Source organism: Paraburkholderia sp. GV068 (assembly GCF_003058125.1).
Lineage (GTDB): Bacteria > Pseudomonadota > Gammaproteobacteria > Burkholderiales > Burkholderiaceae > Paraburkholderia > Paraburkholderia graminis.
Map to the genome: position 1 here is coordinate 1 of NZ_QBUB01000004.1, position 57,671 is coordinate 57,671.

Below are 57,671 nucleotides of genomic sequence, written 5' to 3' on the forward strand. Positions count from 1 at the left end.
GCCGGCCGACACCGATGCGCAGCGGCAGATGAAGGCGGATTTCGACGGCCTGAAGCAGCCGGGACTGCTGATGAGCACGCCCGCGTCGGCGGGTACCGGCGTGTGAAGGCAGGCGTGTGGCGCGAACTGGCACAGAGTGCGCGACAGCGTATGCAGGCGCGGGCGGAACGTGAACGGTACGAAGACCTGAGGGAGAGTGGACATATCCGCCTGCGCGCGCGGCTCGTGAATGCAAGTGGCAAGCCCTTGCGGGACGTGTACTTCGACCTGTACGGACAACCTCACACAGACCGTCAGTTCCTCGGTGCCGCGATTGATGACGGGGTGGTATCGCAGAAGGACGCCGTGCTGTCGCCATTGCCTGGTCAAAAACTGGTGCTCTGCTGGGACGATCTGGAAATCCTGCGCGGAGGAAGTATCTTGCGGATACCCCATAAGAGTGAGGTGACGGTTGAGGGTGACGTGCCGCCGCATGACCATTCGGGGCTGCTGGAAATGAGGTTCGAAAAATACGGACAGAAGGTAGTCATGCGCGGGGACGAAGACACATGGCACAACGCAGGGAGAGACAGGCAATGACGGGACTGAAAAAGGCGGTGGCAGTGCTTGTGTTGATGATGGTCGCAGGTTGTTCGGCCTGGAGTCAGCAGGGATACGTTGATGCCAGCGCGCGCACAGCCAACTACACCGAAATGTATGTTGACTATACGTTTTACGACACGAAAGGCCACAACCTGGGTCTAGGAGGAAGCGCTAATCCCTTCAGCAAGGGGGGGACGGGAGGTAGCTCATGCTGCGCCATGCTGCCTGGACCAGGACAGACCGTGCGGGTGGTGTGGGACGAGGAAACACCTGGTCGCAATGAAGAGAAGACGTTTCACTATTCGCGCGATGTGGTGGTGATTGGCTCAGCACCTCTTCATGGCGATCCGTACAACTATGTAATCACGCGTTTCTTTCCGAAGCAACAGATAGAAGTCGAATTGGTGTCCGTACCAGCGGAAAGTCTGGGACAGGGCTCTCCAAGTCCAAGACTCGACCAGCTTTTTTTCGGTCGGAGCGTGATGCGACATGCGGGAGAATAAAAAATGATCGGGAAGAATAATGACGAGCTGGTGCAGGACCGGTTCACGGACAGTCATGAAACGTTCGAGCAAACGTTTAAGACCATGAATGAACTGTATGGTGAAAAAGACGGAGTCAGATTGAAACGAATGATTCGATTGATCCTGGTCATGCTCATTGCCATGCCGCTCAGTGGATGCGTGTCTATATGGTGCGCGAAAGAGCGTATGTCCGACCCGGATTTTAACTGCTGGAAATGACGGCACGATTTGGTGCCGCGAGCGTGAACTGCGTGCGCCTGTTCGAGGGTAAGTGCCCCTCGATGGCCGGCTTGGTCTGCTGGAAATTCGGTTTAAAAGCGCCAATCGCGAACAGGGACGGATTTCGTGTCGGAGTACGGAACAGATATGACAATGGAAAAAGCTGTTGCAGCGGCAGCGCTGCTGGTGGTGATGTGCGGGTGCGCGACCGGCGAGTACCGTGGATCTGTTCGGGATGCGGGCCTGGAAGCGGCTAACTATACAGAAAACTACATTACCGACTTCTCTATCGGCATGGGAAAAAATAAAAATCTTCGTTTTGCAGGAACAGAGGTCAAGCAGTTTTCGAAAGGTGGAACGGGCGGCGGGGTGTGTTGTTTCTCTGGTGCGGGGCCGGGGGAGGAAGTTATGGTGGAGTGGCGTACCGGGAAACGTGACGATCCAGAATCGCAATGGGCGCGGCATTCAACTGTTACGCGTGCAATAGGTTCTGCGCCGGATGATCCGCATTCGAACGTTACATTTATCGTTCGGTTCTTTCCTGGCGACCGGGTCGAGGGGGAGTATGTGGTGCAGGAGTTAAAGCCGGACAGCACACTGAATCCACGTTTTGATGCTCTCTTTTCTGGACGCCTGGTGATGCGTCACGTTGGAGAATAGAGATGGAAGAAAAGAATAACCAACCGCTCATGCAGGACTGGTTCACGGACAGTCACGAAACGTTTGAGCAGACGTTCAAGAACATGACCGAACTGTATGCAGAAGAATTCAGGACATGCACGACCTGCGAGCAGAGGCCGTGGTTCAGCTTTTTCTTCGATGGCACGGGGAATAACAGGTTCCTTGATGCTGAAAACAAGAAGTGGTCGAACGTCGCGCGACTGTTCGACGGGCATATCGAGGACCGACCGTTGGTTGTCAAGCTGTATTACCCCGGTGTCGGTACACCTCTGGATGCGAGTAACCCTGGCTGGATCGATTCGGTACGCGACAGCGAGGCGCTAGGCGGAGGTACGGGCGCGGGGAGCGATGTGCGACTGGTAAAGGCAGAGAAAGAGTTCAAGGAAACACTAGACGTCAATCATCGTGTGATTCGCATCGATGTGGCGCTGTTCGGCTTTTCGCGTGGAGCGGCGCTCGCGCGGGCGTTTGTCAATCGCATCCTCAACAAGTGCGAGTACCGGGACGGTCAGCCCTACTGGCCGTGCGGGACCGCGCTCGATGGCAAGGCTGCCCCGATCCATTTCCGCTTTCTTGGCGTCTTCGATACCGTCGAATCGGTGGGTGTACCCGCGCACGATCTGACGGGTATGAAGATGGCGATTCCCGATGCGGTCGAAAACTGTCTGCATCTCGTTGCCGGACATGAAATCCGCACGGCGTTCGCGCTGACCCGGCTTGGCCGGACCGACAGCCAGCACCGTGAAATCGTCTATCCGGGCGTGCATTCGGATGTAGGCGGCGGCTACCGGCCGGGAGAACAAGGCCGTAGCGACATGCTGGCCCGGTTGCCACTGAACCGCATGCGCCTGGAAGCGGCAATGGCAGGCGTCCCGTTCACGCCCCCTGCCGACCTTCGGGCCAATGTCAGCGACATGTTCGGGTACGATGAGGCGATGAAGGACGGCTCCGATGAGTACATGCGGGCAATGGATATCGGCGGGACGCTGGAAGAACAGATTGCCGCACACGTGCGGCTCTACTATGGCTGGCTCAGCGTGCGCTACAAAGCAGACCCGTGCAAGGTCTATGAGGGTATCTGTGCTGTGCCAGCGGACGGCCAGACCGCCGCTCAAGCCGAAGCGGAACTGGCCGGGCTGCGGCAGTCAATGTCGTCCATCGATCCCCAGGCCAGCGATCTGAGCTGGCGCAGCTACATGCAGGCGCTGGCGAGAAGCGATCCGACGGAATACCGCGAGCGGGTCAAGCTGACCGGCACACCTGTGCCGCTATCGCCCGAAGAGGAAGCCTATTACCAGGCGTGGCTCAACCCTCCCAAACTGTCGGCCAACCTCATGCGCTTTTTCGACACCTATGTTCACGATTCGCGCGCGGGCTTTACTGTGCCGATCGTGCGCGGACTGTACCTGACGAGGCGGATCATTATCGATCCATCGGGCGAAATGCAGGCGGCAGCGCCGCAGCCTGGGTCCAGCGCCACCCAGGTCGATGCGCGCCCAAACGGCGCCGGAAACGGATACGGGCGGTCGCTCCAGGCTGGCGTGCCGGGCTCATCACCGCAGCCATAAGAAAAGGGGGGGTTCATGACAGCCACTGACCGTGAGCACTATCGCTAAGTATTGCCATTCTTCCGTTTGCCGCCCGCCTGGGTGCTTGTCCATGGACCTCGCATCGGGGAGATGCGCGTTGCGTGCCGCGCAACTGGATCGTAGTTGCTTTCGTGATGCGGATGGCGCGAGCTGATCCGACTACCCCGGAGATGATCGACCAGATGCGCGCACGGACCGGCCTATTCGCCTGGAGTGAGACGCGCCAAGCGATCGACGAATGGCACGAGGCGTGTCTGTACGGAGCGGCAGGATCAACGCTTCGTACTGCCCCGGTCACGACTGTTGCGGCCGATCCTGAACGAGCATTTGGCAAACCCCATCAAAACCTGCGAGACTGATTTCCCCATCCCGCGATTGCGGTTTTCTCGCAACGCAGGGGGTTTTCCGTCGTCTGGATATTGGGCATCGCGTCCCCATCTAAGCGAATATGACTTCAGCCGCCACCGCCACCACGACAGCCACCACGCCACCCGCCACCCCGCCCGTTGCGCATGCAGCCGAGCACGGCGGCCCGCTCGCGGCCTTCCACCCCGCGGTGGCCGGCTGGTTCCTGAAGACCTTCCCCGCGCCGACCGACGCGCAAGCCGCCGCGTGGCCGCAGATCCGCCGTGGCCGCTCGACGCTCGTCGCCGCGCCGACGGGTTCCGGCAAAACGCTCACCGCGTTCCTGTCCGCGCTCGACGATCTCGTCCAGCAAGGTCTCGCGAACCACGGCGCGCTGCCCGACGAAACGCTGGTGGTCTACGTGTCGCCGCTCAAGGCGCTTTCCAACGACATCCGCCTCAACCTGCAGATACCGTTGCAAGGCATCGCCGCCGAACTCGACGCGCGCGGGCTGCCGCCGCTCGACATCCGCACCGCCGTGCGCACCGGCGACACCACGCAGCAGGAGCGCAACGCGCTCCGAAAGCGCGCGCCGCACATTCTCGTCACCACGCCGGAATCGCTATACGTGCTGCTCGGCTCGGACTCGGGCCGGCGGATGCTGTCGACCGTGCGCACGGTGATCGTCGATGAAATTCATGCGCTCGCCGGCAGCAAGCGCGGCAGCCATCTCGCGCTCAGCCTCGAGCGGCTCGACGCGTTGTGCGGCCGCCGTCTGCCGCGTATCGGCCTGTCCGCGACGCAAAAGCCGGTGAGCGCGGTTGCACGATTTCTCGTAGGCGGCGCGAGCATCGACAGCGATATTCCGGCTGATTGCGCGATCATCGACGTCGGCCATATCCGCGCGCGCGATCTCGCGCTGGAGATCCCGCCCGTGCCGCTCGAAGCGGTAATGCCGAACGAGGTATGGGAGCGCGTCTACGACCGGCTCGCGGAACTCGTCGCGCTGCATCGCACGACGCTGATCTTCGTCAACACGCGGCGCATGGCCGAACGCGCCGCGCGTCATCTGACCGAGCGGCTCGGCAAGGAGGCCGTCGCCGCGCACCACGGCAGCCTCGCGAAAGAGCATCGCTTCGACGCCGAACAGCGGCTCAAGCGCGGCGAACTCCGGGTGCTGATCGCGACGGCGTCGCTGGAACTCGGCATCGATATCGGCGACGTCGATCTGGTCTGTCAGATGGGTTCGCCGCGCGCGATCGCGCCGTTTCTGCAACGCGTCGGACGCTCGGGCCACCAGGTCGGCGGCATGCCCAAAGGCCGGCTTTTCCCGACTTCGCGCGACGATCTGATCGAATGCGCCGCGCTGCTCGATTGCGTGCGGCGCGGCGAACTGGACGCGCTGCGCATTCCGCGCGCGCCGCTCGACGTGCTCGCGCAACAGATCGTCGCCGAGGTGTCGAGCGCCGAATGGAGCGAGGACGCGCTGTTCGACCTGATGCGACGCGCCGCGCCCTACGCGGAACTCACGCGCGAGCAGTACGACGCGGTGCTGCGCATGCTCGCCGAGGGCTACACGAGCCGCAACGGACCGCGCGCCGCCTACCTCCATCGCGACGTGGTGAGCGGCACGTTGCGCGGGCGGCGCGGCGGCAAACTCGTCGCGGTCACGTCGGGCGGCACGATTCCCGAGAACGCCGACTATGCGGTCGTGCTCGAGCCGCAAGCGATCAACATCGGTACGGTCAACGAAGATTTCGCGGTCGAAAGTCTCGCGGGCGATGTGTTCCAGCTCGGCAACGCGTCGTACCGGATTCTGCGGATCGAAAGCGGCCGCGTGCGCGTCGAGGATGCGCAAGGCCAGCCGCCGAACATCCCGTTCTGGCTCGGCGAGGCGCCGGGCCGCAGCGATGAATTGTCGTTGGGCGTCGCGCGGCTGCGCGAGCAGATCGGGCGGCTGCTGGAGGCGGACGAGCCGACGGCGTCGGCTGCGCTGCTCGACGCGGACGAGGCGGCGATGGCGTCCGCGGCGCCGCTCATTGCGCAGTCGCCGAAGACGCGAGCGCGGTTGCAAAGCAAGCGGACAACGAATGGCGAATCGCCCGCCGAAGCCAAGCAAGCCACAGAGGTCACAGAGGTCACAGAAGTCACCCAGCCGACACAAACCCCCAACAACCCCATGCCCGCGCGCCTCGAACGCGCGATCGACTGGCTCATCGCCGAGCTCGGCCTTGACGAAGCCGCGGCGCGTCAGATCGTCGACTATCTCGCACGGGCGCGCGCCGCGCTCGGCGTATTGCCGACGCATGACACGCTCGTGATGGAGCGCTTCTTCGACGAATCGGGCGGCACCCAGCTCGTGATCCATGCGCCGTTCGGCAGCCGCGTGAATCGCGCGTGGGGCCTCGCGCTGCGCAAGCGCTTTTGCCGCCAGTTCAACTTCGAGCTGCAAGCGGCCGCGACCGAAGACGCGATCGTGCTGTCGCTGACCGGCAGCCACTCGTTCGTGCTCGACGAAGTGTGGCGCTATCTGCATTCGGCGAGCGCCGAACATCTGCTGATCCAGGCGCTGCTCGACGCGCCGCTTTTCGGCGTGCGCTGGCGCTGGAACGCGACGACCGCGCTCGGACTGCCGCGCTACACCGGCGGACGCAAGACGGCGCCGCAATTGCAGCGCATGCGCAGCGAGGATCTGCTGACGAGCGTCTTTCCCGAACAGGCCGCGTGTCTCGAGAACGTGGTCGGCGAGCGCGAACTGCCGCGTCATCCGCTAGTCGATCAGACCGTCGACGACTGTCTGCACGACGCGATGGACAGCGAGCGCTGGATCGCGCTGTTGCGCCGTATCGAAAGCGGCGACGTGCGGCTCGTCGCGCGCGATCTGCCTGCGCCCTCGCCGCTTGCCGCCGAAATCCTCAACGCGAAGCCCTACGCTTATCTCGACGACGCGCCCATCGAGGAGCGTCGCACGCAGGCCGTGCTCAACCGCCGCTGGACCGATCCGTCGAGCGCCGACGACCTCGGCGCGCTCGACCCCGACGCGATTGCGAGCGTGCGCGACGAAGCCTGGCCGCAGGCGCGCAGCGTCGACGAAATGCACGAGGCGCTCACGGGCCTCGCGTGCATCACCGAGGCCGAGGCACGCGGGAACGAAGGCTGGCCGCAATGGCTCGAGTCGCTCGCGCAGTCGGGCCGCGCGACCCGCCTGCAGATTGCCGCCGACGCCGCGCTGTGGCTGCCCGCCGAACGGCTCACCTGCTTCGCCGCGCTTTATCCGGAGCCGGACGGCCCGCGCTTCGCGCCGCCGCTGAGCGCGCCGAAGGGCTACGCCGACGAGTGGAGCGCCGACGACGCCCTCGTCGACGTGCTGCGCGCGCGGCTCACAGGCTTCGGTCCACTGCCCGCCGCTGCGATTGCGGACACGCTGCGGCTGCCGCAGACATCGGTCGAACAGGCGCTCATCCGCCTCGAAGCCGAAGGCTATGTGATGCGAGGCCGCTTCACGCCGCAAGCGCTCCAGGCACCCGACGCACCCGGCGACGAATGGTGCGAGCGGCACCTGCTCGCGCGCATCCACCGCTACACGGTCAAGCGCTTGCGCCGCGAGATCGAGCCCGTCGAACGCCACGACTTCATGCGTTTCCTGTTCAAGTGGCAGCATCTGACGCCGGACACGCGCAGCGAAGGCCGCGATGCGCTCGCGGCCGTGCTCGAACAACTGGAAGGTTTTGAGGCCGCGGCCAGCGCCTGGGAGGAAGACATTCTGCCCGCGCGCGTGAAGGCATACACGAATACTTCGCTCGACGAACTATGCCGCGCCGGCAAGATCGTCTGGACGCGGCTCACCGAGCGCTCGCGCAGCGCAGCGGGCCCCGTGCGCGGCACGCCTATCGTGTTGCTGCCGCGTCCACAGGTGCGCGTGTGGAGCGCACTGATCGATCCGGCGCGTCAGCCGGAGTTGTCGCCGCGCGCGCAAGCGGTTCACGACGCGCTGTCGCAACACGGCGCGATGTTCTTCGACGAATTGCTGCACGAACTTCGCGTCTTGCGTATCGAACTGGAAAACGCGCTCGGTGAACTGGTGGCGGCCGGTCTCGTGAACTCGGACAGTTTCGCGGGCCTGCGCGCGCTGCTGAAGCCGGCCGCCAAACGCAATGCTTATTCCGGCAGCCGGCGTGTGCGCTCGACGGCGCTGATCGGCGGAATGGACGATGCCGGGCGCTGGGCGCTCGTCAACCGCCCGATTCCGGCGGCCGTCGGCGCGAACGAGACGCCGCCGCAATCACTGCAAAGTCAGCGGCGGCGCACGTTGCCGCCCGAGATCGTCGAACATGTCGCGATGACGTTGCTGCGGCGCTACGGCGTCGTTTTCTGGCGCCTGCTCGAGCGCGAAGCCGATTGGCTGCCGCCGTGGCGCGATCTGCTTCGTGTGTATCAGCGGCTCGAAGCGCGCGGCGTGATTCGCGGCGGCCGCTTCGTCAATGGATTGGCCGGCGAGCAATTCGCGTTGCCCGAAGCGATTCCGTTGCTGCGCGAAGTACGAAGGCATGCGAACGATGGTGCTTTTGTGTGCGTCGGCGGCACCGATCCGTTGAATCTGGCGGGCACGCTGCTTGTCGGGGAACGGGTGCCGGCTGTGGGCGGCAACCGCGTTCTGTATCGTGACGGCGTCGTCGTGGCCACGCTGGTTGCGGGCGCGTTCTGGTTCGACGCGTCGCTCGAAGCAAGCCCGGCTGAGCGCGAGCGCGCGCGGAGCTGGCTGACGCGGCGCTTCTGATGCCTGGCGCCGCGTAAGCGGCGTGAGCCGCATCAGCCGCGGGCGCCGCGCGCCGGATGCGCCGTGCGCGACGCCCCGATGTAAAGAATGCCTCTCCACCCACTCCCCACTCCCTTTTACCGATCGACGCGCGCGCCACACAACCGCGCGTCCTTCATTGTTTTATGGCCCGAATTTCAGTGGCTTCGCTACAATGGGCCCGTCTTTAAGTATGATGAAGACTGTCTGCCGCTATCCGCCATCAGGGCCGAGCGGCACACCGCCCGGGGATTCCATGAATGACGACCAACACGAGCAGGTGCTTTTTGCGCAGTTCGGCACAAGCAGCCCTTGCTGGCGTCTGTCGAGCGACAGCAACGCGCTCGAACTGACGCCAGTCACCGGGGACGTGCCGGCCAACGTGGCCATTCCGCTGAATCCCCAGCAGGCATCGCAAATCCGTTGCCTCACGGGCATCACCTCGCATGTGGTTCTCGACGTTCGCCTGTTCGGCGAGCCGCTGCGCCTGCATCTCGTCGGCAGAAAAATCAACAGCATCAGTTGGGCGGGCACGGCCTCGGCTTATGACGACACCGAGTCGGTCGCACGCGATCTGATCCACGGTTTGTCGTTCGCCGAGCAGGTCGTGTCGGAAGTGAATTCAGTGGTCGTGATCGTCGACCGGCATGGGCGAATCCAGCGCTTTAACCGCCTCGCCGAAGAACTGACGGGCGTGAAGGAAGAGAACATCATCGGGCGCAATGTGTGGGCGCTGTTCATGTCCTCGGAAGACGGCGCGGCGTCGAGCCAGAACATTGCGGGCTTCTTCAATCGCGGCGTGTCGTATGAAGTCGAGCGGCGCGTGAAGACGCTGCACGGCGAGCGGCTCTTCCTGTTTCGCAACAAGTTCGTGCAAAGCGGCAGCGGCATCGACGAGCAATATCTGATCTGCTCGGGCACCGACATCACCGAAGAACGTCTCGCGCAGGAACGCCTGAGGCAACTCGCCAACACCGACTCGCTCACCGGCCTGCCGAATCGCAATGCGATTCAGGACTACATTCGCACCGCGATCGAAGAAGCGGCGCCGGGCGAATCGGTGGGCGTGCTGTTTCTCGATCTCGACAACTTCAAGAAGGTCAACGATCACTACGGCCACGTATTCGGCGACCGTCTGATTCGCGACGTGTCGGCCGCCATCGGCATGTGCCTGAACGAAGGCGACACGCTCGCGCGGCTCGGCGGCGACGAGTTCATCGTGCTTGCGGCAAAAGGCACGGCGCACGAACTGGAAGCGACCGCGCAGCGCATCCTCGAACGCATGCGTACGCCGTTCAGCCTCGGGCTCGTCGAAGTCTATACGGGCTGCTCGATCGGCATCGCGCGCTATCCGGAACACGGCGACAACCTCGAGTCGCTGATCCGCTCGGCCGATACCGCCATGTACGTCGCCAAGGACGAAGGCAAGCGCACGCATCGCGTGTTCTCGCCGGAGATGAACCGCAAGGTCGCCGAGTACATGTGGCTCGACACGAACTTGCGGCGCGGCCTCGACGAAGGCCAACTGACGCTGCACTATCAGCCGAAGCTGGTGCTTTCAACCGGCGTGGTGCAAGGCGTGGAAGCGCTGGTCCGCTGGAATTCGCCGGAGCGCGGGCAGATCATGCCGGCCGAATTCATTCGTTATGCCGAGGAGTCGGGACTGATTGGCGTGCTCGGCCGCTGGGTCATGGAAACGGCCGCCAAACAGGCCGCGAAATGGAAAGCGGACGGCTACAACCTGCGCATCGCCATCAACGTGTCGGCGCGGCAACTGGTGGACACCGCCGTGGTCCGGCATTTCACCGAAGCGCTCGCCGCGGCCAATCTCGAACCCTGCCTCGTCGACGTCGAGTTGACCGAGAGCTGCCTGATCGAAGACGAAGCCGCGGCCATCGACCTCATCAAGCACTTCCGCCAGATCGGCGCGCAGGTGCATCTGGACGACTTCGGCACCGGCTATTCGTCGCTGTCGCAACTGGGCCGCATTCCGCTCGACGTCATCAAGCTCGACCGCAGCTTCGTGCGCTCGATCAACGCCGATACGAAAGCGCAAGCGCTGGTGCGCTCGATGGTCGTGGTCGCGCAGGAACTCGGCTTCAAGGTGGTCGCCGAAGGCATCGAGACCGAATCGGAAGAAGCCTTCATGAAGGGGCTGGGCGTCGAGTACGTGCAAGGCTACCTGTACGCTCACCCGATGCCCGCCGCCGATTTCGAGCGCTGGTTGCAGGACCGGCAGAAGCTCAGGCTGATCGCCTGAGTCTGTCAGCCGCGACGGGCACGGCGGGCCGCATCGCGATTGAGTGCGCTTGAATGCGCTTGGTGCGATAGAGTCAGCCGAAATTGGCCGCGCTCGCGGCCGTCTGCCGCAGGTTGGACGTGCGGCGGTTTTGCAGCATCACGAGCCGTTCCATGAAGGCGAGATCCTTCTCTTCGATCATGAACGCGGCGTCGACCCAATCCTCGGTGATCTCCATCAACTCGGCGCGCGGCAGTTGCAGCACGCGCTGACGTGCACGCAGCATCGCGCGGATGCCGTTCATTTTCGGCTTGAGCGTGTCGATGAACGTGCGGGTCGCCACATACGCGTCGCCCGGTTCGAACAACTGATCGACGAGGCCCTTTTCTTGATGCCACTCGGCCGTATGCGATTCGCCGCCGCCGATCAGTTCCTCGGCGAGGCGCATGCCGGCCTTCCGCGCCACGAGCGAATAGCCGCCCATGCCGGGGAACAGATTGAAGGCGATTTCCGGGAAGCCCATGCGCGCGTCCGACTGCGCGAGCAGGAAGTGATGCGCGAGCGCCGCCTCGAAGCCGCCGCCGAGCGCCGTGCCCTCCACCATTGCAATCGAGATCGCGCCGGTGTCGAAACCGCGCGCCGCCGCATGAACGCAGTCGACGCAAGCGCGCGCGTAGGCCATCAGCGCCTGGCGCTTGCCCGAGCGGATCGCGTCGGCGAAGAAATCGAGGTCGCCGCCCACGTTGTAGATGTTCGGAATCAGCGAACCCGTCACCCAGAAATCGATCGGCAAGCCCGACTCGCGCGCTGCCTGCGCGAGCCCGAGAATGTCGTGCACCAGATCGAGATTGAAACAGGGACGCGGCTGCGCCCGCAGCATCATCCACATGACATTGCGGCCTTCTTCGTAGTAAGCGGCGATTTGCGACAGATTGCCGGCTTCGAGGAACGGGCGGCAGGCGTGGTGGTTATGCAGATTCATTTTGAACGGTCCTTTAAGGTTAAACACTGATATTGCAGTGCGAGCCTAAAACAGACCGGAATCCGATGGGAGCGGGATAACCAACAGAGCAACGCAAGGAAATGTCAAACCCTTGCGCGGCGGGCGTCGCAGCGGGGCGATTCCGTGCCGTGACGTGCGCTGGCGCGCAAACGCTTGCGCGGCCAAAATGGTGCGAGATAGCGCGATGTTTTGCACTATCGATGGAAAGGCCCGGTGGCGCGTGTGAGTGGAAATGCGCGTTGAAAAGGTGAAAGAAAAAGCAATAAAGGCCGATTAGACGAGCCAGTCGAAATTGCTGCTTGCGAATGGGGTTTTGTTGGTGGGGTGGCAGACGGAATATGTATATTGCATGAATGCGCAACCGCTCGCCGAGGCGATGAACGCTATTGGAGCAACGCCGACCAGCGCGCGACTTCATCCGCGCTCATGCCGACCGCGAGTGCCGCCGCGGAGATCTGCGTCCACGTGGCGGCGTCGACGGGAATGCCGTTGGCTTCGCGCTCCGCGCGCGTGACGCGTTCCGGTTCGCCCGGCTCATAGATGCGCTCGGTGCCCACCGCGAGCGGCGAAGCCTTGACCCATGCGATGAAGGCGTCGGCTTCGGCTTGCGCGTCGGGGGCATCGAACGCGGCCGGATCGACGATAACCGACAGCATGCAGTTGATGATCGCGTTAGTCGTGCCGAGCGTGTCCGCATGCGTGGTGAAGCCGCCCGCGAGCGCGCCGCTGAATATCTCGCACATGGCCGCGAGCCCGAAGCCCTTGTGGCCGCCGAACGGCGTCAGCGATCCGAACGGCGCCTCGTGCATGACCTTGGGATCGGCGGTCGGCACGCCTTGATGGTCGATGAGCGCGCCGGCCGGCACCTGCTTGCCCTGGTTATACGCGACCCGCGTCTTGCCGTAAGCGACGGTGCTGGTCGCGAAGTCGAGCACGAGCGGCGGCTTGCCGGGCCGCGGATAAGCCGCGCAAAACGGATTCGTGCCGATACGGCGGTCGGCGCCGCCGAACGGCGCGACGAGCGGATCGCCGGCCACATTGACGAAGTGAAACGACACGAGCCCGGCGCGCACGCACTGCTCGGCCCAGTGACCGATGCGGCCGATGTGATGCGCGCCGCGCAAGCCCACCGCGCAAATGCCGATGCGCTGCGCGCGAGCGATGCCCGCTTCCATCGCCTCGAAGGCAACCACCTGGCCGAAGCCCTTGTGGCCTTCCACGGTGAGCACGGCGCCCGCGTCCTTGACGACTTCAGCATGCAGATTCAGTTGCAGTTGCCCGTCGGCCAGCGAAGCCGCATAGCGCGGAATCATGCCGACGCCGTGCGAATCGTGCCCCGTGAGGTTCGCCGCCACCAGATGATCCGCGACCAGCTCGGCTTCGCGCGGCGCGCTGCCGGCCCGCTCCCAGATCGCCCTCACGTAGGCGTGCAGTTGGTCGGCCGCGATGCGGGGCGTGCTGGATCGAGCGAGATTGTTATCGGTCATGCGAAGTTGGGCGCTCGAAATCGAGCGCTCGAGTTGGGCACTTATCGGCAGCGAAAATTAGCAACGAAGATCAGCAACGAAAATCCGCCCCCTCAAGGCGCGGCTGCAATCACCTCAGCCACCGCCGCCGTAAGTTTCCTGCCATACGGCACATGCAGAAACTCATTCGGGCCGTGTGCATTCGACTTCGGTCCCAACACGCCGCACACCATGAATTGCGACTTCGGGAAGCCCGCCTTGAGCACGTTCATCAGCGGGATCGTGCCGCCCTGCCCCATGTAGGCGACATCGGCGCCGTAATGCTCGCGCGATGCGTCGTTGAGCGCGGTGGCGAGCCACGGCGCGAGGTCGGGCGCGCTCCAGCCGCTCGCCGCGCCCGCGTCCGGCTTGAACGTCACCTTCGCGTTGTACGGCGGGTCGAATTCGAGCAGCGCCTTGAGTTCCGCGACGGCCTTCTCCGCTTCGATCAGCGGCGGCAGCCGCAGCGACAGCTTGAATGCGGTACGCGGACGCAGCACATTGCCGGCGTCGGCGAGCGCGGGCAAGCCGGCCGCGCCGGTCACCGACAGCGACGGACGCCACGTCGAATTGAGCAACGCCTCTTTCGGATCGGTCGTGGTGGGCAGCACCTGACGGCCGTCCTGGCCGCAAGCCCACGGCAGCTTCTTCCACACATCGTCGCCGAGGATTTGTGCAGTGGCTTCGGCTTCACGCAGACGGTCGGCGGGAATCGGGCTGTGAAAACCCTTCGGCAGCAGCGTGCCGTTAGCGGCGTCTTCAAGCCGGTCGAACAGTTGCCGCATGATGCGGAAGCTCGACGGCGCGATGCCGCCGTAGCCGCCCGAGTGGATGCCTTCGTCGAGCACCTGCACCTCGAGATCGCCGGCGACGAGTCCGCGCAGCGACGTCGTAAGCCACAATTGATCGTAATTGCCCGCGCCCGAATCGAGGCACACGACGAGCCCGACGTTGCCGAGCCGTTCGCGCAGCGCGTCGACGTAAGGCAGCAGATCGTAGCTGCCGGACTCCTCGCAGGTTTCGATCAGGCCGACGCAGCGCGGCCGCTCGACGCCTTGCGCGTCCAGCGCGGCGATCGCGGTGATGCTCGCGTAGATCGCGTAGCCGTCGTCGGCGCCACCGCGCCCATAGAGCTTGTCGTTCTCGAGCTTCGGCGTCCACGGACCCAGGTCGCTGCGCCAGCCGTCGAACTCCGGCTGCTTGTCCAGATGGCCGTACAGCACGATGGTTTCGTCGCTGCCGGAACGCGTGGCCGGCGTCTCGAAGAAAATCACCGGCGTGCGGCCCGGCAAGCGCACGATCTCCAGCTTCAGGCCGCGCACCGGCTGCTGCTCGACCCATTGCGCGGCGTCGGTAATCACGCGCTCCAGGTAACCGTGCTTGACCCACTCGGGATCGAACGCCGGGCTCTTGGCCGGCACTGCGATGTAGTCGGTCAGCGCGGGCACGATCTCGTCGTTCCATTTGCGGTCCACGAACTCGCGGAGCGTGTCGGGATTAAGGCGCTGCGTCTGCTGGGTCGTATCGTCGGAGATCATGGTCGCGGTCCGTAACGGTTTCGTTCACTCGAAACGAACATGATAGTCCTGATGGCGAATGTGCTGAAGGGCTCGTCGCTCATCGGTGCAACGCAGCGCGGGGCTGCACGCGCGGAAGCCTTTCAACGAAGCTGCACGTGGCAAACAATCGCGCGACAATCGATGTGAGGTGCCTACGTCGCGTAAGACACGCAGGTCGCGTTTCGGGGAGGCGGCATATGAATGAGCGTGTTGCCATTCAGATCATCGCCGTGGTGATCGCGCTGGCGCTGTATTTCCTGCCGGCGATTCTGGCCGACCGCCGCAAGCGCGTCGACGTGCTGACGCTCGCGCTGTTCAACGCGTGCATGGGCTGGACGGTGCTTGGCTGGCTGCTCGCGCTCTACTGGGCGTTGCAGCCGAACCCGCCGAAGGATCTCGCGGGCGAGGTGGTGGAAAAACGGAAGCTGGTGCGGATGCGCGCGTTTTCGTCCGCGCTGCTGCTACGCGTGCAAAGACGCGACACGGCGCGCGATCATCCCGACAGATAACAAGCGCGCAGCCGTGCGCTCACAGACGACGGCCTTACGCCGCGCGGCCGATCCGGTTCCACTGCACGGAGCCGGCCGGAATGCAGCGCGGCTCGGCGCGCACGCTGGAAGGCGAAAACATTTCGCGACGCAGTTCGCCGTGGTCGTCGAACCATTCGCAGATCAGCCACTCGCCAGGATTGAGCGCCACCGGTCCCGCATACGTGACAGTCATGCGCGGGCCTCCGTCTTTCAACGTGACGACGTCGCCGGCGGTGAAGCAGGCGGGCGGCGCGGCAAGTGCGTCAATGGTAGCGGTTAGCATTTTCAATCCTCTACGGAACCGTTGGCAGTATTTGAATGATTGCGCCAGGCATCGGTCCGACTTGTTCAGGACCGACTGAAGAACACCTCTAAAGCGCGTTCAGATTAACAATCGAAATTAAAGACGGCAAGCGCTTTTTATTGAAAGCGATTTCATAGCGGCGATAAAGACATTATGACGCACTGCAATTGCGGGTTAAACCGGAGGCGCTCCCCGCAAGGCCCGCGGACAGCCGTGTGCGGGAGCGCACAGACCGCAAGAATTACTGCCACGGGCCGTGGTGCGGGTAGAAACTGCATGGCCAAAAATGCTTCATAAGTGAAACAGATTTCGGCGCGGATAACGACATGATGCTATTTGCCAGCGATTCTCAATTACCTATGAATGACTCGCTCATCGGTAAATGCGCTGCAATTAAAAATGAAAACCGTGTGAAACAGCTTTATAATTTTCGCGATGTTATAGCGATGAAAACGATTACCTGGCGCGTCGTTTTCAAAGCGTGCGCGCCGAGCGCCGCAACACGAGCTGCTGATGGCGCACGAGCAGCACGCTCAAGCCGATGCAAACAAACATCAGCACCGCGTTAATGGCCAGGCTCAACTGGAACGCGTGGGCGTACGCGGCCGGCGTCGAACCTGCGCCGCTCCCGCCGAGTGCGCCGAAGAATGCGCCGCTGATCGCTGCGGTGCCGAAAGCCGAGCCGATCTGCAAGGTCGATGAAACCACGCCCGACGCAAGCCCCGCTTTTTCGGGTGCGACTTCGAGCAGCACGATGCGCATGATCGACGGTAGCAGCAAACCATGACCGACGCCCGCGCACACGAGACCCGCGTAGAACGCGAGGTCCGGCGCGGCGGCTTCGCTTGCGGCCCAGCCGGTTATCGTGAAGCCTAGCGTCATCATCGAAAAGCCCAGCGTGAGCACATGCCCGCCGATGCGCTTCACGACCGCCGGCGAAGTCAGCGGCCCGATCACGAAGCCGATCGCGAACGGCATGATGGCGATACCGGACGCGAGCGGCGTCCAGTGAAGGCCGGTTTGCAGATAGATGCCGTAGGTCAGGAAAAACGCGCTGTTGCAATAGAACAGAAACGCGAGCACGAGGCCGAGCGCGAACGCGCGGTTGCGGAACAACTGCAGATCGACGAGCGGATGCCCGCCGCCGCGCTCCACGCGCTTTTCGGTGGCGACGAAGAGCGCGAACGCCGGCACCGCGAGCGCGAACATCGCGAAGGTCCATGCTGGCCAGCCGGCTTCGCGACCGTGCGTCATCGGATAGATCACGAGCAGCAACACTGCGGAAAGCAGCGCGACGCCCTTCATGTCGAGGCCGGTGCGCGTGGCCGGCTGGTTCTCGGGCACGAACTTCCAGGTGCCGAAAAACGCCGCGACACCGATCGGAATATTGATCAGGAAGATGATTCGCCAGTCGAGGCCGAACGGGTGATACGTAATCAGCGCGCCGCCGCCAAGCTGCCCGACGATCGACGAGAGGCCGAATACGAAGCCGTAAAAACTCATCACGCGGGTTTGCTGATGCAGCGGCACGACGGCGCGGATCGTGGCGAGCACTTGCGGCGCCATGATCGCCGCGGCCATGCCCTGGACGATGCGCGAGATCACCAGCATGTGGCCGCTCGTCGCGAAACCGCACAGCGCCGACGCGATCACGAAGGCGGCCATGCCCGTCATGAACATGCGGCGCCGGCCGAACAGATCGCCGAGCCGTCCGCCGGTAATCAGCAGCACCGCGTACACCGACGCGTAGGCGGATACGACGAGTTGCAGTTGCGCGTCGGTCGCGTTCAGGCCGGTGCGAATCGACGGCAGCGCGAGGTTGACGATGAAGTAGTCGAGCGGCGCGAGAAAAGCGCCGACGAACAGCACGGCCAGCGCGAGCCCCTGGCGCGCGAAGCGCGGCGCGGGCGGGTCGGCCGCAGGCGCGGTGTGCGCGCCGTGCGCGGCGCTCGCCGCAACCGAGCCGGGACACACGGCGACACGCGAGGCGCTGCAACCTGCTGCGCGTGACACGCCGGCCAACGCAGCGGACGAAGAGGACGAGATAGACGAAGACGACGAAATAGGCTCAGATTTCATGACTGATCGTTCAATAAATCGGCAAAAAATTTAGACGAGGGCTCGCATCGCGACATCGACGATGCCGGTCAGCGCGTCTTCCTTGTGTGCGACGCGGCCCAGCACGCGCAGGCCCTGCATGACGCACAGCAGGAAATCGCCGACGGCTTTTTCGTCGAGCGTGGAATTGAATGCGCCGCTTGCCTGACCGCGGATCACCGATGCCGCCAGCAACGTAGCCATGCGGCGCTGGATGGCGGCGACGCGGCTGCGCAACTCGTCGTCGCCGGGCTGCATTTCGAGCGTGGTGTTGGTGATGAAGCAGCTACGCTCGCCGGACAACCCGCACGCGACCCGCGCGTAATGCAGCAATGCGTTGCGCAGCGCCTCTTCCGGCGGCACCGGCGCGTTCAGCCGCTCGGCGAGACGCGCCACCGAGCCCTCGGCGTAATGATCGAGCGCGGCGAGCATGATGCCGTGCTTGTCGCCGAATACGCCGTACAGACTGCCCCGCTGCAGACCGGTGGCTTTGCAAAGGTCGTCGATGGAGGTGGCGTGATAGCCGTGGTTCCAGAACACCTGGCTTGCGCTGGCGAGCACGGCGTGTGTGTCGAACTCGCGTGGCCGGCCGCGCGAGCCGATAGGTCCCGCCTTCTTCGGCGACGAATGGGGTTGACCGGTTGGCTTCATGCAACCGATATTATGACTAACCGTTCAACAAATCAACCCAGAATCTCGTAGGCTGCGCGGCGCGTGCATTGTCACTTGTCCCTGCACAATAGACCGCAAACATTGAGCAATAGCCTCGCAAACGCCGCTGGACTGCCGCGCATTAGACCTCGAAAAATGAAAGCTGTTTTGAATCTTTAGTGGTCGGCTGCTTTCGCGCAGGGTCGACCATGGATACTCACCGTTGCAATAGCTCCAGACGTCTTTGCCTCGCCCGCAGAGCCGCACCGACGCTCGATCAGCGTCTTTGGCTCTTGCGACAATAAGGCGCAAATAAGGCGCAAAACGCAGAGATATCGGCAGGCATGCACAGGGCCAGCAGCTATTCTTCAGACGCTGTGACCAACGCATTTGCGCTCGGCTCTGCGGGTCATCTGCAGCCCTTCCGCTCGTACGCGGAGAAGGGGGTGTATGTCACATCCAAAACTTCCTCGGCCTGCGCGACGCACACTGCGGCGTCAACATTCAAACGCAGCCTTCCTGCTGGCCATCGGCATTTCGCTGAGTGGACTGTCCCTGACACCTGTGGCGCTCGCGGCGGGCGGCCTTCCACAAGGCGGCACATACGTGGCCGGCACCGGCGCGATCGCAAGCCAGGGCAACGGCCTCCTGATCACGCAGCCAGGTTCAACGCGCGGGGTGATCGACTGGAACAGCTTTTCGATTGGCAAAACCAACAGCGTCACGTTCGATAACGGCTCCGGCGCGACGCTGAACCGGGTGACGGGTGGTTCACCCTCTGCCATCCTCGGCAGGCTCGGTGCGACGGGCAGCGTCTATTTGATCAATCCGCAGGGAATCGTCGTCGGACCATCGGGCGTTATTACGACCGGCGGACGTTTCGTTGCGTCGACGCTGGACATCTGCAACGACGCCTTCATGCAGGGCAGAGGATCGCTCACGCTGTCGGGCACCTCGAACGCATCCGTGATCAATCTCGGCAAGATCAGTTCGAGCGGCGGCGACATATTCCTGATTGCGCGACACGACGTCGTCAACGCCGGCACGGTCGCAGCGCTCAACGGCACGGCGGAGCTGGCCACGGGCGAGCAGGTGCTGCTGCAGGATTCGGCCGGCAGCAAGCAGGTGTTCGTGCAGACAGGCAGTCAGGGCACGGTCTCCAACAAGGGGCGGATAACCGCCGCGCAGGTCAGTCTGCAGGCCGCCGACGGCAACGTGTATGCGTTGGCGGGAAGAGGCACGCGTATCCGCGCGACGGGCACTGCGAGCCGCGACGGCCATGTGTGGCTCGTTGCCGACAGCGGCCGTGTCGGGCAGTTCGGCAAGATCGCCGCAAGCAACGCCGACGGCAGCGGCGGAACGGTCGACACGCAAGCAGCGCAACTGGAATTGGGCGGGCACGCGGTGGTGCATGCAGGCCAGTGGAATCTCTCGACGCCTGCTTTCACAATCGACGGCGCCGCTGCGCATGCGTTGCGGCGCAGCCTGAACTCGGGCACGTCTGTCGATATCACCGCGACGGGTGCCAACGGCGCGACGGGCGACCTGGGTGTCGCATCGAGCGTGCGCTGGCACGGTCCCGCTTCTCTCACGCTTGCCGCCTACCACGACGTCTCCATAGCGACGAGTACGACCCTCGCGAACGACGGCGCAGGCAATCTGACCTTGCGCGCCGACGCATCGGGCATCGACAACGGCGGCAGCGTCATCAACAACGGCACGATCGACTGGTCGAAGAGTACGGGCATCGTCCGCGCGCTCTACGACATGAACGGCAGCTATACCGCCGGGATAAACCTCGCAAACGCCGCATGGACAGCGGCTCCGTATAGCGGTCTCGTCACGCAGGTGACCGGCTATAAGCTGGTCAATTCGTTGACCGACCTGCAGGGCATCTCGCTCGACCTCGCGGGCAACTACGCACTGGGCAAGGATCTCGACGCCAGTGCGACCGATACCTCATTCGCTTTCTCTTCGGTCGGCAATGCCACCACTCCCTTCTCCGGACAATTCGACGGCATGGGCCACGTTATAGACAGGTTTTCACAGCGCGAACAAGGTTCGCCGGTGCCGGGGCTGGGACTGTTCGGTGTGATCGGGCCGACGGGAGTCGTGCGCAATGTGGGGATGACGAATGCGAAGCTCAGCACATATGTCTATTTTCCAGCGGGAATCGCGTTCGGCATTCTGGCCGGCCTGAACCAGGGCATGATCACGTACGCCTACACGAGTGGGACGCGCGGCACCGCATCGTTCGAAGGTGCGACGAGCGGTGGACTGGTGGGACGCAACGACGGCCTGATCGAGCGCTCGTGGAGCAGCGCGTTCGTCGGATCGGCCGGTTTGCTCGGCGGACTGGTCGGCCTCAATGAAGGGACAATTCTGCAATCCTATGCAACCGGCGTTGCGAGTGCGGGCAATCACGGCGTGGCCGGAGCGCTGGCAGGCTTCAACGGCGGGACCATCTCACAATCGTATGCAACGGGCACCTCGTATGGCAGTCTGAGCACCGGCGGCCTCGTCTATGAGAACGCCGGCACAATCGAGCAGTCGTTTGCGGCCGGGCTGGTGCAAGGTTATTGCTGCGCGCCGCCGGATACGCCCACCAGCTTCGGCGGCATCGCGGCGTACAACCACCCGGACCCCAACGCGGGGATCTCCGCCAACGTCTACTGGGACAAACAGACGACGACCCGCAGCGTCAGCGCCGGAACCGGCCCGCAACTGCCTGCATCCAACGGCCTCACCACCGCGCAGATGAGCGATCCGGCAAGCTTCGTCGGCTGGGACTTCGGACCGACCGGCGCGTGGGTCATGCCGGCCGGCGCGAGTCACCCTGTCCTGCGCTGGCAACCGGGCCATTAACCGGGCTATTGGCCGACCTATTCACTTTCGCACCGAGCCGCCCTTCCTTCATCCTGGCGGGATGTGCCTGGTTGCGGCCAGTGGCGCCTTTGCTGTTGATGCAATTTGCGCTGCCGCTGGCGGCAATACTGCTCAACGGTGTCTCGTAGTACAGCTTGCCAGCGCGGCGCAATCAGGCGGTAACCGCTAGAATCTGCGGTTTTAGACAGGAATACGCCAATGTCTTTTGCGTCGCTTGGCCTGATCGATCCCTTGCTGCGTAACATGCGGGACCTCAATTACCAGACACCTACGCCGGTGCAGGCCAAGGCGATTCCTGCTGTGCTGAGTGGCAAGGACGTCATGGCTGCGGCACAAACCGGTACTGGAAAAACGGCGGGTTTTGCGCTGCCGCTGTTGCAACGGCTGGTGCAACAGGGCCCGGCGGTGTCGAGCAACCGCGCGCGTGTTCTGGTGCTGGTGCCCACCCGTGAACTGGCTGAACAAGTGCTGCAAAGCTTTATCGATTACGGTAAAGGCCTCGATTTACGATTTCTGGCCGCCTACGGCGGTGTGAGTATCAACCCGCAGATGATGAAGTTGCGCAAAGGCGTCGACGTGCTCGTTGCCACGCCGGGCCGTTTGCTCGATCTCAATCGCCAGAACGCAGTGCAGTTCGATCAGGTACAAACGCTGGTACTGGATGAAGCCGACCGCATGCTGGATCTGGGCTTTGCGCGCGAGCTCAACGCTGTGTTCGCCGCGTTGCCCGCAGAGCGCCAGACGTTGCTGTTCTCTGCCACGTTTACGGATGATATCCGCGCCCTGGCGGCGGGCATTCTGCGTGGCCCCGTCGACATCAGCGTCAGCCCGCCCAATGCCACGGCCAGCAAAATCAGGCAGTGGGTGGTGCCGGTGGATAAAAGGAACAAGCCTGATCTCTTCATGCACCTTGTGGCTCAGAACAACTGGGAGCACGCGCTGGTGTTCGTCAAGACCCGCAATGGCGTGGATTACCTGGCGGCCATGCTGGATGAAGCGGGCTATGCGGTCGACACCATCCACGGCGACAAACCGCAACCCGCGCGCATGCGTGCGCTAGAGCGCTTCAAGACGGGCGAAGTCAATATGCTGGTCGCCACCGATGTGGCTGCGCGCGGGCTGGATATCGACGACCTGCCGCTGGTGATCAACGTTGATCTGCCGATCGCGGCGCAAGACTACGTGCACCGCATTGGCCGTACCGGCCGCGCTGGCGCCAGCGGCGTAGCGGTGTCCCTTGTGTGTGCCGACGAAGCGCCGCAACTGGCCGCGATTGAAGCGCTGATCCGGCAAACGCTGCGCCGTGAAGAGGAGCCGGGTTTTGAAGCCGAACACCGCGTGCCGCAAACCAGCGCGATGGGCGAGACCATCAAGAAACCCAAAAAGCCCAAGAAGCCCAAAGCGCCACAGGCTGCGCCGGGCGCCAGCCAACTGACCAGCAAAAAGCCGCGCCCGCAAATTGGCGAAAACAAACGCAAGCCTGCGGCGCAGCGCGCAGTGGCCGCGGATAAAGCCACAAGGTTGTCCAGCGGTAGTCCATTCAGCGTGCAAAAGCCGCGCAGCAAAGCCGCCAGCAAACCAGTTGCGAATTCAGCCAAGCCGGCTGGCAAACTCGCTGGTGGCCGCGGCAAACGCCAACCCTGATCCGTGGGGATGAGTAAGCGCAGCCCTGGAACAGCGTGGCGGCATGCGGCCAGCTTGCAGGCAAACCGTCCTGGAGCTAGATCCGCTCCGCGAGCGCACCGGCCAGAAAATCCGTCGCACTGCGCACGCGGGTCGGCACAAACCGTCGCTTGGGCCAGATCAAGCTGACCTCCCTTGGCTGCTGCACGAAATCATCCAGTACGGTGACGATGTCCGATTGCTGGAACTCGCCGACCAGCGAAGCGCGGTGAAACATGCCGATGCCGACGCCGGCCAGCACGCCCGCAAGAATCGTCTCCACGCTATTGGACGACAGATTGCCCCGCACCGGCAAATTGAACGGCCCCTGCGGCCCGGCGAACGGCCAGTCCGTCATCTCGCCATAGACCAGACAGTTGTGATCCGCGAGATCGGCAGGAGTACGAGGTACACCGTGCTGCTCGAAATAACGGCGCGATCCGGCGCACACGAGTGAGGTGGCAGCCACACGACGCACCACCGAATCGGGCTCTTCAACGGGACTCACGCGAATCGCAAGATCGATCCTGTCTTCCACCATATCCCGCACGGCGTCCGACAGCACCATATCGATGCGCAAGCCAGGATGTCGCGCCAGCAATCCGGGAATCAGTGGAAGCACGTGCAGGAGACCGAACGTCGAGGGCGCCGCGATCCTGATGAGGCCCGAAACCTCGAGCGTGGTGCTGGTCAGCTCGCTATCCGCCACCTGGATCTCGTCCACCAGTGGACGCATGCGGTCGTAGTACAGCCGCCCCTGATCGGTCAGCGTCACCTTGCGCGTACTGCGATGGAGCAGCGCCACGCCGAGGCGCTTTTCCAGCGCGTTCACGGCCTTACTGATGGCGGACTGCGACTCGCCAATCCTTCGCGCGGCTGCGGAAAAGCCGCTTGCCTCCACGACGGCAAAAAATGCGTTCAATTCGTCAAACCGATCCATCCCGCGACTCCGGCTACGTCCATTCGACAACTAATTCCAGTGTGGAATAGATCCTATGATAGTTCGCGTGATTATCATTCGATTCGGCGCAAATTACTATTCTCCGCAAGCTGACTCAAAGCAGGAGAACAAAGATGACCTGGGCTCGCTCCGCGTAGGCGGCTCGCTCGTACAGGCGAGAGGCCACAACTGGGCGCCGCTCATCTTCCAGCATCTCATCAAACCCGAGTGAGTCCCGCGCCGGGCCTCCGTCGGCAGCATCAAAATCCATCGCTCACCCGTTAGAGAACCACCATGTACGAAACAATCAAGTGGCCCGAGGAGATGAAACCGAGCCGCTCTCCGATCCATTTCACCAACGAGCTCGAGGTCTCGGCATCGGTCGAAACAATCTGGTCCCTGCTCACCGATTTCAACTCCTGGCCAGCTTTCTATCCCGGTGTTCAGCACGTGCAGCCGCTTGACGGAGGCGATCACTTTGGCCTTGGTACGACATTCGAGACGAACCTCGCCGGCCAGGACGTCTTCGCATCCGTGCAGGAGTTCGAGCCGATGACCCGCATCGCGTGGGGCGGCTATCCCAAGGTCTCCACAGCGTCCAGGGCCTACCACGCCTGGATCATCACGCCTACCGCAAGCGGGTGTCATCTGTGGACCGAAGAGACGATGCAGGGACCGCACTGGCTGGAACTCGCGAAGCAGGCACCCGATGCGTTCTGGCTCACCCACGAGAAGCTGCTCAGGAACCTCGCCCAGATCGCCACCGCGCGTGAGCATTCCCGTGGCTAACCCAACCGAAAAAGAGGGATTCGATACATGATCGACAAAGTCAACTGGCCGGAACGCTATGACCCGCGTACCTCGGCAATTTACGCGCTCAACGACATCGACGTGAAAGCGCCACCGGAAGTGGTCTGGAAACTGCTCGTCGACGCCGAGCGCTGGTCGCGATACTTTCCGGCCGAAGATCAGGTCCGGATATTGTCCGGCGAGTCGGAACTCGCGCTCGGCACACGCTACAGCCGCGTGACGGTCGGCTATCCGATGTCACTGGTCGTCACTGAATGCGTGCCGAATCGCCGGCTCGCGTGGGCCACAACGGTCGATGGCGATGAAACGGGTTCGAGCGCCTATCACGGCTGGGTGATCACGCCGACGAAAGAAGGTTGTCATCTGCTGACCGAAGAGACACAGCAAGGCCAGTTCTTTGTGGAACTGATCGGTAGCAGACATCCTGGCGCGCTCTATCGCTATCACCAGGATTGGGTCGAATGCCTCGCCCGGGCCGCCGAAGCAGAACTAGAAGTAGAAGCAGAACGGAGATAAGCGCTATGAAGATCGAACTCAATGGCCGCAAGGCAATCGTTACGGGCTCCACTGCCGGCATCGGACGGGCAATTGCCGAAGGGCTCGCGCGCGCGGGCGCTGCGGTCGTACTTAATGGCCGAACCCAGGAGCGGGTCGATGCTGCGCTGCGCGAGATGCGCGCCATTCTGCCGACTGCGGAATTGACCGGCATTGCCGCCGACGTCGCGACACCCGAAGGCTGCGCGGCCCTGTTTGCACACGCGCCGGAGGCCGACATTCTTGTCAACAACGCAGGCACAGCGCGGCTAAACGACTTTTTCGCACAGGACGACAGCGAATGGCTCGACCTCTTCCAGCTCAACGTGATGAGCGGCGTTCGCACCGCCCGCTATTACGTGCCCAAAATGGCGAAGCGGGGCTGGGGGCGCGTCGTGTTCGTCAGTAGCGAGTCAGGGCTGAATATCCCCAAAGAAATGATCGACTACGGCGTGACCAAGACCGCGATGCTCGCGGTGTCGAGGGGGCTGGCCGAACTGGTTGCCGGTACAGGCGTGACCGTCAATGCCGTGCTGCCCGGCCCGACCAACTCTGAGATCCTTTCGAACTGGATGAAGGCGACCGCGCGAGAGCAAGGGATCACGCAAGAGCAGGCTGAACAACAGTTCCTGAAGAACTCGCGGCCCACATCGCTGATCAATCGTTTCGCCACTACGGACGAAGTTGCGAACATGGTTGTGTATGCATGCTCGGAGCAGGCGTCCGCCACGACGGGTGCAGCATTGCGTGTCGATGGGGGCGTGGTTCGTTCAATTGCGTGATTGCATGGGCAGATATTCACTATCCATGAGCCGCATGCCACGACTCACGCGAAACCTCCACAACAAAGTCCCTATTGAGGTTCTCGATCCTCGGACATCCCAGCAATGCGAGGTCTACGTCGATCTCTCTTCTTAGCAACTGCAACGCATGCCGAACGCCCGCATGACCGCCGACGGCCAGGCCGTACATCGCTGGTCTGCCCACGAGGACCATACGCGCTCCCAGCGACAGCGCCTTTATAACGTCTGTGCCGCGGCGAACGCCACTATCGAGGATAACCGGCATGTCGCCGGCAACGGCAGTAATGGCCGGAAGCGCATCGAGCGTTGCAAGCGCGCCGTCGAGCTGCCGCCCGCCGTGATTGGAAACAATAATGCCGTCCGCGCCTGCCTGTTTGGCCCGCAGGGCATCGTCGGGATGAAGGATTCCCTTCACCACCAGAGTCCCTTTCCACTGACTTCGAATCCAGTGGATGTCGTTCCAGCAGAGCGCTGCACGGCCACTGCGGTGGTCGCCGGTCGCGCCGGTGATGATCGGTCCGCCCCGGTTGGCCGTGAAGTTTTCGAAATGCGGAACACCTTGCGTAAGCAACGTGCGTCCAAACGTCGACAGAAGCCATCTGGGCCTTGCCAAACCACCATAGACCAGGCGGCGGCTTAGCCGCAGCGGTACGCTGAAACCGTTGCGCAGTTCGTTTTCCCGTTGCGCGGCCAATGGCACGTCAACAGTAATCACAAGAACACCGAACCCGGCCCTTTCGATACGCGCGAGCAATGGCGTGATCGTCGATCGGTCGGCACTCAAATACCCCTGATACCAACTGCCGGGTGCTGCCATTGCCACCTTTTCGAGGGGAACGGTCGACGCTGCGCTCAGAACGAAGGGCACTTTCGCGTCGCGAGCGGCCGCCGCGAGTTGCAGGTCACCCTCATAGGCACAGAGCCCGGCGAGCCCCATCGGCGCTATTCCCACCGGAGACGTGTAACGTTGCCCAAAAATCTCCACTTCTTGCGAGCGCTCGGCGACGCCAGTGAGCATTCTCGGTACGAGTACCCAACGATTGAAAGCCGTGCGGTTTCCCACTACGGCGCGGTGGTCTTCCGCGCCACCGCTTACATAGCCGAAGATGCTGGCCGGCAGCCGCCGGGACGCGCTTCGCTCCAGGTCCGCGATCGACAGGTGATTGCTGAGACGCATCAGACCCCCGGACCGATAATCATATTTGGCGTGAGCAGGTTGGGATCGGTGCGCAGGACGAGAACTGCCGGGCGGCCTGCCTCGCGTGCGCGTTGGAATGCGTCTGGAAAGTCCACCGTGCGCTCAACGCTTTCCGCGTAAGCACCATAAGCGCGTGCAAGTCCGAAAAAATCGGGACTCTGCAATGTCGTGCCAATGACCCGCCCAGGATAGTGACGATGTTGATGCATTCGAATGCTGCCGTACATGCCGTTATCGACAACGATCACAATGACTCGCGCATCGTACTGCACGGCAGTTGCCAGTTCCTGACCGGTCATGAGGAAGCATCCATCTCCGGCGAAACAGACCGCAGGCCGATCAGGTTTCTGAAGCGCCGCGGCGATGGCGGCGGGCAATCCATATCCCATCGCGCCACTCGTTGGAGCAAGCTGAGTGCGCCAACCGCGATAACGGAAGAATCGTTGAACCCAGAGTGTATAGTTGCCCGCGCCGTTGCTTACGATCGCATCCTCGGGCAACGCTTCGTCGATGTGAGCCATGACAGCGCCCAGATCGATTGAACCGCTATTAGGGGGAGGCGCACGTCGAGCCTCATAGTCGGCGTGCGCGGCCTGCGTCCATTCGGCCCACACGGGCTTTGTCGGCGATTCAAGCCTGGCGACGGCCCGCGCAAATTCCGCCATGCCCGAATTGACGGGAAGATCCGCCCGGTACACACGTCCCAGCTCGTTCGCGTCGCGATGCACATGCACGAGCTTCACTGCGGGCGTTGGGATAGAAAAAAGCTCGTAGCCGAGTGTGCTCGTCTCGCCGAGGCGAGGTCCAATCGCAAGCAGCAAATCCGCTTCCCGTAAGCGCGCGGCAAGCGCCGGGTCCATTCCCAGACCCGCTTCGCCGGCGTAATGTCGATCGCGGTTGTCATACAGGTCTTGTCGCCGGAATGTGCAGACAACCGGCAAATCGAACCTGGTCACGAACTGGCGCAGATCGTCGCAGGCCTCGCGGCTCCAGGCCCCGCCGCCGAGAAGAACGATCGGCTTGCATGCCTCGGACAGCAGCTTCTCAACGCGGGCCAACTGTTCGCTCGCCGGTTGCATCGTGATCGTCTGATAAGGGAGTGGGGGCACGACCTTTTCTACTGGTGCCGTCTCAACGAGCATGTCTTCGGGCAAGGCGATCACCACAGGCCCTGGACGGCCCGACGTTGCGACGTGGAAGGCGCGGCTGATCAACTCGGGGATCCGGGCTGCCGAATCGATTTGAGTGACCCACTTGGCCACCTGGCCAAACATCTGCCGGTAGTCGATTTCCTGCCACGCTTCCCTCTCGAGCGTATCGCGTGCGACTTGCCCAACAAAAACGATCATGGGCGTGGAATCTTGCCGCGCGGTGTGTATTCCGATTGATGCGTTTGTCGCCCCTGGCCCTCGCGTCACGAAACAGACGCCAGGTCGATTGGTCAGCTTGCCATGCGCCTCCGCCATGTTCGCGGCTCCACTCTCGTGCCTGCAAACCACGAGCTTGATGTCATCTGCGACATCGTACAGAGCGTCCAGCACCGCCAAAAAGCTCTCGCCTGGAACGGTGAAGATCGTGTTGACCGACTGCGCACGCAATGCATCGACCAGGATGCGTGCGCCGGTAATGTCCCGGTTTTCGTTTGCCATACGTGTCTTTTGAAAAACAGTCAGAGTTTCGTCAGTCGCCCGTCCAGCACCAAAGCTTCGCATCGCTAATCGTCATGCTCCAGGCATGCCGGCTTCGCTTCTTCGGCTCGCCTCCAGGTTGCCTCGTGTTTCCGGAACGATGAATGCCCCGACGAGGAAGAGCGCCGAAACACCGAGAAGAAACCACGACAGCGTCGCGGGCAACTGCTGCTCACTTGCTGAGAGAAGCGAGACGAACGTCGGCATCATGCCGCCAAGCGCAAATCCGATATTCCACGAAAGCCCGGTGCCGCTCGCCCGAATCGCTGTGGGGAAGCGCTCATTCAGAAAGATCAGCAGCGGCGCGTAACTTGCCCCGCCGAGAACTGCGAGGAGCAGCGTGTAGCCCGCCAATAGAGGCACGCTGTCTGTCTTCGTCATCAATATGTACAGGATGGGAAGCAGTGCAAGGCGCAGAACGCCCGCTCCGATGAATACTTTCTTTCGGCCGAAAAAGTCACTCGCCGCACCGATTGCTATCGCTGCTGCTATTGAAAGCAAACCAGTCGCCATGAGAATGGTTGAAGTCGTACCGTTCGGCAGGTGCTTGACGACCTTCAGGAAGGTCGGCAAATAGCCAGAGCAGAGGTAATAACCCGCACCGCTAGACGTTGTCATGATGACGTTGACGATCATGACCCGGCGATATTCGGAGGAAAAGAGTGTTCGCAGCGGCGAAGATTGCTTCGACACGGCGGCCTTGCGTGCAGCCTTTCGCGCATGCTGCTCTTTCCAGAACGGAGACTCCTCGAGTCTCAGGAACAACAGCGCGCCGAGGAGCGAGGTTATCAATCCGGCAAAGAACATGACGCGCCATCCCCACACTTCGAATTGCGGACCCGGAAACAGCGCCGACGCGATGAAAAAGACAATAGAGGCAAGCAGTCCGCCGATGCCGGCCCCACCCCCGCCGATCAGGCCCGAAACCGCGCCTCGCCAGTGAGGCGGCACGGATTCCGTCCCCAACGTGTGCGAGGAAGCAACGACACCGCCCACAAACACGCCCTGCACCAGGCGAAGAAGCACAAACAGGATGGGCGCTATGACACCAGCCTGTGCAATCGTCGGCAGCGTCCCAAACACGGCCGTGCTTATGCCCACGCCGAACACGGCAATCTGCATTGCACGCTTGCGCCCATTCCGGTCCGCGTACGATCCAAAGAGAGCGGAGCCGATGGGCCGCATCAGCAGCGTCACGGCGAACGACGCATACACGCCTGCGAGAGACAGCGTTGGATGATCCGATGGAAAGAACAGTTTGCCGACGACAGGCGCGACATACAGCAGAATGAACAGGTCAAACAGGTCGAGCGCCCATCCAAAACAGGATGCGGCGGCGGCTATAACAATGCTTCTATTGCTTTGCGTCGCCGTATTCCGCGCGCCAGCTAATGTCGTTTCCATCAATTGTCTCCTTCAATGTACGTCGCCAGAAACGTCAAGGTGTTGCCGGTAGCCGTTGTCCGCGGCGTCATGTTTGTTTGTTGTTGTGCTGCGGATGGCTGAGTGCTTCGGGCCTAGCTGCCGCGAAACACCGGTTTGCGCTTGCCGTGGAAAGCCTCCACTCCCTCGCGGAAATCGTCCGACGCGCGCAGCCGGCTATAGCAATGCCCTTCGAGTTCGATCGCAATCGAGAGCGGCGAGTCTTCCGTATCGTTCAGCAGCTTCTTCGCGGTGCGTTGCGCGAGCGGCGAGAACGCGCGCAGTTCGTCGACGAGCGCATCGGTCGCCGACTCCAGTTCCGCATCGGCTACGCAGTCCACCGCGATGCCCCAGTCGTACGCCTGCTTGCCCGGGATGCGGCGCGAGCGCATCACGATGTCCTTCGTGCGGCCGATGCCGACCATCGACTGCAAACGCGCCGAGCCGCCCGAGCCGGGAATCTGGCCGAGCTTCTGCTCCGGCAGCGCATAAAACGTCGTATCGGTGACGATGCGGAAATCGCATGCCAGCGACAACTCGAAGCCCACGCCGAAGCAGAAGCCGCGATTCGCCGCGATCACCGGTTTCGAGCAGCGCGCGGGCGCCGCGATATTCCACGCGAGCTTCGATACGTGTTCCGGCGACGCTTCCAGAAAGCCCTTGATGTCGCCGCCGCTCGAGAAGTGCTCCCCCTTCGCGCGCACGACGATCACGCGCACGCGGTCGTCCTCGTCGAGGGCTTCGAACACGGCGCGCAACTGGTCGCGTGCGTGCATCGAAATGACGTTGAACGGCGGACGGTGCAGCACGATGTCCGCGCGCTCGCGCTGCGCGTCGATGTCGACCGAGAAGCCGTCGAGATCTTGCAGCAGCGTCTGGCCGCGGTGGTTGAGATCGCTCATTGTGGGTTACTCCTTGGTGATTGTGGTTTCTGCAGGTCGTGCGGCCTGCGTATTCGAATCGGTCGTGTACTCGCCCGCTTGCAGCTTGCGGCGCAGAATCTTGCCGACCGGCGACTTCGGAATGTCGTCGACGAAAACGTAATCGCGCGGACGCTTGAAGTTGACGAGATCGGACTGGCGGCACCATGCATCGAGCGATTCCGAATCGACGTACTCGCGGCGCTTGATGAAAGCAACCACGCGCTGGCCCCAGCGCTCGTCCTTGACGCCTGCGACCGCGACTTCGTCGACGGCGGGATGCAGCGACAACAGCGATTCGATATCCACCGGCGAGATGTTTTCTCCGCCGCTGATGATCATGTCGTCGACGCGGCCCGTCACATAGAGATCGCCGTCGCGGTCGAGATAGCCTGTGTCTCCGGTGAAGTACCAGCCGTCGCGCAAGCTCTTCGCATCCGCGTCCGGACGATGCCAGTAGCCTTCGAAAGCTTCGTCGCCGAGCAGGTCGACGATGATCTGCCCTTCTTCGCCGGTGTCGGCGAGCTCATCGGGCGAAAGAGCATCGAGCTTCACCACGCGCAGCCGCGTATTGATGCCCGCGCGGCCCGCGCTGCCGGGTTTCCTGGTTGCATCCTGATCGATGCTGAACGTGTAGACCTCGGACGAACCATAGTGGTTGACGAACAGCTCCGGCTCGAACGCGGCCGAGAGGCGCTTGAGCAGGCCGTCGTTCATCGGTGCGCCGGCGAAGCCGAGCTTTCTGACCGACGAGGTATCCGTGTTCGGGAACGCGCTGTCGGCAAGCAGATCGTGATAAAGCGTCGGGACCAGATAGAGGCAGGTGAGCGCGTGCTTCGAGATGCATTCGAGCGCGAGCTTCGCGTTCCAGCGCCGCACGCAAACGAAAAGGCCATCCACGAGCGCCATGGCGAGCAGCGAGCGCACGCCCATCGTGTGATAGAGCGGCATTACGCCGAGCGTGCGTTCGCCGCGCCGGTAGAGGTTTTGCGCGACGTGCGCGAGCGCGCCCGCGCGTTCGTGCCGATGCCGGCGCGGCACGCCCTTCCCTTTGCCCGTCGTGCCCGATGTGTAGAGGATCAGCGAGATGTCGTCGGCGGTGGCGTGCGTCGTGTCGCTCGCAGCGCCGCTGCGCGTTCGTTCGACGATGAGCGTATCGAACGTGGCGGTGGCACCCGAAGCATCGTCGAGTCCGATGCGCGGCACTTTTTGTGCGGCGGCGCTCTGCGCGACGGCAGCGGCGCTGACGGGTTCGTAGACGATCGCCTTCGCTCCCGAGTCGGTCACGCAGTAGTCCAGTTCGTCCGGCTTCGCGCGCCAGTTGATCGGCACGATGACGATGCCTGCAAACTGTCCGGCCCAATGCAGCGTCGCCATTTCCCAGCGGTTTTGCAGCACGACGAGCAGCCGGTCGCCGCGTTGCAGGCCCAGTTCGCGCAGACCGTCGGCGACACTCAGGATCATGCGATGCCACTGCGCGTAGGTCAGTTGCACATCGCCATCGACGAGCGCGAGCGCGTGCGGGCTACGCTCGACGCTCTGCAGGAACGTGCGTCCGAGATCAAGCATGTTCGACCTCCGTCGTGCCTGCCTCGGCCCGGCGGCGCGCCGCAACGTCGAGCACCGCGGCCACGATGGGTGTGTAACCCGTACAGCGGCAGATATGACCCGACAGCATCTGCCGCACCTGCTCTTCGGATGGATTCGGCACGCGCCGCAGATAATCCGCGCACGACATCAAAATTCCCGCCGTGCAGAAGCCGCATTGCAGCGCGTGATGCCGCTGGAACGCCTGCTGAAGGTCGCCAAGCGTCTGATCGGGCGCGAGGCCCTCGACGGTATCGATACGCCGGCCATTGGCCTGCACGGCAAGCATCAGACACGAGCGCGCCGCGACGCCATCGACCTGCACGGTACATGCGCCGCATACGCCATGCTCGCAGCCGACGTGCGTGCCCGTCGCGCCGAGTTCGTGCCGAATGAAGTCCGACAGCAGTTCGCGCGGCTCGCAATGGCCGCTTCGTTCGCGGCCGTTCAGCGTCAGCGCGATCCGCTGCGCTTCGCCGTGCCGCATGATGGTGTCCGTCTTGCTCACTTTGCCTCCTCGATCACGCGCCATCCGAGTTGCCGCACCAGATTCCGGCGATATTTCGCGCCGATGTGCGCGTCGTCCTGCGCGTTCAGTTTCCAGCTCAAATCGTTCAGTGCGCCGCGCAGGTCGTCGCCTTGCAGACGAGGCCATTGCTCAGTGACCGGCCGGTCCGCGACGCCGCCGACTGCGATACGGATCGACTCGTCGGTGACGACGGCCGCACACGCGACGATCGCGAAATCGCCGTGCCGCGCGGAAAATTCCGTGAACGCGTAGCGCTCGCCCGGGCGGCGCAGCGGAAAGCGCACCGCTTCAACAAGTTCATCCGGCTCGCGCGCGGTCATCAGCATTCCCTGAAAGAAGTCCTGCGCGGCGAGCGTGCGGCGCTTTCTTCGCGAGCGCAGCATCACGTCGCCGCCAAGCGCGGAAAGCACGAGTGGCAACTCCGCGCTCGGGTCCGCATGCGCGATCGAACCGCACACGGTCCCGCGATTGCGAATCTGGAAGTGCGAGATATGCGGGAAAGCCATCGCGAGCAGCGGCGCTTCGTCGGCGAGCGTGCTGCGCCATTCGACGCTGCCTTGCGTCGCCGCGGCGTTCACGACGAGATGCCCCGCTTGCGTGTCGACGCGCACGGCATCGAGCTCCGCAGTACGCGAAATGTCGATAAGCACCTTGGGCTGTGCGAGCCGCATATTGAGCACTGCCATCAGCGACTGGCCGCCTGCCAGCACGCGCGCGTCTTCGCCGTATTGCGCGAGCGCGTCGAGCGCGTCTTGCGCGGTCATCGCGCGCAGGTAATCGAACGGTGCGGGCTTCATGCGTGTCTCCTGAAACGGGCGAGGAGTCTTGCGATCCACGATCCATGCGCTTCTACCGGCTTGCCCGCCGCCTGCCGTCCGAGCGATTCGAACAACTGCTTCAGCACGACCTTCGCAGCGCCTTCGAGCATGCGCGCGCCGACCGCCGCGACCTTGCCCGACACCTGGGCTTCGTAGTCGTACGTGAGCCGCGTGCCGCTGCCGTGCGGCGTCAGTTCGACGAGACCGTTGCCGCGCGCGCTGCCGAGCGGCGAGATGCCCGCACCCGCGAGACGCAGGCGACGCGGCGCCTCGATCTCCGACAAGCCGATACGCGCTTCGAAACGGGCCTTGATCATGCCGACGCCGACGGTCACGTCCGCGCGATACTGGTTCGGTGCCGTTTCTTCGAGCGCGTGGCAGCCGGGAATGACGTTCGCCAGCGCCTTCGGATCGAGCAGCACGGCGAACACGGCTTCGGGCGTCGCGGGCAGATCGACCGCGCCCTGCGCCGTCAGCGCGCGTCCGCCGCCCGGCGTCGCGGGCTTCGTGGCAGGCGCTTCGCGATATTCCGGCCGCGACGGTTCGGGATCGTCGATGCCGATCATCGCCATCACTTTGGGCGGCGTGAGCGGCAAGCGAATGTCTTCGACACCGAGCGCATCCGCCACCGCATTCGCGATGCACGGCGGCGTGCTCATGTTGTTGCCTTCGCCGAGGCCCTTCGCGCCGAGCGGCGTGAAAGGCGAAGGCGTTTCCAGATGCACGATGAGCGGATCGGGCACTTCGCATGTCGTCGGCATCAGATAGTCGGCGAGCGTGCCCGACTGGAAGCTGCCGTCCGCGCCGTAGCGGAACTCTTCCATCAGCGCCGCGCCGACGCCTTGCGCGAACGCACCGCGAATCTGGCCATCGGCGAGTGCGGGGTTCAGGATGGTGCCGGCGTCGTGCACGGTCACATAGCGGTCGATGCGCACGCGTCCGGTCGTGCGATCCACTTCGACACCGCACATGTCGAATGCGAAGCCATACGCGGCCGATGTATTGATGCGGTCGTGTTCGTCGGGCGCATCCATGTGCGGCGGCGACCAGAACACGGTTTCGCGCAGGCCCGGCTCTTCGCCTTCGGGCAGGAGCGCGGGCGCCCAGTGCGGCGCATTGCTCGCTGCGCGCGCGAACGGCAACGCGCGGTCGGCGGCGTCGCGCGGATAGACGCGCCCGCCTTCGAAGCGCACGTCGTTCGCCGCGCAGTCGAACTGCCTGGCGAGCACGCGCGCGAGTTTGTCGCGCACGCGCGTCGCGGCGAGATGCACGGTGCCTGCCACCGCGCCCGCGAAGCGGCTCGAATAATTGCCCGCCGCGACGGACCAGGCGTCCTTGTGCGTATCGAACTCGACATTGACGACGATGTCCTTCGGATCGAGCCCGAGCACGTCGGCGACGACTTGCGCGCACACCGTCATGTGGCCCTGGCCTGCGGGCGTCGACGCGATGGTCACCACCACGCCGCCGAGCAGATCGACGCTGACCGTCGCGCTCGCGATCGCGCCGTTCTTCGGTCCGGCTTTTTTGCGCGCGTCGGCGGGCATCACAGTCGTGATGTAGCCCATGTTGGAGACCGACGGCTCCACGATCGCCGCGAAGCCTATGCCATAGAACCGCCCTGCGCGTCGCGCGGCGTTGCGGCGCGCGACGAGTTCGTGGTATCCGCCATCGTCGATCGAACGGCGCAGCGCTTCCTGATAGTTGCCCGAATCGAGCAGCGCGCCCGCTGCCGCGCGATACGGGAAGGCATCGGCGGGAACGAAGTTGCGGCGATAGACGTCGAGCACATCGAGCTTCAACTCGATGGCGATGCGCTGGATCAGCCGCTCCAGTGCGAAGTACACCTGCGGTCCGCCGAAGCCGCGCACGAGTCCGGTCGGCGTCTTGTTGGTCAACACGACGCGGTTGCGCACGAGCAGATTCGGGATGGCGTACGCGCCCGTCAGACAGCCGTGCATCCGGTAAAACGTCGCGGGCTCGGGCGCGCGCACGTAGCCGCCGACGTCTTCCAGTTGATCGTAGGACAGCGCGACGATGCGGCCATCCGCTTCGACCGCCGCTTCAATTGTCGAGAGGCGCGCGGTCGCCGATGTGGCCGCGCTCAAATGCTCGAGCCGGTCCTCGACCCATTTCACCGGCGCGCCCGCCTTGCGCGACGCGAGGCACATCAGCACCACGTACGGAAACACGGCCTGCTTCACGCCGAAACTGCCGCCGGAATCGCGCGGTGCCTTATGACGCAGACGATTGGCGGGCACGTTCAACGCCATCGCCATGACGGCGTGCAGCGAGAACGGTCCCATGAAATTCGACGTGACGTCGTAGCCTTCATCGCCGGAAAGGTACTCGGCGATGACTGCGCCGCACTCGATCGGCGCACAGGTATTGCGCGGATAATGCGCGACCAGCTTCACGCGATGCGGCGCGCGTTCGAAGGCCGCTTCGGGCTCGCCGTAGCGGAAGTGCCGGTCGCTGATGACGTTGCTGCCTACGCGCTCGTGCAGCGCGGGGCCTTCGTTGCTCGCGGCCTGTTCGATCGACGTCACGGGATCGAGCATCGCATAGTCGACCTTGATGAGATCGAGCGCGTCTTCGGCGAGCGCACGCGATTCCGCCATCACGACCGCGACCGGCTCGCCGACGTAGCGCACGCGGTCCATCGCGAGCGCCCACTGCTCCATTGGCGACTTCACGCCGACGACGAAGGGACGCGACCACGCACGCAGATCGTCGCGCGTTAGCACGGCGCGCACGCCGGCGAGTTTGGCTGCGGCTTGCGTATCGATCGACAGGATCTCCGCGTGCGCGTGCGGCGAACGCAGAATCGCGGCGTGCAGCGTGCCCGGCTTCACAGCGATGTCGTCGCCATAGCGACCGCGGCCTGTCAGGATCGCAGGGTCTTCGAGGCGCTGCATCGAGCGCCCGATGTGACGCCGCGGTGTGCTCGCGTCGCGCGTCCCGTTGTCGGCGACACGCGCGTTTATGTCGGCAAATGCGGTTTCGCGCTGATTCATGACGTTACTCCTCACGCGCGGCGCGGCCGCCGAATTCGTCGGCAAGACCGTTCCAGCGGCGCGCAATTTCCTCATGGTCGATACCGAACAGATCGAGAATCCGCCCGACCGTGTGATCGACCACGTCCTCGATGGTCTGCGGATGCGCGTAGAACGCGGGCACCGGCGGCATCACGATCGCGCCCATTTCCGTGGCGAGCGTCATGTTGCGCAGATGCGCGAGATTGAGCGGCGTTTCGCGCGCGACCAGCACGAGGCGGCGGCGCTCCTTGAGCATCACATCGGCCGCGCGAGTGAGCAGGTTGTCCGCGAAACCGTTCGCGACACTCGCAAGCGTTTTCATCGAACACGGGGCGATCACCATGCCTTCGGTCAGAAACGATCCGCTCGCGACCGCGGCGCCAATGTCGCGTACGTTGTGCACGACGTCGGCGAGCGCGTCGATGTCGCCGCGCGCAAGGCCGAGTTCCTGCGCCGCCGTCACCGCGCCGGATGCGGACACGACCAGATGCGTTTCGTGCGTGCCGAGGCGGCGCAACGCGGCGAGCAGGCGCACGCCGATCACAGCGCCGCTCGCACCCGAAATACCGACGACGATGCGCTTCTTGCGTTCAGTCATGATCGCGCGACAAGTAGGCGTCGAACGCGCTGTTGTCAGCGGCGACGAGTGTGTGCAGATCCACCGAGTCTTGCCCCGGAATGCGCACGCGTGTGAACACATGCGCGGGATACACGACGGGGCGCGTCGCATCGAGGCCCATCTTTGCGCTCACGCCTTGCAGATGCGACGGCGCGTCGTCGGGTTGGCCGACGGTCGTCGACGGATCGAGCGGCGAACCCTGCGCGCCTTCGATCACAACGAGATCGCGGTCGGCCTGGAAGCGCGTCGCGATGGCCCATTCGATTTCGGCGGGATCGTGCACGTTCACATCGGTATCGACAACGACGACCTGCTTGATGTCGTAATGCGCGCCGAACGCGCACAGAATGACGTTCTTCGCTTCGCCTTCGCGCTTCTTGTCGAACTGCACCCACAGGTGATAGCGGCACACGCCGCCGACAGACAGATGAACGTCCTTCACCGCCGGATGGCTGCGCTGCAGATGCGCGAGCAGCGTTGCTTCGCGCGGAATTGCGCCCAGCAGCAGATGCTCCATTTCGGCGGGCACGATCGTATGAAAGATCGGATCGCGCCGATGCGTCACCGCGGTCACCTCGATGACTTCGCGCGCTTCCCTCGCGCTGTAGTACTTCGGAAACTCGCCGAACGGGCCCTCGGGCTCGCGGACGTTCGGCAGAATCCGCCCTTCGATGACGATCTCCGCAAACGCCGGCACGTGCACACCATTCGTCACACATTGCGCGACCGGCAGCGGCGCACCATGCAGCGCGCCCGCAATTTCCAGCTCGTCATGATCGATGGGTGTGATCGCTTGCGACGCAAGCATCGTGAGCGGATCGACACCGATCGCGATTGCTACGTCGAGCGCGTCGCCTGCAGCTTCTGCCTCGCGATGAAATGCGTAGAGATGCCGCGGCAGCAGCAGGATCGCCATGCGATTCTGGCCATGCACCTGAATGCGGTTGATCGAAACGTTCTGCACGCCGGTGCGCGGATTGCGCGCGATCACGAGGCCCGCCGTAAGGTAGGGGCCGTTGTCGTACTCGCTGTGCGTGGGAATCGGCAGCAGCGCGTGAAGATCGATGCCGCTCGTATGCACCACTTGCTGACACGGCGCCTCTTCACGTCCGACGACTTTCGATTCGAGCGGCGCGGCGGCCGCAGCGGAGAAACGCGCGAGCAACGCGGATTCGTCGACGCCCATCGCTTCCGCAATCCACGCACGCTTCGACATGAAACCGCTGACGACGGGCACCGCATGGCCGCCCGGCTGCGTGAAGAAGGCCGCCTGCGTGCCGTCCAGGCACTTGGCGATCGCGGCGAGTTCGTGCTCGAGCGCAACGGGCTTGTCGATCGCCGCGACGCGGCCGCTCCGACTCAGATGTGCAAGCCAGTGACGCAAGGTGCGCGCAGGCCCGACGTCGTTCGCCGGGGCGCCCAGGGACGTCATCGGCGAGCTTTCGCGTGAATTCATTTTGAGTCTCTCTCCATTGCTGCCGGCCTCGGAGGTGCTAACACCGGCAGATTGAAGAGCAGAATATCGACGCCACGGTATAAGCGATAATATTAATTTTTGAACCTAGGCATCAGAAATACTGATGTCCGTACGGATACTGATGCAAGACAGTCCCCGTTTTGATACCAAGTAAAAAAGGGAAGACGGACCGGGCTTTTGATACGCGCCAACGGTACGAATCGCAGCACGCCGGCAAACATGTTGATACCTCGACTCATCGCGTATCAGCGCATATGATTGGCGAAACAGGTATCACGACGAGCGCTGCCCAATGGATCTCAAACAAATTCAGTACTTCATCGCTCTCTTCGAAGACGGATCGGTAACTCGTGCGGCCAAACGGCTAAACATAGTTCAACCGGCTTTGAGCATGCAGATCGCCAAGCTCGAAGACGAGTTGAAGCAGACCTTGTTCGAGCGCGGCGCACATGGAATGACTCCAACTGCTGCCGGCCGTTTGATGTATCGCCTTTATTTGCCGATCATGCGCGATCTCAAGCAAGCGCAGACACAACTGATGCAGCGCGATGAGGTCGTGTCTGGACACGTTTCCCTGGGACTGATTGCGTCTGTCAGCGAGAGCGTGCTTGCGGATGCGCTTTCGCGCTTTCACGAGCAGTACCCGCACGTCGAAGTAACGGTAGCCGACGGCTACAGTGCGACTTTTATCGATCTCGTGACAGGCGGACAGCTTGAAGCCGCGTTGATCAACCGGCCACGCGCCCGCTTATCTCTCGACTCGGAGCCATTGCTGGACGAAGAAATGGTGTTGGCAACCGGCGTGAATGGCGGACCCACATTGCCGCCCGTCATTGAGCTCGCACAAGTGCAGGAACTGGATCTTGTGTTGCCGACAAAACGTCACGGCTTGCGCGGCGTGCTCGACGCGGCCGCGCAATCCGCAGACGTGCTTCTGGCGCCCCGTTTCGAGATCGATGTTCTGAGCGCCATCGTCAAGCTCGTCGAAAACACGGGGTTCGCCACGATCCTTCCTCGCATCGTGGTCGAACGTTCGGTGCAGCGCGGCACCATGCGCGCGCATCCGATCCTTGCGCCGCGAATCGTGCGGCACATCGTGCGAATCAGTCACCCTCGCCGTCCGATAAGTGCTGCTACGGAAGCGCTAACAGCGATCATTGCCGACGAACTACGGAAGGTATCGGCCGGCGCATCCGACCCTGTCGATTCTTAACAACCACGCCCACTGGATAGTTAAATGGAAAGAGACGCTATGAATTGGATCGCCGGCGAATGGGCCGGCAAGCCCGTGCTCGCAAGCTCCGATCCTTCGAACGGAGAGACGCTCGGCCGGTTCGTCAGCTCGAACACGCAAGAGGCGGACGCCGCCGTCGCGGCTGCCCGCCATACGTTCGATCACACAACGTGGGCACAGGATGCCCGTCGACGGCAGGATGTTTTGCTTCGCTGGGCGCAAGCTCTCGAGTTGTCGGTGGAACCGCTAGCGGAATTGCTGACACGTGAAAACGGCAAGACTATTGGGCAGGCGCGAGGAGAAATGCGCGCCGCGATTTCGGAAGTGCGCTACTACGCGGGACTCGCGCGCCACATTGCCGGTCACGTCATCGAGCCCGAGCCAGGCACCATCTCCACGATGTTGCGCGAGGCCGCCGGCGTTGCGGCGATCATCGTGCCGTGGAACGCTCCCGCTGTGCTGCTCGTGCGGTCCCTTGCGCCCGCCCTCGCTGCCGGATGCACGGCCATCGTCAAGCCGGCTGCCCAGACGTCATTGATCACCGCGGCAATGATCCGTTGCCTCGACCACCCGGCGCTTCCCGCCGGTGCTGTCAATCTGCTTCTCGAAAACGGCGCAGAAGCCGCTGCGCGACTGGTCGAGTCCGCCGATGTCGATGTGATCAGCTTTACGGGTTCGACGGAAGTCGGCAAGCGAATCATGCGCGCCGCTGCAGACAGCATGAAGCGATTGTCGCTTGAGCTGGGCGGCAAATCGTGCTGTGTCGTCTTCGAGGACAGCGACGTTAAGGCCATTGCACCTCGTCTTGCCCGGGCCGCGACCATCATCTCCGGACAACAATGCACCGCTGCACGGCGAATACTCGTGCATGTGTCAAAGGCGGACCAAATGCGAGACGAACTTGTCAAAGCACTCGCAAGCCTCAAGGTTGGCCCAGGGATCGATCCAGCTTCCGACATTGGCGCGCTGATCGATGTTGCGTCCCGCGACGCTGTCCAGACCACGGTTGAACGAGCGTGTGACCTTGCAGATCGCGTGCTCTTGCGCGGGACTTCGAGCGGACCGGGCGCCTTTCTGTCACCGACACTGGTCGAGCACGAAGATCCTCACGCCTTCTTTTGCCAGGACGAGATCTTTGGCCCGTTCGTCACGTTAGAGACTTTTGAGACCGAAAAGGAAGCCGTTGAAAAGGCAAACAACACCGTTTTTGGCCTGTCCGCGAGCGTGTGGACCCACGACTCCGCTCGGGCTTTCCGGATTGCGCGTGCGCTGCGAGACGGGACCGTCTGGATCAACGACCACAATAAGTTGTTCGCAGAGGCCGAAACTGGCGGCTATCGGCAGAGCGGACTGGGCCGGTTGCACGGCTACGACGCGCTAGCGGACTTCACGGAGATCAAGCATATCTGTGTCGGTGCAGGAGTCCTGGAAGGCATCGAAGTGCTTGGCTCGTGACGGAATCAGATAACCGTTGACCTCGATTGCAAAAAAACGCGATGACCCAAATCAGAACACGGCACGTAAATATGGGTCCCGCGTGCATCAGGATGGCGGGCTTAAGGGAATGCGGGACGGTCTGGATCGGCCTGCTTTTCCAATATGGACGGACTTAGCCGTCGCCAGCCTACTCTCCGAACCCCACCATGTTCCGGCGCCTTAGCTGCGCCACATCGCGAAGTGGAGGCGCCCCAAACAACCGGCTATATTCGCGGCTGAATTGGGAAGGGCTGTCATACCCGACCCTGATCGCCACCGACCCAACATCGCCGTTCTGCCCAAGTAACATTCTCCGGGCCTCTTGCAGTCGCAACTGTTTCTGATATTGCAGCGGGCTCAGCGTCGTGACGTTCTTGAAGTGGTGATGGAGCGACGACACGCTCATGTTCACGTGCTGCGCGAGCATCTCCATCCGCAAAACCTCGGTGTAGTGATTCTGGATCCACTCAATCGCCCGCGCGATCCGGTTCGTCGGACTCCCGTTGACGGCGATATGCCGCAGCCGCTTGCCCTGCTCGCTTGTCATCAGCCGATAGAGCAGCTCCTTCACGATAAGCGGCGCGAGAACCGGGATGTCATTCGGAGTATCGAGCAATCGCGCGAGCCGCAGCGCCGCATCGAAAACCGGCGCCGACAGCGAGCCGACGGCGATGCCTTCGCCCGCCGACGCGGCGCCCGGTTCCGGCAGACGCACTTGCGTCGCCAGCTCGGCGATGCACTGCGGATCGAGGGCGAGCTTCACGCACAGGTACGGCGCGTCGGACGACGCTCGCGTGACCCGCGACGTCATCGGCAGATCGACGGACGTCACGAGGCAATGCAGATGATCGTAGTCGTAAGCCTGCCCCCCGACCACAACCCGCTTGGCGCCCTGCGCCGCGAATACCAACGCGGGGCTCGCCACGCCGCAGCCGAGATCGACGGGCGTGGAGTACCGGTAGAACGCCAGCGAGGGAATCGCCGTCTGATGCGCGCCGTCCACGGGCGCGAAGCGGCTGACGAGCGCGGCCAGTTCGCGGCGTGCCGTTTCGCGCGACGCCGAAGCATCCAGCCAGGAAGAATTCTGTTTCATGCGCGTTGAGCTCCGTTGACGGAACCGAGCATAACCAGGCGCTGCCGCGCAACGACGGTCGTGCTGCTCCATTTGCAGCATTGTTCAATAATTTTGCAGGATTGTGTAAGCGCAACGGCACGCACTCGGTCACACTGCCGCGTACACCCGGCGCCAAGTTCGGGCCTTCCCCACGGAGAGGTTCCATGTCCACATCGTTTGTCCTGAACGGCAAGAACGTTACGCTCGATGCCGATCCCACTACCCCGCTTCTCTGGGCGATTCGCGAGAACGCGGGCCTGCACGGCACGAAGTTCGGTTGCGGCATGGCGCAATGCGGCGCCTGCACGGTTCATCTGGAAGGCGAAGCCACGCGTTCGTGCGTGCTGCCGCTCGCCGCCGTCGCGGGTAAGCGCATCACGACTATCGAAGGTATCGAAAGCCGGCCCGCGAAAGCGATCCAGGCTGCATGGGTCAAGCTGCAGGTGCCGCAGTGCGGATACTGTCAGTCCGGTCAGATCATGTCCGCGACCGCCTTGCTCGAACGCAACGCCACGCCCACCGACGCCGACATCGACGCCGCGATGAACGGCAATCTGTGCCGCTGCGCGACCTACGCCCGCATACGCGCGGCCATTCACGAAGCCGCCGCCACCCTGAAGGCCTGACCATGACGACCGATCTCGATCTCCCGGATGCCGTGCGCCCGTCGCGCCGGACCTTCCTCAAAGCAGCCGGCGCAGTCGCGGCAGTCGGCCTCACCATCGGCTTCGAATGGGCGGGTACGGGCCGCCGCGCGCTCGCCGCCACGGCGCCCGAGGCGGCGTTCGCACCCAACGCCTTCCTGCGCGTCGCGCCGGACAACAGCGTGACCGTCATCGCGAAGCACGTCGAGATGGGCCAGGGCGCGTACACCGGCATCGCGACGATCGTCGCCGAGGAACTGGATGCGAACTGGCAGGACGTCCGCGTCGAAAGCGCCCCCGCTGACGCGAAGCGCTACGCGAATCTCGCGTTCGGCATGCAGGGCACGGGCGGCAGTTCGGCGATGGCCAACTCGTGGATGCAATTGCGCGAAGCCGGCGCGAAAGCGCGCGCGATGCTGGTCTCCGCCGCCGCCGCGCAGTGGCGGACGCCTGCGTCCGAGCTGACGACGCGCGACGGCAGCGTTCATCACGCGGCCACGAACCGGACCGCGACGTACGGCTCGCTCGCGTCGGCCGCGGCCCGGCTACCGGTGCCGGACAAGGTCGCGCTCAAATCACCGAAGGATTTTCGTTTGATCGGCCACCAGGCGCCGCGCGTCGACGTCCCTCCGAAAACCGACGGCACCGCGCAGTTCACGCTCGACGTGACGTTTCCCGGCATGCTGGTCGCGTTGCTGCAGCGTCCGCCGCTCTTCGGCGCGACGGTCAGGTCGTTCGACGCGTCCGCTGTGAAAGCCGTGCCGGGCGTGGTTTCGGTCGTGCAGGTGCCGGGCGGCGTAGCGGTGGTCGCGAAGGGCTTCTGGGCGGCCAAGCAGGGCCGCGACGCCCTGAAGATCGAATGGGACGATTCGAAGGCCGAGAAGCGCAGCTCGGACGCGATCATGGCCGAATACCGGCAGCTCGCCGAACAGCCCGGCGCATCCGCCCGCAAGGACGGCGATGCGACGCAGGCGCTCGCGGGCGCAGCGAAGAAGATCTCCGCCACCTACTCGTTCCCCTACCTTGCTCACGCGCCGATGGAGCCGCTCGACGCCGTCGTCAAGCTCACCGCCGATAGCTGCGAGATCTGGGCCGGCGACCAGTTCCAGACCGTCGACCAAGGCAATGCCGCGCGCACGGCGGGGCTCGACCCGCAGCAGGTCAAGATTCACACGCTGTATGCGGGCGGCAGCTTCGGGCGGCGCGCGAACGCGCGGTCGGACTATATCGTCGAGGCCGTGTCGATCGCCAGGGCGCTGGGCGCGAACGGCACGCCCGTCAAACTGCAGTGGACCCGCGAGGACGACATCCACGGCGGCTTCTACCGGCCGATGTACTTCCACAAGCTCGACGCGGGCCTGAGCGCGGACGGCAAGCTGGTCGGCTGGCGGCACAGGATCGTCGGCCAGTCGATCCTCGGCGGCACGCCGTTCGCGAGCGCCATGATCAAGAACGGCATCGACGCGACCTCCGTCGAGGGAGCCGCCAACATGGCATACGCGATTCCGAACATCTCGGTCGAACTGACGACCACGCAGACCGGCGTGCCGGTGCTGTGGTGGCGAGTGGTCGGCAGCTCGCACACGGCATTCGCGGTCGAGGCGTTCATTGACGAAGCCGCGCATGCAGCGGGCAAGGACCCGTTCGTGTTCCGCCGCGATCTGCTCGCGCACGAACCGCGCATGCGGGCCGTGCTCGAACTCGCCGCGAGGAAAGCGGGCTGGGACCCGGCCAAACCGTTGCCGAAAGGCCGCGGACGCGGCATCGCGGTGGCCGAGGCGTTCAAGACGTTCGTCGCGCAGGTTGCGGAAGTCTCCGTCGACAAGGACGGTAACGTGAAGATAGAGCGTGTCGTCTGCGCGGTGGATTGCGGTACGCCCATCAATCCCGACATCATCGCTGCACAGATGGAAGGCGGGATCGGCTTCGGTCTCGGCGCGGTGTTGCACAGCGCGATCACGCTGAAGGACGGCAAGGTCGAGCAGAACAACTTCGACGGCTACCAGGTACTGCGAATCGCCGAGATGCCCAAGGTCGAAGTGCATATCGTGCCCTCGGGCGAGGCGCCCACGGGTGTCGGCGAGCCGGGTGTCGCGCCGGTCGGGCCTGCGGTCGCGAATGCGATTTTTGCAGCCACCGGCGAACGGCTTCACAGCTTGCCGTTTCCGGCCGCTGCGAAGAAAAGCGCCTGACGGTCGATTCTTCCGCCCCTTTCGTGCCGAGTGTTCGGCCTGTCCTACGTGAAGGTGAGGTCGCGAACGGTTCCATACGTGGCTCCGTTCGTGCCTCGCTCAAAGGGGGGTTGGAAAATCAGGCGGTAGCGTCGCTGAATGCACCGTTGACGAACGATGAGCGCGTTGAACAGCGTCGCGGTATCGGTCGCACCTTGGGACTCGCCCGAGGGCGCCGACGGCTGGCGGCACGGATCAAAGTTCAATGTTCGACTTGCCAGCGCAGCACCGGATGCGTGGCGCCGGCCGGCATCGTTCCCGACCATCAGCTTCGTCGTCAGTACATACCCACTCAAAGGATCTCCTATGAAATACCTCGGATTGGCCTACTTCACCCCCGAAAGGTTTGCCGCGATGTCACCGGACGACGTCAAGGAACTGGTGAGCCGATGCCCCGCGTTGGACGAGAAGATGCGTGCTACCGGCAAGGTTCTGATTTCCGCGTCGCTTGGCGATCTGGACGGCTGGAGGACACTTCGCCCGCGCAGTGGCAAAACGCAAGTGACCGATGGACCGTACACCGAGTCGAAGGAAGTCGTGGGCGGCCTGTTTATCATCGAAGCAGATAGCCTTGACGAGGCGTTGCGCATCGCGTCCATGCACCCGGCCGCCACTCTGGGCGAGGAAGGCGGATGGGCCGTTGAACTTATCCCCATGGATTTCTACCTGGCTCGATAACGGCCGCAGCGCCTGTCTCAGGAATGAGTGGGCGCCTTTCCACAAACACGTTCCAGGCTTCGTCGTTTCTGCCCCACAGTGCGCGTTCCCTATCGGACCGGGAGGAATGGCGCGCGCTGGGTCCTATCAAGCAGGTAATGCGGACCAGGTCAGGTTAGAAGGTATGACGAACGCCGACCGCAAAAGTATTGCCAGTGGGGTGCGCGCTCAGCTTGTCGTAAGAGTAGATCGCGTAGATGTCCGTCCGTTTGGACAGGACGTGGTCGTAACCGAGCTCTTCGGAGTTCCAGCAGGGTGTATCCGCGGCCTTCGTGCGATCCATCTGAGGGCGACCAGGGCACTGGATGAGTTGGTGATGCTACGCGTGCCTTGTCACCCCGGCGTCGGCCACTTTCGCTCGGCCGTTGCGAAGGACTCGTTGAGTTCGTTGCCGCTCGCCGCATCCTTCGTGTAATTGAACGTGCCCTCGTCGCGAATTTCATGCGCGGCGCGCAAGAAGGCGCCGAGCGCCGCGCGCGCCAGCGAACCGCCGACGCTCACGCGGCGCACGCCCATCGATTGCAATTCATCGACGCTGAGCAGCACGCCCTGCAAGCCCATCAACACGTTGACGGGACGTTCCAGTGCGTTCACCACGGCGGCGATTTCCTCGCGCGTCTTGAGCCCCGGCGCATACAGCACGTCGGCGCCCGCTTCCTGATAGGCGAGCAGGCGGCGGATCGTGTCGTCGAGGTCCGGACGCCCGCACAGGTAGTTCTCGGCGCGCGCCGTCAGCGTGAAGGGAAACGGCTGCGCGCGGGCGGCTTCGACCGCGGCGCGCACGCGCTCGACGGCGGCCTGGAATGGATAGATGGGTTCGTCGGCGCGGCCGGTGGCGTCCTCGATCGAGCCGCCGACCACGCCCGCCTGCGCCGCCAGGTGGATGGTCTTCGCGCACTCCTCGGGCGCGTCGCCGAAGCCGTTCTCCAGATCGGCGCTGACGGGCAGATCGGTGGCGTGCGCGATTTCGGCGAGGTGGACCATCATCTGCGCGCGGCCTACTGCGTTATCCGGCAAGCCGCGCGAAAACGCGTAGCCGGCGCTGCTGGTGGCGAGCGCCTTGAAGCCGGCCAGCGCGAGCAGCCGCGCCGAGCCGATGTCCCACGGGTTAGGAATGACGAACGCTTCTTGCGCTGCGTGCAGCGCCTGGAATTGCGCCGCTTTTTCGGCCTGGTTTTTCATCGCGGATGCCATTGAGAAGCGCCGCGCCGGCGCAAGATGCCGGCACTGCGGCGCGGGTTGCCGGGAAGTTTTGAAGCGCGGCGAGGCGATGCAATGCGATGCGCGCCGGCATCGCTCGCCGCTAACCGCGTGCCGAGGTCCGCTCAGGTTTCGAGCTTCGCGTCCATCGTGATGGTCGCGTTCAGCACCTTCGACACCGGACAGCCCGCCTTCGCGTCCGCGGTGGCTTTGTCGAACGCAGCCTTGTCGCCGCCGGGAATTTTCACCGCGACGTCCAGATGCACGGCGGTGATCGTGAAGCCGCCGCCGTCCTTGTCGAGCGAAACGGTTGCGGTCGTGCCGATACGTTCCGGCGTGATGCCCGCCTTGCCCAGTTCCGCCGACAACGCCATCGAGAAGCAGCCCGCATGCGCGGCCGCGATCAGCTCTTCCGGATTGGTGCCGATGCCGTCCGCGAAGCGCGTGGAAAACGAATATTGAGTCTCCTTAAGGACGCCGCTGTCGGTGGAAATGGAGCCCTTGCCGTCTTGCAGACCGCCTTGCCAGACTGCTGATGCCTTGCGCTTCATCGTTCTCTCCTGTTTGTGCCCTGCTTCGCACGCTGCACGACTGATCGCGAGTACCGCCGCGGCGGTCCAGCCCGAGGTTTCCGCGGCTTGAGGCGTCGGTCGCGAGTGCGGCGCTGCGTGACGGGCGCGGACGTGGACCGACCTTCATCATAGGCGGTTCCGTGTGCCAATGCCGTGAAGGTGTCCATGCGCCCGCGACGGCCTGGCGCAATACGGCCGCCAAGCCGTCCCGCTGCCGACGAAAAAAACTATTCGGCGAACGGCAGACTCTGTTGCCCGTTGGCGCGCATGTCGAACACGTTGAGCGTCATCGCGACGAGCGCATAGTAGCCGAGAAGCCCGACGAGATTGATCACGACCTCATGCCCGAAGCGCGCGAGCGCCCTCGCATACGTCGCGTCGGACACGCGCTTCGTGTCGTACAGTTCGCTTGCGAAGTCGTAGATAAGCGCGTCGTCCGCGTCTTCGAAGTCGGGCTGCAGTCCGTTGCGGATCGCTTCCGCGTCGGCTTCGCGCACGCCCGCTTCGAGCGCAATCGGATAGTGAATGTACCACTCGGCCTGCGCCCGCCAGCGCGCCGCCGTCACGAGAATCGCGAGTTCGGACAGACGCAGCGGCAAGCCCGTGCGATAGCGGCAGAACGCGCCCAGGCGCTGCGCCTGCTGCGCGAGTTCCGGGCTATGAATCCAGCCGAGAAACGGTCCGTTCAGGTTGCCGCGCGGCCCGGACAAAATCTCGTCGAGAACGGCCTTTTGTTCGGGCGTCGCATCGGATAGCTGGAAGGCGGGCAGGCGCTCGGTCATGGTGGTCTTTCTCTCTCTGGTGAAAATGAAGGCAACCGCGGCGGGCGTGGCCTGCGCTCAGATCGCGGCGAGCGCGCCGTCGATCGCATCGGCGAGGCGGCTCACGATTTCGTCGATGTCGCGCGCGGTGCAGATAAACGGCGGCGCGAGCAGCACATGATCGCCGATCTTGCCGTCGACCGTGCCGCCCATCGGATACACCATCAAGCCGCGCGCGAATGCTTCGCGGCGAATCGCGGCATGCAGCTTCAGGCTTGCGTCGAAAGGCGCCTTCGTCTCGCGGTCGCTGACCAGTTCGACGCCGACAAAAAGTCCGCGCCCGCGCACGTCGCCGATATGCGGATGCTTCGCATAGTGCTCGCGCAACAGCCCGCGCAATTGCTCGCCGCGCGCGAGAACGTTGGGCAAGAGCTTGTCGTCGGCGATCACGCGCTGCACTTCGAGCGCGGCGGCGCACGCGGTCGCGTGACCGATGTACGTGTGGCCATGCTGAAAAAAGCCCGTTCCGCCGACAATAGCCCGATAGATCCGCTCGCTCACGAGCACAGCGCCGATCGGCTGATAACCGGCGCCGAGTCCCTTGGCGATGGTCAGGATGTCCGGCGCGACGCCGTCTTCCTCGCACGCGTACAGATAGCCGGTGCGGCCCATGCCCGACATGATTTCATCGAGAATCAGCAGCACGCCATAGCGGTCGCACACCGCGCGAATCTTGCGGAAGTATTCGCGCACCGGCGGCACCGCGCCGGCAGTCGCGCCGACCACCGTTTCCGCGACGAAAGCCGCCACCGAATCGGCGCCGAGTTCGAGAATCTTCTGCTCGAGTTCATCGGCGAGGCGCTGGGCGAATTCGATGTCGGTTTCGTCCGCGCGCTGCTCGCGATACGCGTAACACGGGCTCACGTGATGCGCTTCGATCAGCATCGGCAGGAACGGCTCGCGCCGCCACGCGTTGCCGCCAATCGCGAGCGCTCCGAGCGTGTTGCCGTGATAACTCTGCCGCCGCGCGATGAAATGACGCCGGCCCGGCTCGCCCTTTTCGACGAAGTATTGCCGCGCGAGCTTCAGCGCGGCCTCGATTGCCTCCGAGCCGCCCGACACGAAATACACGTGCTCGAGACCTTGCGGCGCGGCGGCGACGAGCCGGTCCGCGAGTTCCTCGGCGGGCTGCGTCGTGAAGAACGACGTGTGCGCGTAGGGCAACTGTTGCGCCTGCCGTTTGATCGCGTCGATCACGCGCTGGTTGCTGTGGCCGAGGCACGACACGGCGGCGCCGCCCGATGCGTCGATATAGCGCTTGCCGGTGGAGTCGATGATCTCGATGCCGTCGCCAGCAACGGCAATCGGCAACGACTGCTTCGGCGAACGATGAAATACGGTGGACATGGCTTTCACTTATGAAGAATGGCGGCGTTCGATGAGGAAGCGGACTGAGGCGCCGTGCGGGGAATGAACGTGTCGAAGACGCGCTGGCCGTCGCGCACGACCTGCATCGACACGCCTGCATTGCCGATTTCGAAGAGCGCGGTGGCCAACGTGTTTTCGTCGTCGGGATCGGAAGGATCGTCGCGATAGACCGGCAAGCCTTCCGGCGCGCGATCTTGCAACATGGCCAGCAACGCGCCTCCATTCAGCGGACCGGCTGCGGCGCGTAACAGCGCATCCACGCGAAGCTGCCTGTCGCGCGACGACTCGGTGACGATCTGCGCCTGCGTTTCGCAGCCCGCGTGAATCATATGGTTCGCGTGACCGGCGCGCGTGCCGACGCTTTGCACCGAGCAGCGCTGCGCGGTGGCCTCAACGCTGAACACGCGCGGGTCTCCGGCGCAACCGAGCGTGTGATGAAAGCCGCTCGCAGCCGGCGCAGTGCGCAGCGTGTGCAGCGCTTCGTCGAGCGAGCCGGCGTCGAGAACGGCGCGCGCCAGAATCATGCGCGGCACGCCGACCGTGGGCGTGCGAATACGCAAGTTGTTGATCGTCTGCACGAGGCCGGCGCGGTTCGCCGCGAACGTGTGTCCGGGCAGCGAGCCTGGATAATAGAAGCTCACGAAGCCCGGCTTGCCGATGGGCTGCACGTCGACCAATACACAGCGCTCGCGCAGGAAAGGATCGCCGTCTTCGTTATGGGCGATGACGCGTGCATCGGCTTCAATAGCGGCGAGCGTCGTGCAGCCGTCGGGCGCGTGATGAATCAGTTCGCCGCGGCAGTTCCATAGCAGGATGTCTTCGACAGGCCAGCGCAGGCCCGCCGCCATGCCGTCCAGTTCGGTCAGCAACGCGGGAAAGTGGACACGGGCCGCGTCGCGCAGCGCCGCTACGAAGGACGCGCCGCGCCATCGGCTGACCGCGCGCCACGCACTGCTTTGTGCCATGTAATCGGCGAACACGGGCCTTGCCAGTTCGCCGAGGGCGTAGCCGATTTCATATGGCTCGCCTTTTATCTCCACCACCTGCAGATTTCGCATGAATCGCACCGCTCCCGCTCACTCAACAATCGGTACGCATTTATACGTTGAAACAACATTTGTTGTCAAACAGGATAAAACGACACCACCGGTCGTCGAGGAACGGAAATCAAGGCACGTAAGCGCCCTTCGCGTGCAGCGATTGTTCGGCGATGCCGAGTTGCTCGACGGCGTCGGCGCCTTCGAGTGCGAGCAGATGCGCGACCAGCGATTCGGCGATCGCCGTGGCCGCCACGAGCGACGGAAAGAACGACGGGCTCTCGTGCGAGAAGATCAACACCTTGTCGGCATTCAGCGCGATGGGCGACACGGCGCTGTCGGTGATTGCAATGAGCTTGCTGCCCTTTTCGAGCGCGGCTTCGGCGACGCGCGCGGCTTCGACGGAATACGGCGCGAAACTGATCACGATGGTGGCGCTGTCCCGCTCCACGGTGCGCAGTTGCATTTCCAGCGTGCCGGCCTCGCCGTTGAGCAGCGACACCGACGAGCGAAAGAACCGGTAGCCGTACACGAGCCCGAAGGCGACGGAGTAGCACGAGCGGAAACCGGCGACATGAACATGCGGCGCGCGCCGCAAGAGCCGCGCCGCCTCGACGATTGCGCGGCCGTTGTGCGCCGCGGTGACCTCGAGATTGTGCTGCTGCGCGACGAGCAGATCGTTGGCGAGCGCGTCTTTCGATTTGACCAGCGAGCGCGCGCGGCTTGTCAGCGGCTCGGGCCGCGTGCGCACGCGTGCGACGAACAGGTTGCGCAATTCGTTCCAGCCAGGAAAGCCGAGCTGCTGCGACAGACGCACGAGCGACGCCGGCTGCACCTGCGCGCGCTCGGCGACTTTGCGCATCGACGAGACCGCGACTTCGTCCGGATGATCGAGCAGGAAGCCCGCGCCCATCTGGAATTGCGGACTCAGTTCGGAGAAGCGCGCCCGGATCAGGGCGGCGAGCTGGTCGAAACTGTCTGGCATGCGATGGTCCGGCGAAGGGTTGTAGAGGCGACAACAAATGTTACCACTGGGGGGTGGGCACAGAAGCGCGGTGCGCCTTCTAAACCATCCCCCCTCCGGGCAATTCCCCATAAAGAACCGCCGTCGTCCGCCGATAAGACAAGGAACCTAGCTCCGCCCCGCACTAATTCGAGCGGTCTCATGGCAGTCAATCTTTCCGTTTCTGAGTCGATCCTCGCGACGCCGCCCGAACTCGGCGCAGCCGTGTGTCCGTCTATCCGCGCCCGTCTGTTGTCGACGCTTTTCGACAACCGGCGGCCGCTTGTCATGTCGATCGTCGCCAGCGCGTTCGTCGCCGCGGCGGCTTATGTGCGCTTGCATCAGCCGTGGACGATCGTCTGGCTGTTCGCCGACGTCTGGCTATTGCTAGGACGCCTGAGCATCATCCACGCTTACGTCGCGCATAGCCGCAAGGGACCGGCGAATCCGGGCCCGTGGGCCGCCGCCTACGCGCCGTTGTGCGTCGCGACGAGCCTCATGCTCGGGCTCGGGACGATGGGCTGCGTGCGCACCACCGACACCACGCTCGCAGCACTCGCCATCATGGTCGCCTCGGGCATCCTCGGCGGCGTCGCGTCGAGGAACGCCGCGGTGCCGCGCCTCGCGATCGCACAGATATGTGTGGTGTCGATACCGATCGGCGTCGGCGCGCTGCTCTCGCCGACCGATGGTTCCTGGATACTCGTGCCGCCGCTGCTTCTGTACGTCGGGGCGATGACGTCCATCGTGCGGCGCCACTACCGCGGGCTCGTCGCGCTGATGACCGCCGAGCAGAATCACGCCGAACTCGCGGCGCGTTTCGACGCCGCGCTCACGCACATGCCGCACGGTCTGTGCACGCTCGATCCCGCGGGCAAGGTGGTGATTGCGAATAGCCGCACGGCGCAGTTGTTCGGCACGAGCGTCGATATGCTCAAGCTGAATTTACCGCTGCCCGAGTTCATCAGCCATGCCGGTTTTGCGCAGTTCGACGACGCGCTGCGTCAGCAGTTCGTCGAACGATGCACCGCCTGGCTGCAGGAAAAACGGCGGCCGCTGGCGCTCGAATTGCGCAACGGACGTCAGTTGGAGTTACGGCGAAATCCGGTGCCCGACGGCAGCGCGGTCGTCATCATCGAGGATGTGACGGAACGCCGCCAAAGCGAAGCCAAGGTGCTGTATCTTGCCCGCCACGATTCGCTGACGGGACTCGCGAACCGGCGCGAACTGCGCGAGTGTCTCGACCGAATCCTGTTGCGGAGTCACACGCGGCGCGAAACGCGCACGGCGGTGCTGTACCTGGATCTGGACGGCTTCAAGCAGGTCAACGACCGGCATGGCCATACCGCCGGCGACGAGGTGCTGGAGACGGTCGCGGCGCGCCTGCGCCAGACGCTGCGCCACGGCGAATTCGCGGCGCGCCTCGGCGGAGACGAGTTCGCTGTGATCGTCGAAGAGGCGACGCTGAGCGCGATTGTCGCCATCGCGCAGCGCGTGATCCGCGAAATCGCGAAACCGTATACGCTCACGACGGGCGGCACGATCAGCCTCGGCACGAGCATCGGCATTGCGCTGGCCGAGCCGCACGAACCTGTCGACAGTCTCATCCGGCGTGCCGACGAGGCGATGTACAGCGCGAAGAACGCGGGTAAAGGCACCTATCGGATTGCTCGGAACGACGGCGAGTTGGAGACGGACGCGGATTACGACGCGAGCGTCGGCGCGGCGTAGCGCGGTGCGGCGTAGCGACGGGACGCGCGGTTTGGCGCGAGGGCTGTAGCTGCGGCGCGGCGAGATTTACGTCGTTCTGGCTCGGGCCGCTTGGTTCGGCTCGCCAGGCTCGATGCGCCGGAGTCCGCTTGGGTCCGCTGATCCGCTTGCGTCCACTGATCCGCTTTGGTCCACTGATCCGCTTGGGTCCGCTTGGGTCCGCTTGGGTCCGCTCGGGTCCGCTCGGGTCCGCTCGGGTCCGCTCGTGTCCGCTCGGGTCCGCTCGGGTCCGCTCGGGTCCGCTCGGTTCCGCTCGGGTCCGCTCGGGTGCGCTCGGGTGCGCTTGGTCCGCTCGCTCCATTCGGTCCGCTCGGTCAACGTTCGTCCGCCTCGACCCGCATCGGTCCGGCTACGTCCGCCCCACCCCACCTACTTACTAGCCGCCCCCTCGGACGCCGCTGCGCCCATCGCCCCCTTCTTCTGCTTTTTCATTGGCTTGTGCGACGAGCCCATGCCGTCGGACGGCGAGGCCATCGTCCCGCTTGCATTCGGCGTCGGCATGCCGTTGCCGCCCTGCCCCGCGCCGGCACCGCCGCCGGCGTTCGTTGCCGCTCCTTCCGCGTAGACCGCGCCCGACAAACCGAGCATCAACGCCGACATCACGACGCCTTTCGTAGTCACTCGCATGATGGCCTCCTCCATTGCAATGCGCTGGTTGCAGCCCGTGTGCAACACCTGGCGCATGCAGCGACGCAATCCGCGTGCCGCCGCCCGACGCGCAAGCGGCCAAAGCCCGCCGGTCGGCGGCTCCGGGCGAGCAGGAAAAACGGCGTATTTCCCCCGGATTGACCCGCCTCGCCGCGTGCACTAACAATCCGATATGCATACCGGCGACGCTTATCCGGCGATGCCCGCCAGCGACGCCGCGCGCGAACGCCGAAGTCAGTGGAGGACGCCATGATGCTCACGAGACTTGCCGCCGTCGCAGCGTGGACCCTCGTGATTGCGGGAACGGCCTGCGCGCAGGGGACGAACGCAGGCGCAGGCCGCCCGCGTTCCAACGCCGTCTCGACGGGCAGCGCGCGGCCGCAGGCGCCGCAGTCCGCAGCGCCTCCCACGCCGGCGTCCCTACCGACGACCGGCAGCACGTCGCTGTTGCCCGGCGCGGGCCTCATCGTCGCTCCCGAGGACGGCGCGAGGCCGCCGCGTCCCGAGGCGTCGCCGGGCACGCCTGCCAACCCGAGCGGCCTCAAAAAGCCCGACTGAGAATAGGCCAATTGGAGGCCAATCGAAGGCTTAACGAATGGCTCCATCGAGCGGACTGGCCGCCAAGCCGGATCACCGCACCGCCGCCCTCACCCGCCCCCTCACAACAACGCAACCACCCGCACGTCGCCCTGTTCCGCGGACGCCACCACCTTCTCGCCGATGCGGCGGAACGTGATCGACACCGACGCGTCGCCGACCCGCAGGTCGCCCAGTTCGAGCCAGTCGATGCCCTCGGGCAGCATCGGCTGCTCGATCAACACCTCGCGGCGTTCGGCGTCGATGGTGATACCGAGACACGCCTCGAGCATCATGAACGGCGAGCCGGCCGCCCACGCCTGCGGCAGACACGCGACCGGGTAAGCAGTCGGCGGCTCGCCGCGCCGGCGCGGGAATCCGCAGAACAGCTCCGGCAGACGCATGTCGAAATTGACCGCTGCCTGAAACAGCGCCTGCAGCAGCCGCACCGCCGCCGCCTTGCCGCCGTAGCGCGACAGGCCGCGCGCGCAGATCGCGTTGTCATGCGGCCAGACGGAGCCGTTGTGATACGCCATCGGATTGAAACGCGACTGGCTCGCGGCGAGCGTGCGCACGCCCCAGCCGGTGTGAAAGAGCGTCGAGTCCAATGCGCGCACCACCGATTCGCCGCGTTCGCGCGAAGGCAAACCGAAAGCCAGCAGATGCCCCGCATTCGACGCCATCACGCGGCACAATTCGCCGTGGCCGTCGAGCGCGATGCCGTAGAAGCCCGACTCTTCCATCCAGTATTTTTCTTCGACGCACTCGCGCAGCTTTTTCGCCCGCGCCTTGTATTGCGCGGCGGCGTCGTGCATGCCGCGCAGCTTCGCGTAGTGGGCCATCGTGTCGAACGCGGCGCTCGCATACGCCTGCACTTCGACGAGCGCAATCGGGCCATCGGGGAAGCGGCCATCGGCATGGAACACCGAATCGTGGCTGTCTTTCCAGCCCTGGTTCGCGAGGCCGCCGTCCGACTCGCGCTGATAGTCGAGCAGCCCATAGCGGTTTTTGTCGCACACGCCCGCGACCCAGCCCGCCGCGCGCTCGAGCGCGGGCCACAATTCGTCGATCAGACCGACGTCGCCCGTGCGCGCCGCATACGCGCCGGCCAGCACGATGAAGAGCGGCGTGGTGTCCACGCCGCCGTAATACAGCGCGAACGGCACTTCGCCGGTGGCGGCCATTTCGCCCTTGCGCATCTCGTGCATGATCTTGCCGGGCGCGGCATCGCGAAACGGCGAGTTCTCCTGCGCCTGATGCTCGGCGAGAAAACGCAGCACGCCCGCGGCCAGTTGCGGCTGCAACCACAGCGTCTGCAACGACGTGATCACCGCATCGCGGCCGAACGGCGTGGAGAACCACGGAATGCCCGCGTACGGATACGGGCCGGTCGCGAGGTCGGTGGTCAACAGGCCAAGGTCCGCGAGCGAGCGGTCGATCCACGCATTGAAGAGCGGATTGCTCGAGCGCACGCGCGCGGTCACGCGCCGCCGCTCGCGCATCACGAGGTGCGCGTCGACCAGCGCCGCGCGCACCGCGGCCCGGCCGACCCGCGGGCGCTCGGTGTCGATCTGCGACATATGCGCTTCGCTCAGCGGATGAGTCGGCGACGACACGCCCGCGCTCGGCGCATCGGGCGTCTTCGAGACCACCTGAACCGAGACCGACAGATAGATCGACACGCACGCCTGCGCCGGCAGCGTGAC

The 57,671-nt window shown here is 63.9% G+C and carries 46 protein-coding genes and 1 pseudogene (1 of these 47 running past the window's edge); 20 read left to right on the plus strand and 27 right to left on the minus strand.

From position 1 onward, the window contains the following. Positions 1 to 114 precede the first annotated feature (114 nt). The 7 genes from C8K18_RS10045 to pdeR all read left to right on the plus strand — a co-directional run bounded on the left by C8K18_RS10045 (position 115) and on the right by pdeR (position 10,995). On the plus strand, positions 115 to 579 hold the full coding sequence (locus tag C8K18_RS10045; protein ID WP_132384553.1) for a hypothetical protein: 465 nt from the start codon (positions 115 to 117) through the stop codon (positions 577 to 579). Next, positions 576 to 1,085: a DUF3304 domain-containing protein gene (locus C8K18_RS10050; protein ID WP_165919813.1), complete on the plus strand. Its 510-nt coding sequence runs from the start codon at positions 576 to 578 to the stop codon at positions 1,083 to 1,085. The genes C8K18_RS10045 and C8K18_RS10050 overlap by 4 nt, the downstream gene beginning before the upstream one ends. Before the next feature lie 3 nt (positions 1,086 to 1,088). After that, positions 1,089 to 1,325 (plus strand): hypothetical protein, encoded by a 237-nt coding sequence (locus C8K18_RS10055; RefSeq protein WP_107707381.1) that lies wholly within the window; start codon positions 1,089 to 1,091, stop codon positions 1,323 to 1,325. A 147-nt stretch (positions 1,326 to 1,472) separates the two neighbouring features. Continuing rightward, positions 1,473 to 1,985 carry a DUF3304 domain-containing protein gene (locus C8K18_RS10060; RefSeq protein ID WP_107707382.1) on the plus strand — a complete coding sequence of 171 codons (513 nt, stop codon included), beginning with the start codon at positions 1,473 to 1,475 and terminating at the stop codon, positions 1,983 to 1,985. A 2-nt stretch (positions 1,986 to 1,987) separates the two neighbouring features. Next, positions 1,988 to 3,574 carry a DUF2235 domain-containing protein gene (locus tag C8K18_RS10065; RefSeq protein WP_258196098.1) on the plus strand — a complete coding sequence of 529 codons (1,587 nt, stop codon included), beginning with the start codon at positions 1,988 to 1,990 and terminating at the stop codon, positions 3,572 to 3,574. Positions 3,575 to 4,043: 469 nt separating this feature from the next. After that, positions 4,044 to 8,717 (plus strand): DEAD/DEAH box helicase, encoded by a 4,674-nt coding sequence (locus C8K18_RS10070; RefSeq protein ID WP_107707383.1) that lies wholly within the window; start codon positions 4,044 to 4,046, stop codon positions 8,715 to 8,717. 274 nt (positions 8,718 to 8,991) lie between these two features. Then, entirely contained in the window at positions 8,992 to 10,995 is a 2,004-nt protein-coding gene (pdeR, locus tag C8K18_RS10075; RefSeq protein WP_107707384.1) for a cyclic di-GMP phosphodiesterase, read from the plus strand. Positions 10,996 to 11,068: 73 nt separating this feature from the next. Here pdeR and C8K18_RS10080 read toward each other — a convergent pair whose 3' ends face one another. The 3 genes from C8K18_RS10080 to C8K18_RS10090 form a co-directional block, all read right to left on the minus strand. Further along, the gene (locus C8K18_RS10080) at positions 11,069 to 11,956 is read right to left on the minus strand and encodes a crotonase/enoyl-CoA hydratase family protein (RefSeq protein ID WP_029965677.1); all 888 of its coding nucleotides are present in this window, start codon (positions 11,954 to 11,956) and stop codon (positions 11,069 to 11,071) included. A gap of 404 nt (positions 11,957 to 12,360) precedes the next feature. Further along, positions 12,361 to 13,464, minus strand: coding sequence for a malate/lactate/ureidoglycolate dehydrogenase (locus C8K18_RS10085; protein ID WP_107707385.1), 1,104 nt, complete (start codon positions 13,462 to 13,464; stop codon positions 12,361 to 12,363). Between the two features lie 92 nt (positions 13,465 to 13,556). After that, positions 13,557 to 15,020, minus strand: coding sequence for a M20 family metallopeptidase (locus C8K18_RS10090; protein WP_006046943.1), 1,464 nt, complete (start codon positions 15,018 to 15,020; stop codon positions 13,557 to 13,559). Positions 15,021 to 15,238: 218 nt separating this feature from the next. Here C8K18_RS10090 and C8K18_RS10095 point away from each other — a divergent pair, with 218 nt between their 5' ends. Further along, positions 15,239 to 15,550, plus strand: a complete 312-nt coding sequence (locus C8K18_RS10095; RefSeq protein ID WP_006046942.1) for a superinfection immunity protein — start codon at positions 15,239 to 15,241, stop codon at positions 15,548 to 15,550. A 34-nt stretch (positions 15,551 to 15,584) separates the two neighbouring features. On the opposite strand, the gene C8K18_RS10100 is transcribed toward C8K18_RS10095, so the two are convergent. The 3 genes from C8K18_RS10100 to C8K18_RS10110 form a co-directional block, all read right to left on the minus strand. Next, positions 15,585 to 15,854, minus strand: a complete 270-nt coding sequence (locus C8K18_RS10100) for a YodC family protein (RefSeq protein WP_006046941.1) — start codon at positions 15,852 to 15,854, stop codon at positions 15,585 to 15,587. 495 nt (positions 15,855 to 16,349) lie between these two features. Next, a complete protein-coding gene (locus C8K18_RS10105) occupies positions 16,350 to 17,954 on the minus strand; it encodes an MFS transporter (protein ID WP_107707386.1) in 1,605 nt (534 codons plus the stop codon). A 30-nt stretch (positions 17,955 to 17,984) separates the two neighbouring features. Next, positions 17,985 to 18,623, minus strand: a complete 639-nt coding sequence (locus tag C8K18_RS10110; RefSeq protein ID WP_006046939.1) for a TetR/AcrR family transcriptional regulator — start codon at positions 18,621 to 18,623, stop codon at positions 17,985 to 17,987. Between the two features lie 450 nt (positions 18,624 to 19,073). On the opposite strand from C8K18_RS10110, the gene C8K18_RS10115 reads away from it, so the two are divergent. Together C8K18_RS10115 and C8K18_RS10120 are read left to right on the plus strand one after the other, a co-directional pair. Next, entirely contained in the window at positions 19,074 to 21,488 is a 2,415-nt protein-coding gene (locus tag C8K18_RS10115; RefSeq protein WP_107707387.1) for a filamentous hemagglutinin N-terminal domain-containing protein, read from the plus strand. 219 nt (positions 21,489 to 21,707) lie between these two features. Further along, complete coding sequence (locus C8K18_RS10120; protein ID WP_107707388.1) at positions 21,708 to 23,153, plus strand: DEAD/DEAH box helicase; 1,446 nt, start codon at positions 21,708 to 21,710, stop codon at positions 23,151 to 23,153. Between the two features lie 76 nt (positions 23,154 to 23,229). Here C8K18_RS10120 and C8K18_RS10125 read toward each other — a convergent pair whose 3' ends face one another. Then, a complete protein-coding gene (locus tag C8K18_RS10125) occupies positions 23,230 to 24,111 on the minus strand; it encodes a LysR family transcriptional regulator (RefSeq protein ID WP_107707389.1) in 882 nt (293 codons plus the stop codon). Between the two features lie 294 nt (positions 24,112 to 24,405). Here C8K18_RS10125 and C8K18_RS10130 point away from each other — a divergent pair, with 294 nt between their 5' ends. The 3 genes from C8K18_RS10130 to C8K18_RS10140 are packed head-to-tail and all read left to right on the plus strand — an operon-like array spanning position 24,406 to position 26,237. Beyond that, complete coding sequence (locus tag C8K18_RS10130; RefSeq protein WP_029965688.1) at positions 24,406 to 24,900, plus strand: SRPBCC domain-containing protein; 495 nt, start codon at positions 24,406 to 24,408, stop codon at positions 24,898 to 24,900. Positions 24,901 to 24,927: 27 nt separating this feature from the next. Further along, the gene (locus C8K18_RS10135; protein WP_029965690.1) at positions 24,928 to 25,437 is read left to right on the plus strand and encodes an SRPBCC domain-containing protein; all 510 of its coding nucleotides are present in this window, start codon (positions 24,928 to 24,930) and stop codon (positions 25,435 to 25,437) included. Positions 25,438 to 25,442: 5 nt separating this feature from the next. Continuing rightward, a complete protein-coding gene (locus C8K18_RS10140; RefSeq protein ID WP_107707390.1) occupies positions 25,443 to 26,237 on the plus strand; it encodes an SDR family NAD(P)-dependent oxidoreductase in 795 nt (264 codons plus the stop codon). A gap of 19 nt (positions 26,238 to 26,256) precedes the next feature. Here the strand turns inward: C8K18_RS10140 and C8K18_RS10145 are convergent, their stop codons facing one another. The 10 genes from C8K18_RS10145 to C8K18_RS10190 all read right to left on the minus strand — a co-directional run bounded on the left by C8K18_RS10145 (position 26,257) and on the right by C8K18_RS10190 (position 39,509). Then, on the minus strand, positions 26,257 to 27,435 hold the full coding sequence (locus C8K18_RS10145) for an alpha-hydroxy acid oxidase (protein ID WP_107707391.1): 1,179 nt from the start codon (positions 27,433 to 27,435) through the stop codon (positions 26,257 to 26,259). Beyond that, positions 27,435 to 29,105: a thiamine pyrophosphate-binding protein gene (locus C8K18_RS10150; RefSeq protein ID WP_107707392.1), complete on the minus strand. Its 1,671-nt coding sequence runs from the start codon at positions 29,103 to 29,105 to the stop codon at positions 27,435 to 27,437. The genes C8K18_RS10145 and C8K18_RS10150 overlap by 1 nt, the downstream gene beginning before the upstream one ends. Positions 29,106 to 29,177: 72 nt before the next feature. After that, complete coding sequence (locus C8K18_RS10155; RefSeq protein WP_006046927.1) at positions 29,178 to 30,548, minus strand: MFS transporter; 1,371 nt, start codon at positions 30,546 to 30,548, stop codon at positions 29,178 to 29,180. Positions 30,549 to 30,661: 113 nt separating this feature from the next. Beyond that, the gene (locus C8K18_RS10160) at positions 30,662 to 31,468 is read right to left on the minus strand and encodes an enoyl-CoA hydratase/isomerase family protein (protein WP_006046926.1); all 807 of its coding nucleotides are present in this window, start codon (positions 31,466 to 31,468) and stop codon (positions 30,662 to 30,664) included. A gap of 6 nt (positions 31,469 to 31,474) precedes the next feature. Further along, positions 31,475 to 33,055, minus strand: coding sequence for an AMP-binding protein (locus C8K18_RS10165; RefSeq protein WP_006046925.1), 1,581 nt, complete (start codon positions 33,053 to 33,055; stop codon positions 31,475 to 31,477). Further along, positions 33,048 to 33,581, minus strand: coding sequence for a (2Fe-2S)-binding protein (locus tag C8K18_RS10170; protein ID WP_006046924.1), 534 nt, complete (start codon positions 33,579 to 33,581; stop codon positions 33,048 to 33,050). The genes C8K18_RS10165 and C8K18_RS10170 overlap by 8 nt, the downstream gene beginning before the upstream one ends. Then, positions 33,578 to 34,399: a xanthine dehydrogenase family protein subunit M gene (locus C8K18_RS10175; RefSeq protein ID WP_006046923.1), complete on the minus strand. Its 822-nt coding sequence runs from the start codon at positions 34,397 to 34,399 to the stop codon at positions 33,578 to 33,580. The genes C8K18_RS10170 and C8K18_RS10175 overlap by 4 nt, the downstream gene beginning before the upstream one ends. Beyond that, positions 34,396 to 37,437 (minus strand): molybdopterin cofactor-binding domain-containing protein, encoded by a 3,042-nt coding sequence (locus tag C8K18_RS10180; RefSeq protein ID WP_107707593.1) that lies wholly within the window; start codon positions 37,435 to 37,437, stop codon positions 34,396 to 34,398. The genes C8K18_RS10175 and C8K18_RS10180 overlap by 4 nt, the downstream gene beginning before the upstream one ends. A gap of 4 nt (positions 37,438 to 37,441) precedes the next feature. Then, complete coding sequence (locus C8K18_RS10185; RefSeq protein WP_006046921.1) at positions 37,442 to 38,056, minus strand: UbiX family flavin prenyltransferase; 615 nt, start codon at positions 38,054 to 38,056, stop codon at positions 37,442 to 37,444. After that, positions 38,049 to 39,509 carry a UbiD family decarboxylase gene (locus tag C8K18_RS10190; RefSeq protein ID WP_085962904.1) on the minus strand — a complete coding sequence of 487 codons (1,461 nt, stop codon included), beginning with the start codon at positions 39,507 to 39,509 and terminating at the stop codon, positions 38,049 to 38,051. Before C8K18_RS10190 ends, C8K18_RS10185 begins: the two co-directional genes overlap by 8 nt. A gap of 337 nt (positions 39,510 to 39,846) precedes the next feature. Here C8K18_RS10190 and C8K18_RS10195 point away from each other — a divergent pair, with 337 nt between their 5' ends. Both C8K18_RS10195 and C8K18_RS10200 read left to right on the plus strand, forming a co-directional pair. Further along, on the plus strand, positions 39,847 to 40,767 hold the full coding sequence (locus C8K18_RS10195; RefSeq protein ID WP_006046919.1) for a LysR family transcriptional regulator: 921 nt from the start codon (positions 39,847 to 39,849) through the stop codon (positions 40,765 to 40,767). A 24-nt stretch (positions 40,768 to 40,791) separates the two neighbouring features. Continuing rightward, positions 40,792 to 42,243, plus strand: a complete 1,452-nt coding sequence (locus C8K18_RS10200; RefSeq protein ID WP_107707393.1) for an aldehyde dehydrogenase family protein — start codon at positions 40,792 to 40,794, stop codon at positions 42,241 to 42,243. Between the two features lie 169 nt (positions 42,244 to 42,412). Here the strand turns inward: C8K18_RS10200 and C8K18_RS10205 are convergent, their stop codons facing one another. Beyond that, the gene (locus C8K18_RS10205; protein WP_006046917.1) at positions 42,413 to 43,357 is read right to left on the minus strand and encodes an AraC family transcriptional regulator; all 945 of its coding nucleotides are present in this window, start codon (positions 43,355 to 43,357) and stop codon (positions 42,413 to 42,415) included. Between the two features lie 185 nt (positions 43,358 to 43,542). Between C8K18_RS10205 and C8K18_RS10210 the strand changes: the two genes are divergently transcribed. From C8K18_RS10210 to C8K18_RS10220, 3 genes are all read left to right on the plus strand, one after another. Further along, a complete protein-coding gene (locus tag C8K18_RS10210; protein WP_006046916.1) occupies positions 43,543 to 44,004 on the plus strand; it encodes a (2Fe-2S)-binding protein in 462 nt (153 codons plus the stop codon). Between the two features lie 2 nt (positions 44,005 to 44,006). Beyond that, positions 44,007 to 46,214: a xanthine dehydrogenase family protein molybdopterin-binding subunit gene (locus C8K18_RS10215; RefSeq protein ID WP_107707394.1), complete on the plus strand. Its 2,208-nt coding sequence runs from the start codon at positions 44,007 to 44,009 to the stop codon at positions 46,212 to 46,214. 345 nt (positions 46,215 to 46,559) lie between these two features. Beyond that, a complete protein-coding gene (locus C8K18_RS10220) occupies positions 46,560 to 46,931 on the plus strand; it encodes a YciI family protein (protein WP_107707395.1) in 372 nt (123 codons plus the stop codon). Between the two features lie 154 nt (positions 46,932 to 47,085). On the opposite strand, the pseudogene C8K18_RS33655 reads toward C8K18_RS10220, so the two are convergent. From C8K18_RS33655 to C8K18_RS10255, 7 genes and pseudogenes are all read right to left on the minus strand, one after another. After that, positions 47,086 to 47,202, minus strand: a pseudogene (locus C8K18_RS33655) (porin); the annotation flags it as partial. A 101-nt stretch (positions 47,203 to 47,303) separates the two neighbouring features. Continuing rightward, positions 47,304 to 48,152, minus strand: a complete 849-nt coding sequence (locus C8K18_RS10230; protein ID WP_107707396.1) for an oxaloacetate decarboxylase — start codon at positions 48,150 to 48,152, stop codon at positions 47,304 to 47,306. Positions 48,153 to 48,295: 143 nt separating this feature from the next. Further along, positions 48,296 to 48,721 carry an OsmC family protein gene (locus tag C8K18_RS10235; protein ID WP_029965723.1) on the minus strand — a complete coding sequence of 142 codons (426 nt, stop codon included), beginning with the start codon at positions 48,719 to 48,721 and terminating at the stop codon, positions 48,296 to 48,298. Positions 48,722 to 48,969: 248 nt separating this feature from the next. Then, a complete protein-coding gene (locus tag C8K18_RS10240) occupies positions 48,970 to 49,524 on the minus strand; it encodes a carboxymuconolactone decarboxylase family protein (RefSeq protein ID WP_107707397.1) in 555 nt (184 codons plus the stop codon). Between the two features lie 57 nt (positions 49,525 to 49,581). Beyond that, positions 49,582 to 50,910 carry an aspartate aminotransferase family protein gene (locus C8K18_RS10245; RefSeq protein ID WP_107707398.1) on the minus strand — a complete coding sequence of 443 codons (1,329 nt, stop codon included), beginning with the start codon at positions 50,908 to 50,910 and terminating at the stop codon, positions 49,582 to 49,584. A 5-nt stretch (positions 50,911 to 50,915) separates the two neighbouring features. After that, positions 50,916 to 51,989 (minus strand): C45 family peptidase, encoded by a 1,074-nt coding sequence (locus tag C8K18_RS10250; RefSeq protein ID WP_107707399.1) that lies wholly within the window; start codon positions 51,987 to 51,989, stop codon positions 50,916 to 50,918. A 109-nt stretch (positions 51,990 to 52,098) separates the two neighbouring features. Continuing rightward, complete coding sequence (locus C8K18_RS10255) at positions 52,099 to 52,953, minus strand: MurR/RpiR family transcriptional regulator (protein ID WP_006046906.1); 855 nt, start codon at positions 52,951 to 52,953, stop codon at positions 52,099 to 52,101. A gap of 180 nt (positions 52,954 to 53,133) precedes the next feature. Here C8K18_RS10255 and C8K18_RS10260 point away from each other — a divergent pair, with 180 nt between their 5' ends. Then, positions 53,134 to 54,702: a sensor domain-containing diguanylate cyclase gene (locus C8K18_RS10260; protein ID WP_107707400.1), complete on the plus strand. Its 1,569-nt coding sequence runs from the start codon at positions 53,134 to 53,136 to the stop codon at positions 54,700 to 54,702. A gap of 408 nt (positions 54,703 to 55,110) precedes the next feature. On the opposite strand, the gene C8K18_RS10270 is transcribed toward C8K18_RS10260, so the two are convergent. Further along, positions 55,111 to 55,368, minus strand: a complete 258-nt coding sequence (locus C8K18_RS10270) for a hypothetical protein (RefSeq protein WP_029965734.1) — start codon at positions 55,366 to 55,368, stop codon at positions 55,111 to 55,113. A gap of 270 nt (positions 55,369 to 55,638) precedes the next feature. On the opposite strand from C8K18_RS10270, the gene C8K18_RS10275 reads away from it, so the two are divergent. After that, positions 55,639 to 55,947, plus strand: a complete 309-nt coding sequence (locus tag C8K18_RS10275) for a hypothetical protein (RefSeq protein ID WP_107707401.1) — start codon at positions 55,639 to 55,641, stop codon at positions 55,945 to 55,947. Between the two features lie 101 nt (positions 55,948 to 56,048). On the opposite strand, the gene C8K18_RS10280 is transcribed toward C8K18_RS10275, so the two are convergent. Further along, positions 56,049 to 57,671: the 3' portion of an amylo-alpha-1,6-glucosidase gene (locus C8K18_RS10280; protein WP_006046807.1), read on the minus strand. Its footprint extends 660 nt past the window's final position; only the last 1,623 of its 2,283 coding nucleotides appear in the window; its start codon lies off the right edge, out of view; its stop codon occupies positions 56,049 to 56,051.

Coding starts and splice junctions, on each gene's coding strand:
- C8K18_RS10205 (WP_006046917.1), bottom strand. CDS start 43,357: ATGAAACAGAATTCTTCCTGGCTGGATGCTTCGGCGTCGCGCGAAACG.
- C8K18_RS10090 (WP_006046943.1), bottom strand. CDS start 15,020: ATGATCTCCGACGATACGACCCAGCAGACGCAGCGCCTTAATCCCGAC.
- C8K18_RS10240 (WP_107707397.1), bottom strand. CDS start 49,524: ATGACCGAGCGCCTGCCCGCCTTCCAGCTATCCGATGCGACGCCCGAA.
- C8K18_RS10245 (WP_107707398.1), bottom strand. CDS start 50,910: ATGTCCACCGTATTTCATCGTTCGCCGAAGCAGTCGTTGCCGATTGCC.
- C8K18_RS10220 (WP_107707395.1), top strand. CDS start 46,560: ATGAAATACCTCGGATTGGCCTACTTCACCCCCGAAAGGTTTGCCGCG.
- C8K18_RS10115 (WP_107707387.1), top strand. CDS start 19,074: ATGTCACATCCAAAACTTCCTCGGCCTGCGCGACGCACACTGCGGCGT.
- C8K18_RS10060 (WP_107707382.1), top strand. CDS start 1,473: ATGACAATGGAAAAAGCTGTTGCAGCGGCAGCGCTGCTGGTGGTGATG.
- C8K18_RS10070 (WP_107707383.1), top strand. CDS start 4,044: ATGACTTCAGCCGCCACCGCCACCACGACAGCCACCACGCCACCCGCC.
- C8K18_RS10055 (WP_107707381.1), top strand. CDS start 1,089: ATGATCGGGAAGAATAATGACGAGCTGGTGCAGGACCGGTTCACGGAC.
- C8K18_RS10195 (WP_006046919.1), top strand. CDS start 39,847: ATGGATCTCAAACAAATTCAGTACTTCATCGCTCTCTTCGAAGACGGA.
- C8K18_RS10100 (WP_006046941.1), bottom strand. CDS start 15,854: ATGCTAACCGCTACCATTGACGCACTTGCCGCGCCGCCCGCCTGCTTC.
- C8K18_RS10275 (WP_107707401.1), top strand. CDS start 55,639: ATGATGCTCACGAGACTTGCCGCCGTCGCAGCGTGGACCCTCGTGATT.
- C8K18_RS10140 (WP_107707390.1), top strand. CDS start 25,443: ATGAAGATCGAACTCAATGGCCGCAAGGCAATCGTTACGGGCTCCACT.
- C8K18_RS10050 (WP_165919813.1), top strand. CDS start 576: ATGACGGGACTGAAAAAGGCGGTGGCAGTGCTTGTGTTGATGATGGTC.
- C8K18_RS10080 (WP_029965677.1), bottom strand. CDS start 11,956: ATGAATCTGCATAACCACCACGCCTGCCGCCCGTTCCTCGAAGCCGGC.
- C8K18_RS10185 (WP_006046921.1), bottom strand. CDS start 38,056: ATGACTGAACGCAAGAAGCGCATCGTCGTCGGTATTTCGGGTGCGAGC.
- C8K18_RS10255 (WP_006046906.1), bottom strand. CDS start 52,953: ATGCCAGACAGTTTCGACCAGCTCGCCGCCCTGATCCGGGCGCGCTTC.
- C8K18_RS10110 (WP_006046939.1), bottom strand. CDS start 18,623: ATGAAGCCAACCGGTCAACCCCATTCGTCGCCGAAGAAGGCGGGACCT.
- C8K18_RS10260 (WP_107707400.1), top strand. CDS start 53,134: ATGGCAGTCAATCTTTCCGTTTCTGAGTCGATCCTCGCGACGCCGCCC.
- C8K18_RS10135 (WP_029965690.1), top strand. CDS start 24,928: ATGATCGACAAAGTCAACTGGCCGGAACGCTATGACCCGCGTACCTCG.
- C8K18_RS10130 (WP_029965688.1), top strand. CDS start 24,406: ATGTACGAAACAATCAAGTGGCCCGAGGAGATGAAACCGAGCCGCTCT.
- C8K18_RS10235 (WP_029965723.1), bottom strand. CDS start 48,721: ATGAAGCGCAAGGCATCAGCAGTCTGGCAAGGCGGTCTGCAAGACGGC.
- C8K18_RS10145 (WP_107707391.1), bottom strand. CDS start 27,435: ATGCGTCTCAGCAATCACCTGTCGATCGCGGACCTGGAGCGAAGCGCG.
- C8K18_RS10200 (WP_107707393.1), top strand. CDS start 40,792: ATGGAAAGAGACGCTATGAATTGGATCGCCGGCGAATGGGCCGGCAAG.
- C8K18_RS10085 (WP_107707385.1), bottom strand. CDS start 13,464: ATGACCGATAACAATCTCGCTCGATCCAGCACGCCCCGCATCGCGGCC.
- C8K18_RS10160 (WP_006046926.1), bottom strand. CDS start 31,468: ATGAGCGATCTCAACCACCGCGGCCAGACGCTGCTGCAAGATCTCGAC.
- C8K18_RS10180 (WP_107707593.1), bottom strand. CDS start 37,437: ATGAATCAGCGCGAAACCGCATTTGCCGACATAAACGCGCGTGTCGCC.
- C8K18_RS10215 (WP_107707394.1), top strand. CDS start 44,007: ATGACGACCGATCTCGATCTCCCGGATGCCGTGCGCCCGTCGCGCCGG.
- C8K18_RS10210 (WP_006046916.1), top strand. CDS start 43,543: ATGTCCACATCGTTTGTCCTGAACGGCAAGAACGTTACGCTCGATGCC.
- C8K18_RS10150 (WP_107707392.1), bottom strand. CDS start 29,105: ATGGCAAACGAAAACCGGGACATTACCGGCGCACGCATCCTGGTCGAT.
- pdeR (WP_107707384.1), top strand. CDS start 8,992: ATGAATGACGACCAACACGAGCAGGTGCTTTTTGCGCAGTTCGGCACA.
- C8K18_RS10105 (WP_107707386.1), bottom strand. CDS start 17,954: ATGAAATCTGAGCCTATTTCGTCGTCTTCGTCTATCTCGTCCTCTTCG.
- C8K18_RS10120 (WP_107707388.1), top strand. CDS start 21,708: ATGTCTTTTGCGTCGCTTGGCCTGATCGATCCCTTGCTGCGTAACATG.
- C8K18_RS10270 (WP_029965734.1), bottom strand. CDS start 55,368: ATGCGAGTGACTACGAAAGGCGTCGTGATGTCGGCGTTGATGCTCGGT.
- C8K18_RS10165 (WP_006046925.1), bottom strand. CDS start 33,055: ATGCTTGATCTCGGACGCACGTTCCTGCAGAGCGTCGAGCGTAGCCCG.
- C8K18_RS10155 (WP_006046927.1), bottom strand. CDS start 30,548: ATGGAAACGACATTAGCTGGCGCGCGGAATACGGCGACGCAAAGCAAT.
- C8K18_RS10175 (WP_006046923.1), bottom strand. CDS start 34,399: ATGAAGCCCGCACCGTTCGATTACCTGCGCGCGATGACCGCGCAAGAC.
- C8K18_RS10190 (WP_085962904.1), bottom strand. CDS start 39,509: ATGACGTCCCTGGGCGCCCCGGCGAACGACGTCGGGCCTGCGCGCACC.
- C8K18_RS10250 (WP_107707399.1), bottom strand. CDS start 51,989: ATGCGAAATCTGCAGGTGGTGGAGATAAAAGGCGAGCCATATGAAATC.
- C8K18_RS10230 (WP_107707396.1), bottom strand. CDS start 48,152: ATGAAAAACCAGGCCGAAAAAGCGGCGCAATTCCAGGCGCTGCACGCA.
- C8K18_RS10065 (WP_258196098.1), top strand. CDS start 1,988: ATGGAAGAAAAGAATAACCAACCGCTCATGCAGGACTGGTTCACGGAC.
- C8K18_RS10095 (WP_006046942.1), top strand. CDS start 15,239: ATGAATGAGCGTGTTGCCATTCAGATCATCGCCGTGGTGATCGCGCTG.
- C8K18_RS10125 (WP_107707389.1), bottom strand. CDS start 24,111: ATGGATCGGTTTGACGAATTGAACGCATTTTTTGCCGTCGTGGAGGCA.